At 63.5% G+C, this 46,177-nt stretch carries 40 protein-coding genes, 1 tRNA gene and 4 pseudogenes (1 of these 45 cut by a window edge); 29 read left to right on the forward strand and 16 right to left on the reverse strand.

Annotated features, from left to right (window positions below):
* On the forward strand, positions 1-817 hold the 3' portion of the coding sequence (locus NMG70_RS12370; RefSeq protein ID WP_254024772.1) for an RNA polymerase sigma factor. The gene continues 434 nt to the left of window position 1, outside the view; the window shows 817 of its 1,251 coding nt (coding positions 435-1,251); its start codon lies off the left edge, out of view; the stop codon is at positions 815-817.
* A gap of 307 nt (positions 818-1,124) precedes the next feature.
* On the opposite strand, the gene cysK is transcribed toward NMG70_RS12370, so the two are convergent.
* The 3 genes from cysK to hrcA all read right to left on the reverse strand — a co-directional run bounded on the left by cysK (position 1,125) and on the right by hrcA (position 3,823).
* Positions 1,125-2,105 (reverse strand): cysteine synthase A, encoded by a 981-nt coding sequence (cysK, locus tag NMG70_RS12375; RefSeq protein ID WP_254024773.1) that lies wholly within the window; start codon positions 2,103-2,105, stop codon positions 1,125-1,127.
* Between the two features lie 322 nt (positions 2,106-2,427).
* Positions 2,428-2,625: a hypothetical protein gene (locus tag NMG70_RS12385; protein ID WP_029347942.1), complete on the reverse strand. Its 198-nt coding sequence runs from the start codon at positions 2,623-2,625 to the stop codon at positions 2,428-2,430.
* A gap of 82 nt (positions 2,626-2,707) precedes the next feature.
* On the reverse strand, positions 2,708-3,823 hold the full coding sequence (gene hrcA, locus NMG70_RS12390; protein WP_254024774.1) for a heat-inducible transcriptional repressor HrcA: 1,116 nt from the start codon (positions 3,821-3,823) through the stop codon (positions 2,708-2,710).
* Between the two features lie 134 nt (positions 3,824-3,957).
* Between hrcA and rph the strand changes: the two genes are divergently transcribed.
* The 6 genes and pseudogenes from rph to NMG70_RS12420 all read left to right on the forward strand — a co-directional run.
* Complete coding sequence (gene rph / locus NMG70_RS12395) at positions 3,958-4,674, forward strand: ribonuclease PH (RefSeq protein ID WP_254024775.1); 717 nt, start codon at positions 3,958-3,960, stop codon at positions 4,672-4,674.
* An 8-nt stretch (positions 4,675-4,682) separates the two neighbouring features.
* On the forward strand, positions 4,683-5,093 hold the full coding sequence (locus NMG70_RS12400; protein ID WP_254024776.1) for a VOC family protein: 411 nt from the start codon (positions 4,683-4,685) through the stop codon (positions 5,091-5,093).
* The gene (rdgB, locus tag NMG70_RS12405) at positions 5,093-5,755 is read left to right on the forward strand and encodes an RdgB/HAM1 family non-canonical purine NTP pyrophosphatase (protein WP_254024777.1); all 663 of its coding nucleotides are present in this window, start codon (positions 5,093-5,095) and stop codon (positions 5,753-5,755) included. The genes NMG70_RS12400 and rdgB overlap by 1 nt, the downstream gene beginning before the upstream one ends.
* Positions 5,752-6,915, forward strand: coding sequence for a radical SAM family heme chaperone HemW (hemW, locus tag NMG70_RS12410; RefSeq protein ID WP_254024778.1), 1,164 nt, complete (start codon positions 5,752-5,754; stop codon positions 6,913-6,915). The genes rdgB and hemW overlap by 4 nt, the downstream gene beginning before the upstream one ends.
* 68 nt (positions 6,916-6,983) lie before the next feature.
* Positions 6,984-7,306: pseudogene (locus NMG70_RS12415) on the forward strand (low molecular weight protein tyrosine phosphatase family protein).
* 75 nt (positions 7,307-7,381) lie between these two features.
* Positions 7,382-7,492, forward strand: a pseudogene (locus NMG70_RS12420) (EamA family transporter); the annotation flags it as partial.
* Between the two features lie 79 nt (positions 7,493-7,571).
* Here the strand turns inward: NMG70_RS12420 and NMG70_RS12425 are convergent.
* Positions 7,572-7,769 (reverse strand): hypothetical protein, encoded by a 198-nt coding sequence (locus NMG70_RS12425; protein WP_254024824.1) that lies wholly within the window; start codon positions 7,767-7,769, stop codon positions 7,572-7,574.
* A gap of 170 nt (positions 7,770-7,939) precedes the next feature.
* Between NMG70_RS12425 and rsmI the strand changes: the two genes are divergently transcribed.
* The 4 genes and pseudogenes from rsmI to NMG70_RS12445 all read left to right on the forward strand — a co-directional run bounded on the left by rsmI (position 7,940) and on the right by NMG70_RS12445 (position 11,465).
* Entirely contained in the window at positions 7,940-8,905 is a 966-nt protein-coding gene (gene rsmI, locus NMG70_RS12430; protein ID WP_254024779.1) for a 16S rRNA (cytidine(1402)-2'-O)-methyltransferase, read from the forward strand.
* On the forward strand, positions 8,898-9,275 hold the full coding sequence (locus NMG70_RS12435; protein ID WP_254024780.1) for a YraN family protein: 378 nt from the start codon (positions 8,898-8,900) through the stop codon (positions 9,273-9,275). Before rsmI ends, NMG70_RS12435 begins: the two co-directional genes overlap by 8 nt.
* Before the next feature lie 243 nt (positions 9,276-9,518).
* Positions 9,519-9,644, forward strand: a pseudogene (locus NMG70_RS32925) (winged helix-turn-helix domain-containing protein); the annotation flags it as partial.
* 486 nt (positions 9,645-10,130) lie between these two features.
* Positions 10,131-11,465: a tetratricopeptide repeat protein gene (locus tag NMG70_RS12445; protein WP_254024782.1), complete on the forward strand. Its 1,335-nt coding sequence runs from the start codon at positions 10,131-10,133 to the stop codon at positions 11,463-11,465.
* On the opposite strand, the gene NMG70_RS12450 is transcribed toward NMG70_RS12445, so the two are convergent.
* Both NMG70_RS12450 and NMG70_RS12455 read right to left on the reverse strand, forming a co-directional pair.
* The gene (locus NMG70_RS12450) at positions 11,451-11,777 is read right to left on the reverse strand and encodes a hypothetical protein (protein ID WP_254024783.1); all 327 of its coding nucleotides are present in this window, start codon (positions 11,775-11,777) and stop codon (positions 11,451-11,453) included. The two genes, NMG70_RS12445 and NMG70_RS12450, sit on opposite strands and share 15 nt — an antisense overlap.
* Positions 11,778-12,044: 267 nt before the next feature.
* Entirely contained in the window at positions 12,045-12,851 is an 807-nt protein-coding gene (locus NMG70_RS12455) for an undecaprenyl-diphosphate phosphatase (RefSeq protein ID WP_254024784.1), read from the reverse strand.
* A 163-nt stretch (positions 12,852-13,014) separates the two neighbouring features.
* On the opposite strand from NMG70_RS12455, the gene NMG70_RS12460 reads away from it, so the two are divergent.
* From NMG70_RS12460 to NMG70_RS32930, 11 genes are all read left to right on the forward strand, one after another.
* Positions 13,015-13,707: a glutathione S-transferase family protein gene (locus tag NMG70_RS12460; RefSeq protein ID WP_254024785.1), complete on the forward strand. Its 693-nt coding sequence runs from the start codon at positions 13,015-13,017 to the stop codon at positions 13,705-13,707.
* Positions 13,688-14,848: a tRNA epoxyqueuosine(34) reductase QueG gene (gene queG, locus NMG70_RS12465; protein WP_254024786.1), complete on the forward strand. Its 1,161-nt coding sequence runs from the start codon at positions 13,688-13,690 to the stop codon at positions 14,846-14,848. The genes NMG70_RS12460 and queG overlap by 20 nt, the downstream gene beginning before the upstream one ends.
* Positions 14,845-15,747: an SDR family oxidoreductase gene (locus NMG70_RS12470; RefSeq protein ID WP_254024787.1), complete on the forward strand. Its 903-nt coding sequence runs from the start codon at positions 14,845-14,847 to the stop codon at positions 15,745-15,747. Before queG ends, NMG70_RS12470 begins: the two co-directional genes overlap by 4 nt.
* 129 nt (positions 15,748-15,876) lie before the next feature.
* Positions 15,877-16,974 (forward strand): penicillin-insensitive murein endopeptidase, encoded by a 1,098-nt coding sequence (gene mepA, locus NMG70_RS12475; protein WP_254024788.1) that lies wholly within the window; start codon positions 15,877-15,879, stop codon positions 16,972-16,974.
* A 373-nt stretch (positions 16,975-17,347) separates the two neighbouring features.
* Positions 17,348-18,367, forward strand: a complete 1,020-nt coding sequence (locus NMG70_RS12480) for a glucokinase (RefSeq protein ID WP_254024789.1) — start codon at positions 17,348-17,350, stop codon at positions 18,365-18,367.
* A gap of 205 nt (positions 18,368-18,572) precedes the next feature.
* The gene (locus NMG70_RS12485) at positions 18,573-20,378 is read left to right on the forward strand and encodes an ABC transporter ATP-binding protein (protein ID WP_254024790.1); all 1,806 of its coding nucleotides are present in this window, start codon (positions 18,573-18,575) and stop codon (positions 20,376-20,378) included.
* Complete coding sequence (dapB, locus tag NMG70_RS12490) at positions 20,375-21,217, forward strand: 4-hydroxy-tetrahydrodipicolinate reductase (protein ID WP_254024791.1); 843 nt, start codon at positions 20,375-20,377, stop codon at positions 21,215-21,217. The genes NMG70_RS12485 and dapB overlap by 4 nt, the downstream gene beginning before the upstream one ends.
* Before the next feature lie 32 nt (positions 21,218-21,249).
* Positions 21,250-21,873 carry a 2,3-bisphosphoglycerate-dependent phosphoglycerate mutase gene (locus NMG70_RS12495; protein WP_254024792.1) on the forward strand — a complete coding sequence of 208 codons (624 nt, stop codon included), beginning with the start codon at positions 21,250-21,252 and terminating at the stop codon, positions 21,871-21,873.
* Positions 21,874-22,005: 132 nt separating this feature from the next.
* Positions 22,006-22,090, forward strand: a tRNA-Leu gene (locus tag NMG70_RS12500).
* A 96-nt stretch (positions 22,091-22,186) separates the two neighbouring features.
* Complete coding sequence (locus NMG70_RS12505; protein WP_254024793.1) at positions 22,187-23,881, forward strand: site-specific integrase; 1,695 nt, start codon at positions 22,187-22,189, stop codon at positions 23,879-23,881.
* Between the two features lie 908 nt (positions 23,882-24,789).
* Positions 24,790-24,993 carry a hypothetical protein gene (locus NMG70_RS32930; protein ID WP_367185525.1) on the forward strand — a complete coding sequence of 68 codons (204 nt, stop codon included), beginning with the start codon at positions 24,790-24,792 and terminating at the stop codon, positions 24,991-24,993.
* Between the two features lie 65 nt (positions 24,994-25,058).
* Here the strand turns inward: NMG70_RS32930 and NMG70_RS12515 are convergent, their stop codons facing one another.
* Positions 25,059-25,616: a hypothetical protein gene (locus NMG70_RS12515; RefSeq protein WP_254024794.1), complete on the reverse strand. Its 558-nt coding sequence runs from the start codon at positions 25,614-25,616 to the stop codon at positions 25,059-25,061.
* A 287-nt stretch (positions 25,617-25,903) separates the two neighbouring features.
* Here NMG70_RS12515 and NMG70_RS12520 point away from each other — a divergent pair, with 287 nt between their 5' ends.
* Positions 25,904-28,324 carry a bifunctional diguanylate cyclase/phosphodiesterase gene (locus NMG70_RS12520; protein WP_254024795.1) on the forward strand — a complete coding sequence of 807 codons (2,421 nt, stop codon included), beginning with the start codon at positions 25,904-25,906 and terminating at the stop codon, positions 28,322-28,324.
* A gap of 328 nt (positions 28,325-28,652) precedes the next feature.
* Here the strand turns inward: NMG70_RS12520 and NMG70_RS12525 are convergent, their stop codons facing one another.
* The gene (locus NMG70_RS12525) at positions 28,653-29,078 is read right to left on the reverse strand and encodes an EamA family transporter (protein WP_301555150.1); all 426 of its coding nucleotides are present in this window, start codon (positions 29,076-29,078) and stop codon (positions 28,653-28,655) included.
* Positions 29,079-29,671: 593 nt separating this feature from the next.
* On the opposite strand from NMG70_RS12525, the gene NMG70_RS12530 reads away from it, so the two are divergent.
* From NMG70_RS12530 to NMG70_RS12545, 4 genes are all read left to right on the forward strand, one after another.
* The gene (locus NMG70_RS12530) at positions 29,672-30,637 is read left to right on the forward strand and encodes an ABC transporter substrate-binding protein (RefSeq protein ID WP_254024797.1); all 966 of its coding nucleotides are present in this window, start codon (positions 29,672-29,674) and stop codon (positions 30,635-30,637) included.
* A complete protein-coding gene (locus tag NMG70_RS12535; RefSeq protein ID WP_254024798.1) occupies positions 30,634-31,326 on the forward strand; it encodes a L,D-transpeptidase in 693 nt (230 codons plus the stop codon). Before NMG70_RS12530 ends, NMG70_RS12535 begins: the two co-directional genes overlap by 4 nt.
* Positions 31,327-31,509: 183 nt before the next feature.
* Positions 31,510-31,728 carry a hypothetical protein gene (locus NMG70_RS12540; RefSeq protein WP_436798375.1) on the forward strand — a complete coding sequence of 73 codons (219 nt, stop codon included), beginning with the start codon at positions 31,510-31,512 and terminating at the stop codon, positions 31,726-31,728.
* Between the two features lie 240 nt (positions 31,729-31,968).
* Positions 31,969-32,208, forward strand: coding sequence for a PA2433 domain-containing protein (locus tag NMG70_RS12545; RefSeq protein ID WP_254024825.1), 240 nt, complete (start codon positions 31,969-31,971; stop codon positions 32,206-32,208).
* Between the two features lie 146 nt (positions 32,209-32,354).
* Here NMG70_RS12545 and NMG70_RS12550 read toward each other — a convergent pair whose 3' ends face one another.
* Complete coding sequence (locus NMG70_RS12550) at positions 32,355-34,412, reverse strand: BTAD domain-containing putative transcriptional regulator (RefSeq protein WP_254024800.1); 2,058 nt, start codon at positions 34,410-34,412, stop codon at positions 32,355-32,357.
* Positions 34,413-34,653: 241 nt separating this feature from the next.
* Between NMG70_RS12550 and NMG70_RS12555 the strand changes: the two genes are divergently transcribed.
* Positions 34,654-35,742 (forward strand): PLP-dependent cysteine synthase family protein, encoded by a 1,089-nt coding sequence (locus tag NMG70_RS12555; RefSeq protein WP_254024801.1) that lies wholly within the window; start codon positions 34,654-34,656, stop codon positions 35,740-35,742.
* Between the two features lie 22 nt (positions 35,743-35,764).
* A complete protein-coding gene (locus NMG70_RS12560; RefSeq protein ID WP_254024802.1) occupies positions 35,765-37,303 on the forward strand; it encodes a pyridoxal phosphate-dependent decarboxylase family protein in 1,539 nt (512 codons plus the stop codon).
* A gap of 108 nt (positions 37,304-37,411) precedes the next feature.
* On the opposite strand, the gene NMG70_RS12565 is transcribed toward NMG70_RS12560, so the two are convergent.
* From NMG70_RS12565 to NMG70_RS12595, 7 genes and pseudogenes are all read right to left on the reverse strand, one after another.
* The gene (locus tag NMG70_RS12565) at positions 37,412-39,052 is read right to left on the reverse strand and encodes an ABC transporter substrate-binding protein (protein WP_254024803.1); all 1,641 of its coding nucleotides are present in this window, start codon (positions 39,050-39,052) and stop codon (positions 37,412-37,414) included.
* Positions 39,053-39,558: 506 nt separating this feature from the next.
* On the reverse strand, positions 39,559-40,239 hold the full coding sequence (locus tag NMG70_RS12570) for an isochorismatase family protein (protein WP_254024804.1): 681 nt from the start codon (positions 40,237-40,239) through the stop codon (positions 39,559-39,561).
* A gap of 325 nt (positions 40,240-40,564) precedes the next feature.
* Positions 40,565-41,869 (reverse strand): M24 family metallopeptidase, encoded by a 1,305-nt coding sequence (locus NMG70_RS12575; protein ID WP_254024805.1) that lies wholly within the window; start codon positions 41,867-41,869, stop codon positions 40,565-40,567.
* 290 nt (positions 41,870-42,159) lie between these two features.
* A complete protein-coding gene (locus tag NMG70_RS12580) occupies positions 42,160-43,137 on the reverse strand; it encodes a GlxA family transcriptional regulator (protein WP_254024806.1) in 978 nt (325 codons plus the stop codon).
* A 131-nt stretch (positions 43,138-43,268) separates the two neighbouring features.
* On the reverse strand, positions 43,269-44,450 hold the full coding sequence (locus NMG70_RS12585) for a cystathionine gamma-synthase (RefSeq protein WP_254024807.1): 1,182 nt from the start codon (positions 44,448-44,450) through the stop codon (positions 43,269-43,271).
* Complete coding sequence (locus tag NMG70_RS12590; RefSeq protein ID WP_254024808.1) at positions 44,447-45,874, reverse strand: pyridoxal-phosphate dependent enzyme; 1,428 nt, start codon at positions 45,872-45,874, stop codon at positions 44,447-44,449. The genes NMG70_RS12585 and NMG70_RS12590 overlap by 4 nt, the downstream gene beginning before the upstream one ends.
* Positions 45,875-45,914: 40 nt before the next feature.
* Positions 45,915-46,177: pseudogene (locus tag NMG70_RS12595) on the reverse strand (hypothetical protein); the annotation flags it as partial.

The raw sequence follows: 46,177 nt of genomic DNA on the forward strand, positions 1-46,177 counted from the left end.
GGCCTTCCTGGTGTCGCCGGCAACGATGGGTCAGCGCCTGGTGCGCGCCAAAAGCCGCATCCGCGAGACCGGCATTCCGTTCCGGGTGCCGGAGCGGGCAGAGGTTGGTGAGCGGCTGGATGCGGTGCTGGAAGCGATCTACGCCGCGTTCGCCGAAGGCTGGGCCGACCCGGACGGCACCGAAACCCGGCGCCGCAATCTGGCGACCGAAGGCATCTGGCTCGGCCGGCTGGTGGCGTCGCTTATGCCGGATGAGCCGGAAGCGCTCGGCCTGCTGGCGCTGATGCTGTTTGCCGAGGCGCGGCGTGCGGCGCGGCGCAACGCCGCCGGAGACTATGTGCCATTGGCCGAACAGGAGCTTGCGCTGTGGGACGGCGCCTTGATCGACGAAGCGGAGACCCTGCTCAGGCGCGCCGCGACCAAGGGCGTCGTCGGCCGCTATCAGCTCGAGGCAGCCGTGCAATCCGCCCACACGACGCGGCGGCTGACCGGGCGGACCGACTGGGCAGCGATCAGGCATCTTTACGACGCGCTGTCGGTGATTGCCGCCTCGCCTGTCGTGTCGATCAACCGCGCGGTGGCCATTGCCGAGGCCGACGGCGCGGCGGCGGGATTGAGCGCACTTGACCGACTTGGCGACGACAAGCGGCTGCATGATTATCAGCCTTATTGGGCCGCCCGCGCTGGCCTCCTGGCCAGGCTCGGCAAAACTCGGGAAGCGGCCGCAGCCTATGACCGGGCGATCGGCCTCGAACGTGATCCTGCCGTGCGCCGGTTCCTGCAGGAACGGCGGGCGGGGCTCGCAGCCGAAGAATGAGGTCCGGGAAAGGCCGGGCGTCAGACATGATCCGATGTTTGGGATTTACGGCCGAGCGCTGGCGCCGCCCCTCATTGCCCTGCCGGGCATTTCTCTCGTAAACGGGGAGAAAGAGACTGGTCGCGGTGTCGGTCTTTTTTCTGCAACGTTGGCGATTGGCGAAGCCGTCAATGAGAGCTCCCCTCGCCCCGTTACGGGGAGAGTATGCCGGCAGGCAGGTGAGGGGCAGCGCCGGCTTCGACAATCAGCGGGCGATACGGAAGCGCAGGAAACCGCAACCGCAGGCCGGCACAAATATCAATATGCCCTAAGCCCCCAGCCCTTCGAACAGGATCGTCGACAGATAGCGCTCCGCGAAGGATGGAATAACGACGACGAGGTTCTTGTCCTTGTTCTCCGGCCGCGAGCCGACGACGATCGCCGCCTGCAGGGCGGCGCCCGACGAGATGCCGACCGGCACGCCTTCGAGGCGGGCGACGAGCCGTGCATTGGCGACCGAATCCTCGTTGGAGACCTTGACGATCTCGTCATAGATGGTCGTGTCGAGGATTTTCGGCGCGAAGCCGGCGCCGATGCCCTGGATCTTGTGCGGGCCGGGCTGGCCGCCCGACAGCACCGGCGAGGCTTCCGGCTCGACGGCGACGACATGCACGGAGGGCTTGCGCTGCTTCAGCACCTGGCCGACGCCGGTGATGGTGCCGCCGGTGCCGATGCCGGCGACGAAGATGTCGACTTCGCCATGAGTGTCGTTCCAGATTTCCTCGGCAGTGGTGCGGCGGTGAATTTCCGGATTGGCAGGATTTTCGAACTGCTGCGGAATGATGGCGTCGGGCAGCGTCGCGGCCAACTCGTCGGCCTTGGCGATGGCGCCTTTCATGCCTTTCGGCCCTTCGGTCAGCACCAGCTCGGCGCCGAGCAGCGCCAGCATCTTGCGGCGTTCGACCGACATAGTCTCCGGCATGGTCAGGATCAGCTTGTAGCCCTTGGCGGCGGCGGCGAAGGCGAGCGCGATGCCGGTGTTGCCCGAGGTCGGCTCGATCAGCGTGGTCCTGCCGGGCGCAATCCTGCCCGATGCCTCCAGCGCCTCGATCATCGAGACGCCGATGCGATCCTTGACCGAGCCGATCGGGTTGAAGAATTCGAGCTTGGCCAGCAGATTGGAAACGATGCCCTTTTCATTGGCGAACTTGTCGAGCCGCACCAGCGGCGTATCGCCGATCGTCTCGGTGATCGAATTGTAGATGCGGCCGCGGCCGGGCATGTGCGCGGTGGTGGCGGGCTTGTTCATTGGTTTCGCTCCCCAGAGGTCAGATGGGCAAGAGTCAGGCAGTTAGTGAGTCAGGCAGTTAGTGACTCAGGCAGGATAAAGCCTTCGGCCGCGCAAGCTAGTCTGCCGTTTGAAAATATCCGATGGGTCGCATGCTGAATTCATCCTCGCCCGTAGGTGACGCGCCAGATGCAACCGCTGCCGTCCTCGGCGATGGCCAGCGCCGTCCTTTGGCCACCGCAACACTGGCCGGTCGGCCCAGACCGCGTCGGCGGAGACGACGAAGCCGGTCATGAAATCCTCATGTTCGCCGGTCGGCTTGCCGCCCTTGAACCTTTCGGGCTCAGTTTCCGGCGGCGTAGAAATCGTCGTCGAGGCGCTTTTCCAGCGCGACGAGATCGGCCGGCAGCGGCAGGCCCATGGCGCGCATCTCCCTCAGCTTTTCGCGCAACTGCTCCTGCACTTCATGCTGATCCTCGGGCTGGTTGATCATCTGCTCGAGCAACAGGCTGATCTGAGCCTTGAATGATTCCAGCGCCATTTTTTTCTCCTTGAGGTTCCCTAAAGCGTGTCGCGTTTGAAGGTATTGGTGCGACGCGCTTCGTTTTTTTGGCCGAGATGCATTATCGCAGCATGCGGGAAATAAGCTGCGCGGTATAGTCGACCATCGGCACGATGCGTGCATAGTTCAGCCGCGTCGGGCCGATGACGCCGAGCGCGCCGATGACGCGGGCGTCCTTGTCGCGATAGGGCGCAACGACCAGCGACGAGCCCGACAGCGAAAACAGCTTGTTTTCCGAGCCGATGAAGATGCGCACACCGGAGCCTTGCTCGGCGAGGTCGAGAAGCTGGATCAGCCCGTCCTGCGTCTCCAGATCCTCGAACAAATGCCGCAGCAGTTCGATGTCGGCCTGGGCGGTGACATTTTCCAGCAGATTGGCGCGACCGCGCACGATGAGACGCGCCGGCAAGCCGCTCTCGGCGCCTGCCCAGACCGCAAGGCCCTTCTCGACCAGATCCTGCGACAGCGTATCGAGGGCTGCCTTGGTTTCTTCCTTGATGCGGGCGATCTCGACCCGCGCCTCGGCCAGCGTGCGACCGCGGATATGGGCGTTGAGGAAATTCGAGGCTTCGTGCAATTGCGAGACGGTGATGCCGGCGGGCAGGTCGACGACGCGGTTTTCGACGTCGCCGTTCTGCGACACCAGCACGGCCAGCGCCTTGTTCGGCTCGAGCTGGATGAACTCGATATGCTTGAGCGCCACCTCGTTCTTGGCGGCAAGCACGAGGCCGGCGCCGCGCGACATGCCGGACAACATCTGGCTGGCCTCGGTGAGCATATGTTCCAGCGTCGCGCCAGAGCCGGAGGCGCGCACCTGCGCCTCGATGGTGCGGCGCTCCTCGTCGGAGAGATCGCCAAGCTCCATGAAAGCATCGACGAAGAAGCGCAGGCCGGCCTGGGTCGGCAGCCGGCCGGCCGAGATATGCGGCGCATAGATCAGGCCGAGATGCTCGAGATCGCTCATCACGTTGCGGATGGTGGCCGGCGACAGCGAAGACGGCAGGATACGCGACAGGCTGCGTGAGCCGACCGGCTCGCCGTCCTTCAGATAGGAATCGACAATGCGCCGAAAGATGTCGCGCGAGCGCATGTCGAGCGATTGAAGCGCGGGCGACTGGATTGCGGGCGACTGGAGCACTGCCGCCGACTGGGAACCGGGATCGACTGCCTTGGTCATTCGAGCCAAATACCTCCGGCCCAAAGATATAGACTTCGGCCACACCCGCGCAACCGGCCATTTTCCTTTGCGCGCTGCGCCCCATGCGGCTACAAGCCGGCCACGAATCCTAAAACGACAAGAAAGAAGCCTGAATGCGCCCTTCCAAACGCCAATTCGACGAAATGCGCGCCATCTCCTTCGAGCGCGGCGTCTCCAAGCACGCGGAAGGCTCGTGCCTGGTGAAGTTCGGCGACACCCACGTGCTTTGCACCGCCAGCCTCGAGGAAAAGGTGCCGGGCTGGATGCGCAATTCCGGCAAGGGCTGGGTGACGGCGGAATACGGCATGCTGCCGCGCTCGACCGGCGAGCGCATGCGCCGTGAAGCTTCGGCCGGCAAGCAAGGCGGCCGCACGCTGGAAATCCAGCGGCTGATCGGCCGTTCGCTGCGCGCCGTGGTCGATCTGCAGGCGCTGGGCGAGCAGCAGATCACCGTCGACTGCGACGTGATCCAAGCCGATGGCGGCACGCGCACAGCCTCGATCACCGGCGGTTGGGTGGCGCTCCATGACTGCCTGCGCTGGATGGAAGCTCGGCAGATGGCCAGCGTCGGCAAGGTGCTGAAGGACCATGTCGCGGCGATTTCCTGCGGCATCCATGACGGCCAGCCGATCATCGACCTCGATTATCTCGAAGACTCCTCGGCCGGCACCGACGCCAATTTCGTCATGACCGGCAAGGGCGGCATCGTCGAGATCCAAGGCACGGCCGAGGGCGAGCCTTTCTCGGAAGAGCAGTTCACGGCGCTGATGGAATTGGCCAAGAAAGGTATTACGCGACTGGTCAGCCTGCAGCAGATGGCTGTAGCTTAACCCCCGTCATGACTCCTTCCGCCATCCTCGAATCAGCCCTCTACGTGACCGACCTCGATGCCGCGGAAAAGTTCTATTCCGGCGTGCTTGGGCTCGATCTGCTGGGCAAGGTCGACGGCAGGCATCTGTTCTTCCGTTGCGGGGACAGCGTGCTGCTCATCTTCAACGCCGAGGCAACCAAGGTGCCGCCGGCGCGCGATGCCAGGCTGAAAGTGCCGCCGCACGGCACTGTCGGCGACGGGCATCTCTGCTTTGCGGCAAGTGCGGACGAGATCGTGCGCTGGAAAGCGCATCTGGAAACGAAGAAGATTGCCATCGAAAGCGAGTTCGAATGGCCGCAAGGCGGCCGCTCGATCTATATTCGTGACCCATCCGGCAATTCGATCGAATTCGCCGAGCCAAGAATCTGGGGCATCTGATGCATTCGCTTGATGGGCATAAGATCGTAGTCGCCAGCCACAACGCCGGCAAACTGCGCGAATTTGCCGATCTGATGGCGCCGTTCGGCATAGAAGCGAAGTCGGCTAAGGAATACGGCCTGCCGGAGCCGAACGAGACCGGCACCACCTTCGAGGAGAACGCCTATATCAAGGCTTTTGCTGCCGCCAAGGCGACAGGCCTGCCGGCATTGTCGGACGATTCCGGCCTGTGTGTCGATGCGCTGGGCGGAGCGCCCGGCGTCTATACCGCCAATTGGGCCGAGGCGCCGGACGGGTCCCGCGACTTCGGCATGGCGATGCAGAGAGCGGAAGTGGCGTTGCAGGAAATCGGCGCGGTTGATCCAGCGCAGCGCAAGGGCCGCTTCGTCGCCGTCATCTGCCTGGCCTTTCCCGACGGCGCAGCCGAATACTTCCGCGGCGAGGTCGAGGGCACGCTGGTGTGGCCGCCGCGCGGCGAACTCGGCTTCGGCTACGACCCGGTGTTCGTGCCGGACGGTTTCGAAAAGACCTTCGGCGAGATGACCGCAGAGGAGAAACATGGCTGGAAGCCCGGCCAGCCAACGGCATTGTCGCATCGCGCCCGCGCCTTCCAGAAATTTGCGCAAGCCAGACTGGATTTGGCACGATCGGGCGTGAAATGACGATGCTGCTCGACCGCAGCCCCGGCTTCGGCGTCTACATCCACTGGCCGTTCTGCGCGGCCAAGTGCCCCTATTGCGACTTCAACAGCCATGTCCGCCACCAGCCGGTCGACCAGGAGCGTTTTGCGCGCGCCTTCGAGACCGAGCTTGCGACAATGCGCAACCGCACCGGACCGCGCGAGGTGACCAGCATTTTTCTCGGCGGCGGCACGCCATCGCTGATGAAGCCGGAAACCGTGGAGACGGTGCTGGACGCGGTGGCGAAGAACTGGACGGTGCCCGCAGGCATCGAGGTGACGCTGGAAGCCAACCCCTCTTCGGTCGAGGCCGAGCGCTTTCGCGGCTACCGGGCGGCAGGCGTCAACCGCGTTTCGCTCGGCGTGCAGGCGCTGAACGACAAGGATCTGCGCTTTCTCGGCCGGCTGCACAATGTCGATGAAGCGCTGCATGCGATTGGCCTGGCGCGTGAGATTTTCCCCCGGCTGTCGTTCGACCTGATCTACGCACGGCCCGGCCAGACATTGGAGGCGTGGCAGGCGGAGCTCGAGCAGGCGATCGGCCACGCCGCCGACCACCTGTCGCTCTACCAGCTGACCATCGAGGAAGGCACGCCGTTCCACGCGCTGCATGCGGCCAGGAAATTCGCTATTCCCGACAATGACCATGCCGCCGATCTCTATGCGCTGACGCAGGAGATCACCGCCGCGCATGGGCTGCCGGCCTACGAGATTTCAAACCACGCCAGACCAGGCGCCGAAAGCCGGCACAATCTCACCTATTGGCGCTATGGCGAATATGTCGGCGTCGGTCCCGGCGCGCATGGCCGCTTCGTCGAAAACGGCCGTCGCGTGGTGACGATCGCCGAAAGAATGCCGGAAACCTGGGCCAATCTGGTCGAGGCCAAGGGCCATGGCGTCACCGGCGGCGAGATCCTGACGCGCTCGGAAGAGGCCGACGAGTTCCTCTTGATGGGGCTAAGGCTGGCCGAGGGCATCGATCTCTCGCGCTACGAGGCGTTTTCCGGGCGCGGCCTCTCGACGGCGCGGCTGTCGGTGCTGCAGGGCGAGGGGCTGGTGGCGCCGATCGGCAATGCCCGCCTGCGCGCCACGCCGGCCGGCATGATCGTGCTCGACGCGGTGGTGGCGGATCTGGCGCGGTAGAGCATGATCCCGAAAAGTGGGAACCGGTTTTCGGACCAGATCATGCTCAAGCTAGAAGATGGGACCCGTTGAAGAGCGTCCTCTTCGTCTGCAGCCAGAACCGCTTGCGAAGCCCGACCGCGAAACAGTGTTTTCTAGTCGAAGGGATATCGAAGTCGCATCGGCCGGCACCAACCACGATGCCGACACCCCGTTGACCCACGACCTGGTCTCTTGGGCCGACATCATCTTCGTGATGGAAAAGGCGCACCGCGCCAAACTGCAGAAGAAGTTCAAGGCCAGCCTGAAGAAGGCTCGCGTGATCTGCCTCGACATTCCGGACGACTATGAGTTCATGGACCCGGGTCTGGTGCGCCTGCTGGAAGCGCGCGTCTCGAAGTACCTGGGTTGAATGATGTGGCAGAGCGTTTCCCCCACGCTTTAGAGAGAAACGTCTCGGCCAATCGCGAGGTTGCGGTAGTCAGGCGTCATGCTTGTGGCGGCGCTTGGCGTGGTCTTTCTCGGCGTCCGCCTCACCGGAGCGAGCCGGCTTGGCATCGCCCTTGTCGCGGCGGGCGCGGTGTTGATCGCTTATCGGATGTGGGGGGGCTCCATTGCGGGAGCTTTTCGTTTCAAGGCGGGTGATGAAAATGTCGAAGCGATTGGGCATCGTCTGATCAGTGCTCCATCGTGCTGCCGGTGCCGGTCGAAGGCTCGATTTCCAGGTTGGTTGCCTTTGAATGACGACGTTTTCGCGGCTTTTTGGCCGGGCCCGCGCCGGCTTTGGCGGGCTGGCTCTTGTCCTTTCGCGCGGCAAAGCGCTTGCGCCCTGCATAGTAGGGTTCGAAAACGTCTTGTATCTTAAGGCTGTCCATCCTGCTCCTCCCGAGATCAGGGGTAAATCCGCCGGGCACGGTTTCGTTCCGTACTGGGGCGAAGGCATGGCGACCGCTTCCTTTGGCACCGGTTTTGCAACCAGGCGTGAGCCGTGCCAAACAGGGCCGAATGCATTCAGTGTCAGAGGACGCTCTGATGGGGGACACCGGTGACCGGCGAGTTGGTAAAACGCAGCTACGTGATCGGCCAAACCGAGATATCGGCCCGGCCACTCGAGCCGGCGCTCTACCTGGTGGCGACGCCGATCGGCAATCTCGCCGATATCACATTACGCGCGCTTGAAACGCTCGCCGCCGCCGATATCGTCGCCTGCGAGGACACGCGGGTCAGCCGCGTGCTGCTAGACCGCTACGGCATCCGCCGCCGCACCACTGCCTATCACGAGCACAATGCCGTCGACGCCGGCCCAAAACTGATCGCAGCCTTGCTGGACGGGCAGAGCGTGGCGCTGATCTCGGACGCCGGCACGCCGCTGATCTCCGATCCCGGCTACCGATTGGTCGGCGAGGCGCTTGACCAGGGCATTCGTGTCGTGCCGATCCCCGGCCCATCGGCCCCACTCGCGGCACTGACGGCCTCCGGCCTGCCCTCCGACGCCTTCCTGTTCGCCGGCTTCCTGCCAGTGAAGACCGGCCAGCGGCTGACGCGGCTGGAAGCGCTGAAGACGGCGCCGGCGACGCTGATCTTCTTCGAATCGCCGCGCCGGCTGGCCGAGACGCTCGGTGCCATGGTCGGGGCGCTGGGTGGCGCCCGTAAGGCCGCGATCGGCCGCGAGTTGACCAAGACCTTCGAGGAGATACGGACCGGCACCTTGCAGTCGCTCGCCGATCATTACGCGGCGGCCGACACGCCGAAGGGCGAGATCGTCATCTGCGTCGGCCCGTCGGACGCAACGGCCGACGAGCCGGCGGACATCGACCGGCTTCTGCTTTCGCTTGCAGCCGAAATGCCGGCCTCCAAGGCGGCGGCGGAAGCCGCCAAGATGACCGGCGGCCAGAAGCAGACGCTTTACCGGCGGCTGCTCGAACTCAAGGATACTGGGAAGAAGGGCGATACTGGGAAAGAGGGCGACACTGGCAAAGAGGGCGACACGGGGAAAGACGGCGATGCCTGAACGCCCGGTCGCCAGCCGCCAGCGGGCCTATCGGCGCGGCCACCGCAGCGAGTGGCTGGCGGCTGTGGCATTGATGGTGAAGGGCTATCGGATCCTGGCCCGCCGCCACCGCACGCGGTTCGGCGAGATCGACCTGATCGCGCGGCGCGGCGACTTGGTGCTGATGGTCGAGGTGAAGGCGCGGCGCACACTGATGGAAGCGATGGAGGCTATCGCCTGCGAATCGGAGCGCCGCATCGAAAGCGCCGCCGATCTCTGGCTGTCGCGCCAGCCCGACTATGGCAGATTGTCGGTGCGCTTCGACATGGTCGCGGTGCTGCCGTGGCGCTGGCCGGTGCATGTCGAGAATGTTTTTTACGGGCGGAACTAGGCTCAGGATCCACTAATCAGCGCCAAACGCTAGTTGACTTTCGGCGGCAGGCGCCGATTCTCAGTCCAAGGCGGCCTGCCGAGCAACATGCCGCCCGAACGATCAGCACGATGATCGAGAGCAGCTTTGAACCTGGTCAACCCGCCGAGCCTTGTTCTAAACGGTGTCGAGTTCGATTTCGACGCCGGTCTCCTGCACGGCGAGCGTGGTGAAGATGTCCCGCTGAGGCCTCAATCGCTCGCGGTGCTGAAACATCTCGTCGCCAACGCCAACCGTGTCGTGACGAAGGAGGAGCTCCTGGACGCTGTCTTGCCCGGCATCGCGGTGACGGAAAACAGTCTTTCCCAGTGCATCAGCGAAATCAGGAAAGCCATCGGCGACGAGAAGCAGAGCCTGCTCAAGACAGTCGCGCGACGGGGATATCGCTTTGTCCCCGAAAGCCAAGCGCCCGGCATACCTCATGATCGCTACCCGCAGGTTCACGGCGCTGCCTCTCCTGACCAGCACGAGACTAAAAGCCGGCGAACCCTGATATTTGTAAGCGCTGTACTGGCAATCGTTGCCGCAGTCGCGGCGTTCATCTGGAGGCCTACATTTGATACGGAAGTGCCGCCCTCGCTCTCGATCGCGGTTCTGCCGTTCGCAAATCTCAGCGAAGCCGAGGAGCAGGCCTATCTTGCCAACGGTTTCGCGGAGGATCTGACGACAGAGCTGGCGCGCGTTCCCGGCCTGTTCGTCGTCTCGCGCAATGCCGCGCGCGCATATCGCAACAGCGGTCTGCCGCCGGCGAAGATCGCGAAAGAGCTCGGCGTCCGCTACCTGCTGGAGGGCTCCGTTCGACGTCTCGGCGATGAAGTGCGCATCAATGCGCACTTGGTCGATGCCTCGACGGTTGGCCAGATCTGGGCCGAGCGGTTCGAAGGTCCGTTCACCGATGTGTTCAAGCTCCAGGACCAGGTGACCGGTCAGATTGTCGCCGCGCTGCAGCTAAAGCTCGTCCCGGGAAAAGCAACCCTGGCCGTGTCCGGCGATACTGACGATCCGGAAGCTTACCAGGCTTTTCGGCGCGCTATCGAGGCGCGACGAACGGATACACCATCAGGCACCGTGGAAGCATCTGGCCACCTGCGCCAGGCCTTGGCGCTGGATGCCGATTTCGGCGCGGCGGCCGCGGAATTGGCATGGCTCCACTGGGATGCCGACGATGCGAGGAGACAGGCTCTAGGGCTTAGTTGGACCGAAATCGACGACGAGCTCTACGGCAATCTGGCCATCGCTGCCGGAAACCCGTCTCCCGGTTACTATCAGCTGATTTCCGAGCTTCTGGTCCGGGAGCATAGGTCCGACGAGGCGGTGGCTGCCCTGCAAAAGGCGATAGCGCTCGACCCGAGCGATTCCTGGACCTACGAAGGGCTGAGCCAGGCCCTCATCTTCAACGGCAGGCCGGCAGAGGGGCGAACCTTTCTCGAGGCGGCCCTACGCGTCGATCCCGGGTGGACGGAGTGGCGACACTACCAGGCTGGCTTGGCGGCGTTCGGCCAAGGCCGCTACGAGGAGGCGGTCGCGCAGCTTGAGCAGGTCGATGTTCGGTCGCCCAATCCCTGGACGAAGTTCTACGGCCTGCATGTTCTTGTCGCGGCGCTTGCGCATCTCGATCGCCTGCCGGAAGCGGCCTCAGCCCTGGAGCAGCTCCGAAGCGTGCTGTCGGAAAGGCAGGAGGGTCAGCCAAACCTGCTGATCGCGCAGCAGTTCTTCGTCTACAAGCGACCGGAGGACATCGTTCGCCTGCTCGATGGCTTGAGGAAGGCAGGGGTTTCTGAGCTTCCCGCCGGAGTGGAGCCGGGATCCGCTGAACGGATGAATGGCGTCGACATCAGCAATCTCATAATCGGACACGAGCTGACGGGACGCCAGATTCTGCCCGATGTCTCAGCCTACCATGCTGTGATTGCGGCAGACGGCAGCGTGACCCGAACAGTTGGTGAGGAGGTCGTGACCGGTCGGATGTGGGTGCAGGGCGACAGCCTGTGCAGCGCCTATCCGCGTAAATTGACCGGCTGTGGCGCTGTGTTCCGCAATCTGGACGGCACATCTGGAGCCACGAACGAATACATACTGCTGTCTCGCATCAAGCGTTACGAATTTCGGTCGCGAAGTAGCAGCACTTCGCTGCGTTTACAGCGGCCATGAGAGATTGAGGTTCACTTCGCTCATGCCTTCGGTGACATACGGACCACAGCGCTTCAATGCATCTGCGAAATCCTTGGCCAAGCCCTTGAACGTCTCGGTCTGTGGTGCAACGTCGACGATTTCGATGGCACTGACGTGCCCCTCGCGCGTGAAGCTGACGTGGACATCTGCGCTGAAGCTGATTCCGCGCATCGCCGTCTGCGTAGGCCAGCAGCTCGCTGCCCGTTCGAGAATGTGGCGGCTCAGACTGTCACCAGCGGACGCGGCGGTCGCCGTGCCGATCACGAGAATTCCCAAAACGCGGTTGATCATCGTTTAGCTCCTCAGTTCGGCGTCCGAAGCGTGTGGGGACGGCGTGCGAGAGAGAACGCGAGGGCTCGTTCGAAGTCATGAAATCGGCGTGAAAAAGTTCTGAAGAGTGATGAACGCAGTCGATTTTGGCTACGGGATGCACTCAAAGCGGCAAGGACGACCCTGCGAGGACGGCTTGGGCTGGGAGGGCAGGCCTACGCTGTTAATCTCCCCAGCATTGCTAGGGAAACGAACAAATAGAGCCCTGGCGAAATTAAGTGCGCCGCCTCACCCCCATACAAACAGCGCCGCCAGGCCGACGGTGCCGATGACCAGCCGCCACCAGCCGAACAGCGAATAGCCGTGGCGCGACACGTAGTTGAGCAGGAAGCGCACGACGATAAGCGCCGCGACGAAGGCGGCGATGAAACCGGCGGCGATGATCGGCAGGTCGGCGCTGGTCAGCACGTTGCGGTTCTTGAACAGGTCGAAGGCGAAGGCGCCGACCATCGTCGGCATGGCAAGGAAGAAGGAGAATTCCGCAGCCGCCCGTTTGTCGACGCCCAGGAGCAGCGCGCCGACGATCGTCGAGCCGGAGCGCGACGTGCCGGGGATCAGCGAAAGGCACTGGAACAGTCCGATCTGCAGATAGAGCCGGAGCGGAAACCGCTCGACGTCGTGATAGAGCGGCTTCGGCTTGAAGCGATCCACCCACAGCAGGACCAAGCCGCCGATGATCAGCATGATGCAGATCAGCCTCGGCGATTCAAACAGCACCGTCTTGATGAAGCCATGCGCCAGCGCGCCGATGACGGCCGCCGGCAGGAAGGCGACGAGGATGCCGAGAACGAAATGCCGCGTCACCCGATCATGCGGCAGATCGACCAGCATCTGCCACAGGCGATGGAAATAGACGCTGAGGATCGCCAGTATGGCGCCGAGCTGGATCAGGATCTCGAAGGCCTTGCCGGTCGAATGGAAGCCGAGAAAATGGCCGGCAAGCAGGATATGGCCGGTTGACGAGACCGGAATGAACTCGGTCATGCCCTCGATCATGCCGAGCAGCAGCGCTTCGACAATGGTCTGGCTTTCCATGGAAACCTCGGCGTTCGAGTGAGGGCTTTGAAGAACGGCTTGCTTGTCATGGCGCGGAACTCCTCCTATAGGTCGCAGCACCCTGACGGCCACCTGAATCGGGGCGGCCAAGACTTACCGGCGCGGCCGGCGATTTGCCAGTGCGCTCTATTATCGCGGGACCATGCTGACGCTTTTCCACCACCCGATGTTCGCCACCTGCCGCTTCGTTCGCCTCGCTTTCGGCGAGTATGGCGAGGAGCTGGCGCTGATCGAGGAAAAGCCGTGGATGCGGCGCAAGGAGTTCCTGGCGCTGAACCCGGCCGGCACGCTGCCGATCCTGCTTGCCGAGGGCGACGTGCCGATCGTCGGCGCCATGGTCATCGGCGAATATCTCGACGAGACGCGCGGCGTGCTCAAGCGCGACAAGCGGCTGTTCGCCGAGGACCCGATGGGGCGCGCCGAAATCCGCCGGCTGACCGACTGGTACCTCAACAAGGCCGATAGCGAGGTGACGCGGCACCTGGTGCGCGAGCGCGTGCTGAAGCCGATCATGCCGGAAACGGCGGGCGGCGGTTCGCCCGATTCGGCGGCGATCCGTGCTGCGCGCGCCAACATCCGCCAGCACATGAAATACACCAACTGGCTGGCCGGCACCCGCCATTGGCTGGCCGGCAGCAAGGTCACCTATGCCGACCTAGCGGCTGCGGCTGCGCTGTCCGTGCTCGACTATCTCGGCGAGATCGACTGGCGCGAACACGCTGCCGCGCGCGAATGGTATGCAAGGGTGAAATCACGGCCATCGTTCCGGCCGCTTTTGTCCGACCGGGTGCGCGGCCTGTCGCCGGTGTCACATTATGCGGACCTCGATTTCTAGAGCGCAAAACCTGCGCCCGCTGATCGACCGCGAGGCGCGGCGCGCCGGTTTCGATGCCGTTGCCGTCACCACGCCAAATGCCATCCCGCAGGCGCCGGCCCGGCTTGCCGCATTCGTCGCCGACGGCTTCCACGGCTCGATGGGCTGGATCGCCGAGACGCTCGAACGCCGCGGCGAGCCGATAGCGCTTTGGCCCGAAGTTCGCTCGATCATCGTGCTGGCCATGAACTACGGCCCCGACCGCGACCCGCGCGCGGTGCTGGGCAAGCGCGAGCGCGGAGCGATCTCCGTCTATGCGCAGAACCGCGACTATCACGACGTGATGAAAGGCCGGCTGAAAGAGATCGCCGGCAAGATCGTTGCGCGCTCGGGGAGCGACGTAAAAGTGTTCGTCGACACCGCCCCGGTGATGGAGAAGCCGCTGGCAGAAGCCGCCGGCCTCGGCTGGCAAGGCAAGCACACCAATCTAGTCAGCCGCGAGCACGGCTCCTGGCTGTTCCTTGGCACCATCTTCACGACGGCCGAGCTTGCACCCGATACGCCCGAAGACGACCACTGCGGCTCCTGCCGCGCCTGTCTCGACGTTTGCCCGACCGACGCCTTTCCGGCTCCCTACCGGCTCGATGCGCGACGCTGCATCTCCTATCTCACCATCGAGAACAAGGGGCCGATCCCGCACGAGTTCCGCGAAAAAATCGGCAACCGCATTTTTGGCTGCGACGATTGCCTGGCCGTCTGCCCGTGGAACAAGTTTGCCCGGGCGGCGTCGGAGGCAAAGCTCGTCGCCCGCGCGGACTTGCGCGAGCCGCCGCTCGCCGATCTCCTGGCGCTCGACGACGCTGCTTTCCGGTCGTTCTTTAGCGGTTCGCCGGTCAAGCGCATCGGTCGCGACCGCTTTGTCCGCAATGTGCTGATCGCCGCCGGCAATTCCGGCCAACCCTCGCTCGGCAACGCCGTGCGTGCGCTGCTCGGCGACGCCTCGCCGCTGGTGCGCGGCGCGGCGGTATGGGCGCTGTCACGGCTTGTGCCGGCGTCGGAATTTGCCAAATGGGCCAACGCTGCGGTGAAAGCAGAAGGCGACGAGGCCGTGCGACGCGAATGGCGCCTGGCGCTGGCAGACCAGATCGAGGCGGATGCATGAGCGAAAAGCAGATCCTCATTTTCGGCGCCGGCTATTCGGGCAAGGCATTTGCCCGCGCCAGCACGGATGCCAGCACGATCCTTGGGACGACACGCGCAGCGGAGAAATTCGAAGCGCTGCGGCAAGCCGGAATCCAGCCGCTGCTTTTCGACGGCGCGCTGACGCTTGAAATCAGCGACGTGCTCGAGAAAACAACCCATCTCGTCGTCTCGGTGGCGCCGGATGAGGCCGGCGACCCGGTGCTGAACGCGGCGCGCGAGACAATCGCGGAGATGCCGGCGCTCGAATGGATCGCCTATCTCTCCACCGTCGGCGTCTACGGCGACCATGGCGGCGACTGGGTCGACGAGACCGCCGAATGCCGGCCGGCGTCGAAGCGCTCGATGATGCGTGTCGCCGCCGAGCAGGACTGGCTGAAGCTGGGTCGGGACATCGGGCGGCCGGTGGCGATCCTGCGGCTTTCCGGCATTTATGGGCCGGGCCGCAATGCCCTGGTCAATCTGGAAAACGGCACCGCGCGGCGGCTGATCAAGCCCGGCCAGGTGTTCAACCGCATCCATTGCGACGACATTGCGGGGGCGCTCTGGCATCTGCTCAAGAACATCAGCGGCGGCATCTTCAACGTCACCGACGACCTGCCGGCGCCGCCGCAGGACGTCGTCACCTATGCCGCAGGGCTGATGGGCGTCACACCGCCGCCGGAAATTCCGTTCGAGACCGCCCAACTTTCGCCCATGGCGCGGTCCTTCTATCGCGAGAACAAGCGTGTCGCCAACATGGCGATCAAGGCGGCCGGCTATCGCTTCCGCTTTCCCGACTACCGCAGCGCATTCGACCATATGTGGGCTGAGGGCAACTGGCGCGACGGCGAGGCGCGCAGCCCGATGAAGCGGTCGTGATCGAAATCGCGCGCCAGGCGTGATATAATTCGACTTAATGTGCAGAGGGGTTCTGCTTTCATGACGATGTTGAAGCGATCATTGCGTGGTAGATTGCTGCGCGGCGCAACGGGCTTTAGACCTCTGTTTATGCATGTCGTTATCCCAAAACCGCTGCGCAGTTTTGGGCGACATGCACTGACAGCAGCGCTCGCCGTCCTGGTCCTGGCGGGGCTTGCAGCGCGACCTGCGGCGGCCGAAGAACTGGCAAAAAACCTGTTCGGCGCCAAACAGCTGCCGGCCGTGGCTGCGCCGCAGTCGATCGGTTTTTATTCCAAGGGCTGCTTTGCCGGCGGCGTCGCCATACCCCTGAACGGCCCGAAATGGGAGGTGATGCGGCCTTCGCGCAACCGCCGCTGGGGCCATCCGACGATGATCGCGCTGATCGAGAAACTGTCGCGCGACGCAGCGGCCGACGGCTGGCCCGGCCTGCTGGTCGGCGACATTTCGCAGCCGCGCGGCGGCCCGATGCTGACCGGCCATGCCTCCCACCAGATCGGCCTCGACGCCGACATCTGGCTGACGCCAATGCCAGACCGCAAGCTTTCGCTCGAGCAGCGCGAAAACATGAGCGCCACCCTGCTTGTCGACGAAAAGACCCATTTGGTGAAAGATGCGCTCTGGGCAGCGGCGCATACGCGGCTGCTGAAGCGCGCGGCAAGCTATGCGGAAGTCGAGCGCATCCTGGTCAATCCCGGCATCAAGAAGAAGCTCTGCGACACGGTGAAAGGCGACCGCGCATGGCTGCGCAAGGTCAGGCCGTTCTGGGGCCACGACTATCACTTCCACATCCGCATCGGCTGCCAGCCCGGCTCGCCCAAATGCAAAGCGCAGGAAAACACAGCGCCAGGCGAGGGCTGCGACCAGTCGCTGGCATGGTGGTTCACCGAGGAGCCATGGCGCCCAAACAAGAACCCGGACAGGCCGAAAGCGCGCGACCTGATGACGATGGCGAGCTTGCCCGCAGCATGCCAGGCCGTGCTCGACGGGCCAGATCCGGCTTCGGCGGAGGCGGTCACCTATTATGGCGACGGCGTGCCGGTCGCGGCTGCACCCGTTCTCATGACGGCGCCCGCGCCGGCGCGGGCATCCGCAAGCGGCGGGGCAGCGCTTCCGGCCTCGGTCAACGCTTTCGCGGCGACGCCCGAGATCGGCATTCCGCTGCCGCGGCCGCGGCCGGGGAACTGAGGCCAGGATAATCGCCTCGGCTTCCACTGATGTTGGCGACGACCAACTGTTGGGGTCGGCGCCGCCCCTCATTGCCCTGCCGGGCATTTCTCCCCGTATAGTGACGGGGAGAAAGGGGCTGGTCGCTGCCTTGGCGCCGTTCTTGCGGCGTTGGAGATTAGCGAACCGTCGATGAAAGCGCCCCCTCTCCCCGTCACTATACGGGGAGAGGATGCCGGCAGGAAGGTGAGGGGCAGCGCAAACGCTGAATGGGGCAAGGACGAAATTCGGACCTGAAGTGATTGCACCGGAACTGACTCTGAAGCGACTTTCCCTTTCCCGGGTCATGCGCTAGTCAACGAAAACGCCACTGGGAACCGGGACGGACGAGAGCATGCCAGGCGACGACGACACAGCGCTGCAGTTTCCGGTCCTGATCGGCGACATTGGCGGCACCAATGCGCGCTTTTCGATGGTGCTCGACGCGAATTCGGAACCAACCGAACCGCAGATCGTCCAGACCGCCAATTTCAGCACGATCGACGCAGCGATCCAGGCCGCGGTGCTCGACCGCTCGTCGGTCCGGCCCAATTCCGCCGTGCTGGCGGTGGCTGGCCCGGTCGACAGCGACGAGATCCCGCTCACCAACTGCCCGTGGATCGTCAAGCCGAAAAAAATGTTTGCCAGCCTCGGCCTCAGCGACGTCGTGGTGCTCAATGATTTCGAGGCGCAGGCGCTGGCCGTCGTGGCGCTCGGCGAAGAGCATATGGAAAAGATCGGCGGCGATGCGCCGGAGCCCAATGCCGGACGGGTGGTGCTCGGTCCAGGAACCGGACTTGGCGTCGCCGGCCTGGTCCACGCGCTGAACCACTGGATACCGGTGCCCGGCGAGGGCGGGCACATGGATATCGGGCCGCGCTCGCCGCGCGATTTCCAGGTCTTTGCGCATATCGAGAAGCTCGAGGGCAGAATCTCCGGCGAACAGATCCTGTCCGGCCGCGGCTTGGTCAATGCCTACCGGGCGGTGGCCAAGGCGGACAGCAAGCCGGCGCCGTTCACCACGCCGGCCGAGGTCACCGCCGCGGCGCTGGCGAAGTCAGATCCGGTGGCCGAGGAAGCGCTGTCGCTGTTCGTCACCTGCCTGGGGCGCACCGCCGGCGACCTTGCGCTGGTGTTCATGAGCCGCGGCGGCGTCTTCCTGACCGGCGGCATCGCGCAAAAAATCCTGCCGGCGCTGAAAACCGGCAATTTCCGCGCCGCCTTCGAGGACAAGGCGCCGCATAGCGAACTGATGCGCACCATGCCGGTCTATGTGATCACCCATCCGCTGGCAGCGCTTTCCGGCCTTGCCGCCTATGCCAGGAACCCGTCGCTGTTCGGCGTCCAGACCGCGGGGCGGCGCTGGCGGGCCTAGACGACGGCCGCAGCCGCGGCGAAGTTTTGCCGGCCTCTGCCATAGGCAAGCCGCCGCCATGGCGCTAAGAGGATTGCCGAATTGACCCGGCCGTGGAGCCGGACCGACATCACGGAACGATCCCGACTTGAACCAGTCGCCAAACCACCAAGCCCCAAACCACCAGGGCCCAAACCACCAGGCCAAAGCCCGGCCCGGCGAGGTCGTGGCGGTGATCCGCCGCATCCTCGCCGAGAACGGCCGCGACTATCGCTGGTATTATGTTCTGGCCGTTCTGTGCCTGGTGATGATTGCGGCCACGACCGCCTTCACCGCCTGGATCATGAAGGATGTCGTCGACCAGATATTCTACGAGCAGCGCGGCGATCTCATCGCGCTGATCTGCTTGTTGATCCTGGGCGCCTTCGTGCTGCGCGGGCTGGCCACCTACGGCCAGGCGGTGACGCTGGCCAGGATCGGCAACAATCTGGTGGCGCGCTACCAGCGCCGCGTCTTCGCTCATCTGATGAAGCTCGGCATCGGTTTCTTCAACGACACGCGCTCGGGACGACTGGCCGCACAGATCAACGAGAACGTCAACGGCATCCGCGACCTGCTGTCGATGACGCTGACATCCTTGGCACGCGACGCCGTATCGCTGGTCGCGCTGATCGGCGTCATGATCTGGCAGGATCCGATGCTGTCCCTGATGTCGCTGCTGATCGGGCCGCCGCTGATCTACACCGTCCTCTATCTGACCCGCAGAATAAGGCGCGCCACGCGCGAAGCCGTGCAGATAAACGCGCGGCTGATCGGCGCCATGCAGGAAGCAACCCAAGGCATCGCCATCGTCAAGGCGTTCACGCTGGAGGACGAGCTGTCGCGTCGCATCAGCGATCTTGTCGCCGGCGCCGAGCAGCGGGCAAACCGCATCGCCCGCGTCTCGGAACGGTTATCGCCGATCTCGGACATGCTGGCCGGCTTCGCCGTCGCCGGCGTCATCGCCTATTCCGGCTACCGGGCAGCCGTCGGCGGCCAACCGCCCGGTGCTGTCTTTTCCTTCATCACCGCACTGCTGCTTGCCTACGACCCGGCCCGGCGGCTGGCGCGCATGCAGGTCGGCATGGAACGGGCGCTTGTCAATGCGCGCATGATCTACGAGTTGCTCGACCTCGAGCCGCAGCAGGGCGACGCGCCCGGAGCGGCCGAAGCGAAGATCGGCAAGGGCGAGGTGCGCTTCAACAATGTGTCGTTCGGCTATGCCGCCGACGCTCCGGTGCTGCAGGATCTCAGCTTCGTTGCCGCCGCCGGCAAGATGACGGCCATCGTCGGCGCCTCGGGCGCCGGCAAGTCGACGCTGGTGGCGCTCCTGCAGCGTTTCCACGATGTCGAGGCGGGCAGCATCGAGGTCGACGGCCAGGACATTTTAGAGGTGACCAAGCAGTCGCTGCGCCGCTCCATCGCCTATGTCTCGCAGCAGCCCTATCTGTTCGAAGGCACCATTCGCGACAATATCCGCTACGGGCGGCTGAGTGCCAGCGACGCCGAGATCGAGCTGGCCGCACAACAGGCCGAGGCCGATGGCTTCATCCGCCAGCAGCCGCTAGGCTATGACACCCCTGTCGGCGAGGGCGGCCTGACGCTGTCGGGCGGCCAGCGCCAGCGCCTGTCGATCGCCCGCGCCATCGTGCGGCAGGCGCCGATCCTGCTGCTCGACGAGGCGACCTCGGCGCTCGACAACGAGGCCGAAGCGCGCGTCCAGCAGGCGCTGACCCAGGTTATGAAAGGGCGCACGACCATCGTCATCGCGCACCGGCTGTCGACGGTGGTCAATGCCGACCACATCATCGTGCTGGAACAGGGCCGGCTGGTCGAGCAAGGCACGCATGCCTCGCTGATGACCGACCCGCACAGCGTATATGCCCGGTTCCACCGGGTGCAGGGCAACAAGGGGCTGGGGCTTGTCGACGACGGCAAGCCAATCCAAACTCCGGTGCGGCGCGCGAAAAAAGCGATTGGGAGAAATTTATGAGCGGTACGGCCACAAACGACCTCCCCGTCAATGAAATGGGCCTGGTAGTGGTCGGCGCGGCCGGACGCATGGGCCAGGCGCTGATCCGCGCCATCCACACCATACCGGGCGCCCGCGTCGCCGGCGCGATCGAGCGGCCCGGCTCGCCACATCTCGGCAAGGATGCCGGCGAGCTTGCCGGCATCGGCACTATCGGCGTGGCGATCGGCGACGATCCGCTGCCGGCCTTCGCCAAGGCCGACGGCGTGCTCGATTTCACGAGCCCGACAGCAACAGTCGAATTCGCTGGCTACGCGGCGCAGGCGCGCATCGCCCATGTCATCGGCACCACCGGTTGCTCGGCCGACGACAATGCAAAGATAGCGGCGGCGGCGCGCCACGCGACGATCGTCAAGTCAGGCAATATGAGCCTCGGCGTCAATCTGCTGGCGGTGCTGGTGGAGCAGGCGGCGCGTGCGCTCGATGCCGACGATTTCGACATCGAGATCCTGGAAATGCATCACCGGCACAAGGTCGACGCGCCCTCGGGAACGGCGCTGCTGCTCGGTGAAGCCGCCGCCATTGGGCGCGGCATCGATCTTGACGGGAACAGCGTGCGGTCGCGTGACGGCCACACCGGCATGCGAAAGGCGGGCTCGATCGGCTTCGCCACGCTGCGGGGCGGCTCGGTGGTCGGCGACCATTCCGTGGTGCTGGCCGGCACCGGCGAGCGCATCACGCTCGCTCATCATGCCGAGGACCGGGCGATCTTCGCCCGCGGCGCGGTCAAGGCCGCACTGTGGGCACGCGGCAGGAAGCCGGGACTGTATTCGATGCGGGACGTGCTCGGACTCGCCTGAGACGATCTGATCCACAAACTGAAGGAGCAAAAATGTCGGGAACTCTCGTGCTCGTGCGCCATGGCCAGAGCGAATGGAACCTGAAGAACCTTTTCACCGGCTGGCGCGATGTCGACCTGACCGAATTGGGCCACGCCGAGGCCAGGGAGGCGGGCGCCAAGCTGAAGGCGCGCGGCATGAAATTCGACATCGCCTTCACCTCGTCGCTGATCCGGGCGCAGAAGACCTGCCAGCACATTCTCGACGCCGTCGGTCAGGGCGATCTCGAGACCATCCGCGACCAGGCGCTGAACGAGCGCGACTATGGCGATCTCTCCGGCCTCAACAAGGACGACGCGCGCCAGAAATGGGGCGAGGAGCAGGTGCATGTCTGGCGCCGCTCCTACGACGTGCCGCCGCCCGGCGGCGAAAGCCTGAAGGACACCGGCGCGCGCGTCTGGCCCTATTATCTGCACGACCTGCAGCCGCATGTGCTGCGCGGCGGCACAGTCCTGGTGGCGGCGCACGGCAATTCGCTGCGCGCACTGATCATGGCGCTGGACGGCAAGTCTGGTGAGGAGATCGTTAGACTGGAGCTCGGCACCGGCGTGCCGGTCATCTACAAGCTCAACGCCGATTCGACCGTGGCATCGAAGGAGGTGCTGGAGGGCGCATGACCCCGAACCGCAGGTTCGGAAAGGATCATGCGCAGATTCAAAACTACACTAGCCGGCGCGCGGGCGTGTTTCTTGATTGAGCAAAAAAGCGCGTTGACACTCACCCCTTGCCCGCCTAAAGAGCCCGCACCAGCCCAGATGGCGGAATTGGTAGACGCGCACGGTTCAGGTCCGTGTTCCGCAAGGAGTGGAGGTTCGAGTCCTCTTCTGGGCACCATCATCTTGTAAGTACCTGATTTCATTCAGGTTCTGATTCGCTTTTCCAGTTTGGCCCAGTTGTAACAGTGACTGTTATAGTCGGGGCTCGAATCGAATGGCGAAACTGCCCGAACGGATGATGACGCGCAGCGGCACTTTTTACTGCCGCATTTGGGTTCCTACGGACATTGCCCCTATATACGGGCGTCAAATCGTGGTCCGGTCCTTGCGCACAAAAGATCTAAAAACGGCCAAATCGCGTCTCGCGCGCAAGAGCGTCGAACTGGAAAACCAGTTCGACGAAATTCGTGCCGATCAGGGCGCTGCTGCGTCGGACTCCCCAACGATCCGTGCCCGCTTCCTTGACATCGCCCGTGACCACGCCATCGCGGCGAGCGATCAGGAGTTCTCCCGCCGTGCGGAGCTCTTCAGCCAGGCGACCGCGGCTCCCGCTCGGTTCTGGCGCGGCGAGTTCGGACCGCTGCCGGTGCCGGCCGACTTTGGACACGGCGAGCAGGATGCCTACACGTATTTCGACCATCTCGTTGCCGAAGGTGATTTCGAAAAGGTTATCGCCTTCGTCAACCGCTTTCGTCTCGGCAAGCGCATCAAAAGCCTTCAGAGCATGCGCGCAACTGGGAACTTTGCCGAGTTCATAGCCATTGCGAAGGGCCGGCTCCCTGGAATGAGCGGTCCTGATTCCATTGCTCTTGGCCGATTACTGATCGAACACGAACTCGACGCGCTTCGGGCAATCGCCGAGGGCGAGCCTGATCCATCGCTGGGCGATCTTCGTGCAGGCAATCTTCGGCAGGCGGAAAAGCCTGAAGCGCCTGCCTTGCACAGCTCTCCGCCGACGGCACCAACCGCCATGCCGATCTCGCTCGACGAACTTTTTGAGCGCTGGGAGGCGGAAACCGATCCGAGTGCCAGCACATTGTCCAGCTGGCGCGGCATCATGCGCGACCTGAAATCATTCGTCGGGGACAAGGCGGACGACATTACTCGCATCACCGCAGAGGATATCGTCGGCTGGAAGGACAAGCTCGTCAACGCCAAGAAGGCAGCGGCAACCATCTCGCGAGGCTACCTCGGCTGCGCCCGTGCGCTGTTCAGGTTTGCCGTGGCGAACAAGCTCGCGGCGTCCGATCCTTCCCAGGGAATCAAGGTCGCGCGCAAGACGAAGGCGGGCAAGAAGATGTTGGGCTATACCGGAGAGGAGGTGGCTCAGCTGCTGGATTTGGCGAGCGCCGCTCCGGAACCTTGGAAGAAGTGGCTTCCCTGGTTGGCTGCGGCCACGGGATCACGGATTGGCGAAGTGGCGCAGCTGCACGTCAGCCATGTGTTTGAGGAAGACGGATATCATGTCGTAAAGATCACGCCGGCAATCGATGCTGGTAGCATCAAGAATGCGGAAAGCGAAAGGACAGTGCCCATTCATCCGGCCCTGCTTGCAGCCGGGTTCCTGGAATTCGTGGCGGAGAAGGGACAGGGTCCACTCTTCTATGGCCGCTCGTCAGGCGATCCAAAGCGGAAGCATGCCTCGAAAGGCGTTGCCAACCGGCTGGCCACATGGATTCGAGCGAACGGGTTTTCCGATCCACGCAAGGCGCCGAATCATGCGCTGAGGCACTGGTTCAAGACCGAAGCGGCAAGGGTTGGCATTTCTGACAGCGTGGCCGACGCCATTCAGGGCCACACCGACAGCAGTTCCTCGGGTGTCTACAGGCATATCGGCTTGGCCCTGATGGCATCAGCGCTCGAGAAGATCGAACTGCCGCCGCGCCGCGGCGTGTCCTTAGACGCTTAGAGCTACACGTCCGCGCTGGAGCAAGCTCGCAACCTCCTGATTGCGCAAGAGCGGTCATCGCTGAACCACTACTGAGACGTCGCATTTGGGGCCGACAAACGAACCCGCTGCGCGGGATGGACGCGCGCGGTGAGGGCTCGCGCTCGCCCGCGAACTGCTCGCGGTCGCGAGCCCACCGCCTGTGGCCCGTGGGCTCCTTCCTCGGGGACTTTCGTACGCCTGCCGACGCCCGAAACTCTTCACGATAGCGGACTGGCAGCTTTCCGGTGTCCGAAAGGACAATAGTGGACGTTCAGATCGGGGGGACCGAGGTCTCAGACCGGCGCGACCTCGCCAACTCCTGGTCTCCTGCACCGATCGCCATGAGATCACGGCGAGAAACACCAAACCGCCTGAAGGTGTGCCTAGCCGTCCTAAGGGGCTATAAAGTACCGAATCATGCTGGCGCGCCGTTACCCGGTCACATGCGGGCGATCGTGCCGAAGCAGGAACGCCTGGGCGGCTTAGCCGCCATTGTCGACGTCGCCGTCTCTCGGGAGATCGGTCGCATGCCGGGCCTGGCGCATTGTCGCCGCCCCGGTCCACCCAATGGGTGGAGAGTTCAACATGGTTCTCCTTTGCCACATCCATAAGCTTGCTCAGAAACACAAGGTCGTGGGTAAAGACGATGGCTTGCCTGACTTTCGCTTCCCGGCGCGAGGCGTTCCGCGATCTTTCGCTTGCGCCTGTGATCGTGACTGGATCAGTTCATCCAAGGCGCGCGAGGACTAGGATCTGACGCGTGCCGAGCACGCGCCCTTGCTTGGTCTTTCGATGCAAGTTTACGGCCGCTATGAACGCGCATTCTCAAAATTGCATGTCACCCGCATGATCCACCTGTGCGAAATCCTCGGATTCATGCCGATGGAATGCTGTTCAGTGCTGCCCCGCATCTATGGGGCCGCACGCCGGAGGAAGCGCGCGACACCATGGAACTCGCGCAACAGGTCGTGGCTCTGCCGCACGACACCAAGCGCGATCTACTGGCCTTGGTTAAGAAAATGGTCGCCCTGGAGCGCGCCGCAGACGGAGCGGCGGCGGAAACGCAAAAAGGAGAAGAAGGACGTCTTTAGGCGCCTCGCGCTGCGATGAGTGGCGCCGGGGCCGAGAGCACCACCGCGAGGGATAAGGCCACACCTTAAGCATCGACCTTCTTCAGCTCCGAGAGCCGCACAAAGCCGTTCTGGCTGCAGAATGTCAGTGTCGCATCTGTACTTTGCGCCTGGGCGATCCCCGAGATAACGTGATCGCCGGTGTCGTAGACCGTACGCTGCCCGGCATCCTCGATGACCAGTCGCCGCGTGTCAGGATAGATCGCGTAGCGCAAATGGTTCTGCGATCCGGTCGATGAGGGTGTGCCGAGTCCGCCCGGCCAACTTTCAGGTACCTGCTGCTGCGATCTATAGCTCACTTCGGCAGGTTCATTATGGGCGACCTCAGGATTCTCCCGTAGATAAGCTGCTAGATCTGTGGCCACCGCGTTCAGCTTCGCCCTCAGCGCATCGTTGAACATGTCGCCGACCATTGTCATGCCTGATGACCACTGCGACATGCCGCCGAATTCGGCATGGCTGAACTGCGCCATGGAACCGCCGCCCGAGCGCAGGGCACGCAACACGGTTTTTACCGCGTCCCTTGACAACTCGTGCCGCGCCGCAAGCCGCGCGATCAATGCCGTCTCTTTGAGATCATCCATCTGTACTGCCTCAACTCTTCTCGCCATTTAACACTGCGATGGGCACATCGTTCCACTTGCCCTAACCTCCGAGCACGCCATGGGCAGTTACAGCCCTGGCCAACGCGTGGAGACCGAGATCTTTCCGCCTTTGGTTTTGACTGACTATCAGAAAAGCGCGCTAAAGCGGTCGCGAGGATGCCCATCCTAGGGAAGAAGTCGTCAAGTTGAATTGCCCTTATAAGCATTTCTTCAAGGTTTGACCCTAGGTTTCTCTCCGAAGCTCGTTACCGACTTTGGGGAAGAGCATGTTGAAAGTCTACACCTGCATTGCGACGCAGCATGATTTGCGTCTGGTTGCCCTGGCGGCCTTAGTCTGCGCCCTGGCCTCGTTCACAGCCGTCAACCTCCTCCATCATGTCGGGCGCAGCGAACGCGAAATGCGACGGATCTGGCTCGCAGTAGCTGCGGTCGCCACCGGTTTCGGCATCTGGTCAACGCATTTCATCGCCATGCTGGCCTTTCAGCCCGCAGTGCCGAGCGGCTACAATATCGCCTTGACGATCGTCTCGCTGGTCGCCGCGATCGCTTTGACGGGAACCGGCCTCACCGTCGGCATGTCGCCCCGCGTTCCGTATGCACGCTGGATCGGCGGGATGATCGTGGGGGGCGGTATCGCCGTAATGCATTATACCGGCATGGCTGCCTTCGAGATCGCGGGCCGCGTCGTCTGGGATATGCCGCTCGTCGCGGTGTCGATCGCCCTCGGTGGACTGTTCGGTGCCGCAGCCTTGCCAGTTGCCCTTCGGGCCAACACGATCAAGTGGAAGGCACTCGGGGCGTTGGTGCTGACGGTCGCGATTTGCAGCCATCATTTCACTGCGATGGGCGCGGCCGCGATCGTGCCCGATCCTCGCATCGTCGTTTCAGCCACGGCGCTGCCAGCGGAATGGATGGCAATCGGACTTGCGCTCGCTTCGATCGTGATCATTCTTCTGGCCGTTGTCGGTCTTGTCCTCGATCTGCGCGATCTTCGTCGCGCTGGGGAGACGGCGCGTATGCAAGAGCTGGCCGACGCCGCCGTCGAGGGGCTGGTTGTGTACAACGAGACGACGATCGTGGCAGCCAATCACAGCTTCGCCGCCCTTGCCTGTGTCGATGGCTCTCAGCCTGTCGGCCGCTTGCTCGAGTCTTTCTTCCCCACCGTCTCGCAGGGCGAACTCACGGCCACCGCCCGAAAGCCGCTGGAGGCCGAGCTATGCGCAACCGACGGCAGTATGATCCCAGTCGAGCTGATCCGACATAACATCCTTTATGCCGGTAAGCAGCATCAGGTTGTGGCGGTGCGCGATATCCGCGGGCGTAAGCGGGCGGAGGAGCAAATTCACTTCCTTGCTCACCACGACCCCCTGACTAAGCTCCCGAACCGCACGAGCTTCAACGAGAAGCTGGAGGCAGAATTCGCGGCGCATCGTGGGACCGACAGGTGCCTTGCCGTCCTTTTCCTCGATCTCGATCGCTTCAAAGAGATTAACGACCTCTTCGGCCATCTGATCGGGGATGCCGTACTCCAGTGTGTGGCCGAGAAGATTAAGAACGTCCTCAAGCCGGAGCATATGGTCGCGCGCTTGGGAGGCGACGAGTTCGCTGTGATCGTTCCAGGCCTGCCGAGCCCAGCGTATGCGACGCGCACCGCTGAAGCCATTTTGAACGCTTTCGACGAGACCGGCGTGAACCTACCCGCCGGCGTCACTATCGGAACCAGCATCGGCATCGCTGTCTTCCCGAACGATGCGCCCGATCGCGCGACCCTTCTGAGCCATGCTGACGCGGCGCTTTATGAGGCCAAGTTGGAAGGGCGCGGCATCTATCGCGTTTTCGAACCGTCTATGGGTGAGCATCTACACGATCGACGTCAGTTCGAGCACGACATCCGTCATGCGATCTCACGCAACGAGTTCAGTCTCGTCTTTCAGCCGCAAGCGGAGCTTCACTCCAATAGGGTCTTCGGCTTCGAAGCGCTCCTTCGTTGGGATCACGGCACGAGAGGTGCCATCCCCCCGACGGTGTTCATTCCGATCGCGGAGGAATGCGGCGCTATCCTGAAGATCGGCGAATGGGTGTTGCGCACGGCCTGCGCCGAGGCGGCGACGTGGGACCGACCACTGGGAGTCAGCGTCAACGTCTCGGCCGTACAACTCCATGGCGGCAATCTCCCGGAGCTGGTCGAGGAGGTTCTGAAAGAAACCGGCCTGGACCCGTCCCGCCTCGAGCTGGAAATTACAGAATCGTCGCTGATCAAGGATATTGGGCGGGCCCTCGCGGTCTTGCACAAGCTCAAAGACCTGGGCGTCCAGATCGCGATGGATGATTTCGGCACCGGCTACTCATCGCTGTCAAACCTGCGGGCCTTCCCGTTCGACAAAATCAAGGTCGACCAGTCCCTTGTCCGTGCGGTGGATACCAGCGACGAGGCGGCCGCCGTCATGCGCGCGGTCTTCGGGCTTGCTCGAGGTCTCAAGCTCCCCGTCTTGGCGGAGGGCGTCGAAACTGACGCGGAACTGAGCTTTCTGCGTGCGGAAGCCTGCGATGAAATGCAGGGCTATTTGCTCGGCCGACCCTGTCCCATAGCTGAGTTTGCGCAGCATACAAGCGGCGAAGGCAAGATAGCCGCTCCCCAAAGGCTGCGTAAGCACAAGTTGCGAGTAGTCAAGGACAGCGCGGCCTAGCGTGCCACCTCCATATTTGAACTTCTGCGATTGTCAGTCCCATGTTGCATATCTATGCGACCTTGACCCTATATTGATCAGCGATCCTTGCCCCAGGACATCCATTCCGAAACGGCACAACGCCGCACTTGCGGACGCTGGGCGGCGATGCACCGAACGACCTGATCGGGGCCGGCAGCAGACTGGCAGCTTTGCGGTGCGAATCCTCAAAAAGGAGAGTCGGGCATCGTTGTCATCTGCCCCTTCCCGGACGTTCATTTGATAGCAGACAACGGCAAGTTCACGCTCCCCTTTAATGACGTTTCTTAGTATGCACGCGCAGGGGCTGTCAGCCGGCTCCATCCCGATTTGCATAGAAGATGCCTGCGATGACAAGCGTCGCGCCAGCCGCTTGGACAAGCGTTATCGTCTCGCCGGGGAAGGCCCATCCAACCACGAGAGCGACGACGGGCGGAATGTAGTAAACTGACGCGGCCTTCAACGCCCCTAGCATCTGGATGAGCTGGTAATAGATAACGAAGGCAATTCCTGTTCCCGCCAGGCCCAGCCCGAAAACCAGTGCAAGCAGCGCGTCGCTGCTTGCAGCCAGATCTTCCCAGTGTCCCGGCGCTGCAAAGGGGGTAAGCATTACAGCTGCAAAAAGCATCTGGTAAGTCGCCAGCTTGACCGGACCCAGGCCGAGCGAAACCATGAACCTCCGCGCATAGACTAAGGCCAGCGCGTAGCTCACTGATCCTGCTAACATCGCCGCCATCCCGATCAGTGGTGAGCCGCCACTTGCCGGGGCGGCTCCGCGGACGAGTGGTGCGCCACTTGCCGGGGCGGCTCCGCGGACGAGTGGTGCGCCACTTGCCGGGGCGGCTCCGCGGACGAGTGGTGCGCCGCGTGGCCTGACAACGGGTGCAGTGCCCGACGGAGAGACGGCCGTCCCTCCTTAAGTTTCGATTTTCGGGAGCATGAAATCGGGACCCACACTGCGGCATTGGCGCGGTGGAGCAGTTTCTCCGTTTGCGAGAGCGATTCCCACGTTCGAGGTCTCCATGCTGTTCCATGCTGAAGGATCACACTCCAATCCAATCCGCTTGGCGGCGCCTTCTCGGATCGGAAAGTGACCGATGAGATCATCGGCCCAGTCGGTGCCTGGCGGCCGTGTTTGAGCATCTTCCCATACGGAATGTCATCGAGTAGCGTGCAGGGGCGGCATGTGACGGCGCTCTCCTTGGCGAATGCACTGCTGCACCTTGAGCAGTTGCCGTCAGACCATTGGGCTACTGTCACAACCCGGTGCTTGCCGTGACAGGTTGTTCCCGTCCCGGTTCATTTCAGCACCGAAGCGAGGGGGAAGAAATGCACAAGCGATTTCGGCAGTGCCTGCGGAAAATTTCGCTAGCGGCATTGACGCTGCTGGCGGTCCCGGTCCAGGCGGCTGATCTTGTCATTGCAATGCCGAACTGGCCGTCGGGCCAGGCGACGGCAAACATTCTCAAGGTCAGCCTGAAGGACCAATTCGGGCTCGATGCCGATGTTCGCGAGATGGGAACGCTTATTGCCTTTGCCGGCCTCAACTCGGGCGAGGTGGATATTCATCCCGAAATCTGGCTGCCCAACCTGGACAATCTGGTGAAGAAGTATGTCGACGGCGCCGGCACGGTAGCCATCAGTCCCATCGGTGTGCCGGCATGGCAAGGCATATGCGCTACCCGCGAAACTGCAGACAAATTTGGCATTCGCGACATTTCGGATCTCACCGACCCGCGCAAAACCGCCGCGTTGGACACTGATCGGGACGGACGCGGAGAACTCTGGATTGGCGCCGAGGGTTGGTCCTCGACGGCTATCGAGCGTGTCCGCGCCAACAGCTATGGCTACGCCAAGACAATGACATTGCTGGAGACGCCGGAGGATGTCGGAATGGCCGCTGTCGATGCCGCGGTTGCCACGGCTCATGCGATGGTGTTTGCCTGCTACGCGCCGCATCACGTGTTTAAACTGCACGAAATAGTCCGGCTTACCGAGCCGCCTTTTGACCCGGCAAAATGGAAGATCGTGCTGCCTTCCGAGGACCCGCTCTGGGTCTCGAAGTCAAGCGCGCCGGTGTCATGGGATACCGCACATTTCCACATCGCTTTCGCCACCTCATTGCGCAAAAAATATCCCAAGGTGGTCGAGTTCCTGGAACGGGTCGACCTCAAGCCCGACGACGTCACCAAGATGAGTTATGCGCTCCAGGTGGAGCGCCAGGATCCTTACGAGTACGCCAAGCAATGGGTTGCCGCGCAGGGCGCTCGGGTGCAAGGGTGGGCAAATCCATGACCGGAAAGCTGACGATCGCGGGACACGCCGCTCTCCAGCGGCGCACCCTGACGGCAATTGTCGCGGTAGCGCTCGGTCTTGTCGCGGCGGCGGCGCTGGCTGCTGGAACCCAGGTTTTCGATCCGAAAACCCGCAAATGGGTGGACTATGATCGTACCAAGGCGCGCAAATACTATGCCGCGCATAATGAAGTGCCAGAGGCGTTTCGCCCGCAGATGGTCAAGTTCCGCACCGCGGAAGTGCCGGGTACGATCATCATCGATGGCAACCAGCATTTTCTCTACCTTGTGCAGCCGGATCAGCGCGCCATGCGTTACGGCATCGGCGTCGGCCGGGAAGGGTTTGGATGGGCCGGGATCGTGCGCGTCGGCCGCATGGCGGAATGGCCGACCTGGACACCGCCAGCCGAAATGATCGCTCGTGATCCGAATGCGGTCAAACATGCGGGAGGCATGCCGGGAGGGCCTGACAACCCGCTCGGCGCGAGGGCGCTCTATCTGTATGAGCGCGACCAGGACACGATCTACCGGATACACGGCACGCCGGAGCCGTGGACGATCGGGCTCGACGTGTCATCAGGCTGTATCCGGATGCGGAACGACGACATCACCGATCTGGCATCGCGCGTCAAGGTTGGGGCCAAGGTCATCGTTCTCATGCAGGGGGCGGCCCTTTACAAGGGTGTGTAAAGCCGGGGGTGTGTAAAGCCGGGGGTGTGTAAAGCCGGGGTGTGTGAAGCGGCATTCGGAGAGGGACAAGCAATGTCGGCAAAACCTGCAGTGAGAACTTCGATCCAGGCAACAGCAATTGGATTCCTGGTTGGGGCCTTGAGCGCTTGCGTCAGCGCGCCGCCGCCGCCGCCTCAGGACCAGATGTCCAGGACCCAGGTCGAGACGGCCCCGGCGGATCTACAGCTGCTTTGCGCCGACGCGGTCGCCAAGGCGAGCGGCGCCGATAGCACCAAAATACTTCCGGTTTCATCGAGCAAGATCGATTCCAAAACCTATCAGGTCGAACTCGATGCCAGCGGCAAAAAGACAAGCTGCCTTGTCGATACGGACGGCAACGTCAAATCCGTTCAGCCCACCTGATCCGCTGTGGTCGAAGAATTTTGCGACTGACGATTGCCGCGAACCTGGCGTCGGTTTCGGGCAGGACGATGTCGGTGGCGACCAACTGTGGTGAAAGGTTCAGAAACCCCGAGAAAAGCCCGGCCGACCGCAGCTTGCCTCAAACCAGCGGCATCATCGTCATTGGCACGTTCGGGCATTCGCTGTACCATTCCTATGCCGCTCGTCGATGCGGCGTGTTCCGGCAAGGGAGAAACGTCCATGTTACGATCAATTTCGCTTGCGGTTTTCCTGGCGGTCGTTCCTGCGACAGCCTTTGCAAATTCATGCCCGACCATCATGGCCGAGATTGACGCGGCGTTGCCGACCGCGACCATCGCCGAGGCGGACAAGACCAAAGTCAAGGAACTGCGCGCCCAGGGCGAGAAATTGCACGCCGCCGGCGATCATGCAGGATCAGAGGCTGCGCTCAACCAAGCCAAATCGATGATCGGCATATAGTCGATGCTCGGCATATAATAGCGGCAAGCCGGCTGAGAGAAGCGCGGTTTTCCTGGCCGATGGGCTTTTGTTCGGTTGTCGGCCAGCTGCGCGTTCAGTCGACTATCAAGGAACTGACCGGTTGAAGCACCGTCAGGGCCGCGTGATCACCCCAACCCGATGCGCTTAGCGCCTTGCCGGAACAGTGCTGCGGCGTCCGGCTCGAAGCGGAAAGTGCCGATGAAATCGTCGGCACAGTAGTTCGGCAGCGTCTTGCGGATGGCGGCCGCGAAAGTGCGGGCCTCGTCAAGCCGCCCCGCCAGCGCAAGGCAGTGCGCCGCGATTGCCAGGATGATGGCGTGGGCGTTGGGACGCGCGGCTGCCTTCAGCGCCCATTCGGCGGCCTCTTCGAACTGGCCGAGGCGGACATGCGCCATCGCCCTGGCGCCGAGCATGCCGAACAGCAGCGGATCGAACGGACTCAGATGGCGCGAGTGATCGGATGAACCTATCGCCGCGTTCGGATCACCGGACTGCGAGTGGACAAACGAAAGCGCGTAGTGGCCGAGCGCAAAGTTGGGGCTGAGATCGACCGCCCGTTCCAGCTCGATGAGCGAGCCGTCCTGCTCGCCGCGCAACCACAGCGCCCGGCCCATGGCCCAGTGCGCGGCCGGATTGTGATCGTCGACCAGAAGACTTTGGCCGGCGGTCTCGTAGGCGAGCGCGCTTTCCTGGTCGCGGTCTCCCCAGCGCTGAAAGGCGTTCTGCCAATGGGTGAAGGACAGGCCGGCATAGGCGCGGGCGAAGGTCGGATCGAGCTTCAGGGCCATGTCGAAGAAATGCCGGGCCTGCGCGTTTTCCGTGCGGGTGAAGCGATACATGTGCCAGAGGCCGCGATGATAGGCCTCCCAGGCATTCAGCGAGCTGGGGGCTTTCAGCATGGCGCGGTTGCGCTCGACCATCTCGATCTCGGCCGAGATCGACGAAACGATGCTGTCGCCGATGTCGTCGAGGACGGCAAAGATGTCGTCGGGCCTGCGTTCGAAGGTCTCGGCCCAGACGATCCTGGCGGTGCGCACCTCGACAAGTTCGACGCTGACCGCAACACGGCCAGCCTGGCTGCGCACCGTCCCAGTGGCGACGTAGTCGACGTTGAGCCGCCGGCCGGCATCTTCCGGCGCGATGTTTTTCTCCGCCAGCGCAAAGACCGAGCCGCGGGCGATGACGAAGAAATCCCTGAGCTTGGCCAAACGGGTGATGATGTCGTGGGTGAGGCCGTCGGCCAATCCACCGCGAGAGGGGTCACCGCGAGAGCGGCCGCCGCGAGGGCCGCCGATTCCGGTTTCCTCAACAAACGGCATTACCGCGAGCGAAGCCTTCGACGTAGCAGTATCGGGATGGGGAAGCACAATTGACGCTTGCGCGGCTGCGGGCAACAGCGCCGGCTGCGCCCGAAGCGTTGCGGCAGGTCGTTCGCTGCGGATCGTCCGCCATGCCTCACGAACGGGTCCGAAATCCAGATCCTCCGAAGCAAACAGCTGCGCCGCCGAAGCAAGATGGTCCTCGCAGGCGGCGATCTGGCCGCGCCGCGCGAGGCTTGTCAGAAGAGCCACGTGCGCGCGCTCGTCGAACGGATTGAGTTCCAGCCATTTCTCCAGATGCGCGGACATTTCGTCGGCATCCGCCGGGAGCTTGCTGACGAGGTGTTCCAGAATGGCGACGTGCCATGAGCTGAAGCGACGGCGTTGCGCGATCAGCCAGCTGTTGAAATGCGGGCTGCGGTCGATCTCCAGCCCGTCGAGGAAGTCGCCGACGAACAGTCTGGACAGCGCCTGCAGCCGCTCAAGATCGAGCGTCTCGATGCCCCTGGCTGCGGCCGAGGCGACATCGAAGGCGTCGACGGAAACGCCCTTCAGATCGAGCGCGACCGTGTCGCCTGATGTTTCGATCCTGTGGCGATCCGGTTCGTCAAAAATGCCCCTGAGCTTGCTGAGGCACCAGCGAAGCTCGCCGCGCGGATCGTTCGGCACATCCCACAAAAGCTCGCACAGACGGCTGCGGCCGACGGCATGCGGCGCGAGCGCCAGATAGGCGAAGAGCGCGCGCAGCTTGCGCGATGCCGGCAGTTGCACGGTTGCGCCGTCGCGGATGACCGTCAGCGGCCCGAGCAGCCGCACGGACAGCCCGGCCGCTGCGCCGTCCAGGCTCGATCGAGCGGATTCCACGTGCGTTTCCACGCTTGCTCCCACGCTGGCCAGTTGTCCTCTGTTTTACCATCGAAAGCGATCGAGTGCATCCGGCAACGAATTTTCCGCGCCGGCTGCTGGCATCGCCCTTTCCGGGCCACATGCCGGCAAAGCAACCTTACTGCGGCAAGGTCTCGAAACCTCGCCGCCCAGGCCACCGGTTTGTAACCGGCTCGTGACGACGACACCTCGTGACGACAACAATAAGGGGAGAGCAGACATGTTGCAGCAACGGAAAATCAGGACCACGGCTGGCCGCGGCCGCCTGTTCGACAGCATTATCGACACGGTCGGCGACACGCCGGTGATCAGGATAAACAATCTCGGCCCCGATCATGTGACGATCTATGTGAAGGCCGAGTTCTTCAATCCGGCGGCGTCGGTGAAGGACCGGCTGGCGCTCAACATAATCGAGGAGGGCGAGCGCAGCGGCGCCCTGAAACCGGGCCAGACCGTCGTCGAGGCAACCAGCGGCAACACCGGCATCGGCCTAGCCATGGTCTGCGCGCAGAAGGGCTATCCGCTGGTGGTGACGATGGCCGACAGTTTCTCCATCGAGCGGCGCAAGCTGATGCGCATGCTGGGCGCCAAGGTGGTGCTGACGCCGCGCGCCCAGAAGGGTTTTGGCATGTACAACAAGGCGGTCGAGCTCGCCGAGGCCAACGGCTGGTTCCTGGCCCGCCAGTTCGAGACCAAGGCCAATGCCGCCATTCACGAGGCGACGACGGCGCGCGAGATCATCAACGACTTCGCCGGATCGCGGCTCGACTGCTTCGTCACCGGCTACGGAACCGGCGGCACCGTCGTCGGTGTCGGGCGCGTGCTGCGCCGCGAGCGTCCCGAAACCCGGATTGTGCTGGCCGAACCCGCCAATGCCCAGCTCATCGGCAGCGGCAAGGCACAGGAGCGCGGCGCCGACGGCGCACCCGCCGCCAGCCATCCGGCCTTCGAGCCGCACCCGATCCAGGGCTGGACGCCGGACTTCATTCCCAACGTCCTGCAGGAGGCGGTCGACGCCAGCCTCTATGACGAGGTCGTGCCTGTTGCCGGGCCCGAGGGCATCAAATGGGCCAAGGCGCTGGCGCAAAAGGAAGGGATTTTCACCGGCATTTCCGGCGGAGCCAGTTTTGCCGTGGCGCGCCAGATCGCCGAAAAAGCCGCACCCGGCTCGGTGATCCTGTGCATGCTTCCCGACACCGGCGAACGCTACATGACGACGCCGCTGTTCGACGGCATCGAAGCCGAGATGGACGCCGAGGAGATCGCGCTGTCGCGCTCAACACCGGGCTGCCAGTTCCCGGCCGAATAATTGCGCATCGGGGGCAACGCGGATGGACGCCATGCTGAAAGCCACCGGCACTGCCGGTATGGTTGCCGAAGAAACGCTCGATCCGGTCGACTGGGCCGATGTCCAGGCGCTGTCGCACCAGATCGTCGACGACGCCGTCGACTATCTGCGCGATGTCCGCGAACGCCCGGTGTGGCAGGAGATGCCGGCGGAGGTGAGAGAATTTTTCGCGGCACCGCTACCGCAATCGGCTCAACCGCTTGCCCAAATCTACGGCGAGGTCGTCGAGAACGTGATGGCCTACCCGATGGGCAACATCCATCCTCGCTTCTGGTCCTGGTATATGGGATCGAGCAATTTCACCGGGGCGCTCGGCGATTTCCTGGCGGCGATCCAGGGCTCCAACCTCGGCGGCGGCAACCATGCCGCCGCGCTGATGGACAGCCAGGTCGTCGACTGGTGCAAGCAGATGATGGGCTTTCCGCCATTAGCCAGCGGCACGCTGGTCAGCGGCGGCTCGATGGCCAACATCATCGGGCTGACCGTGGCACGCAATGTCAAGGCCGGCATCGACGTGCGCGAGCATGGCGTTGCCGCCATCGACAAGCCGCTGCGTTTCTATGGCTCGGACCAGCTTCACTCCTGCCACCGCAAGGCGATGGAGGCGCTCGGCCTCGGCAACCGGGCGCTGCGCCGCATCCCGACCGATGCCGGATTGCGGATCGACATCGACGCGTTGCGGTCGGCGATCGCCGACGACCGCCAGGCGGGTTTTCGGCCCGCCTGCGTGATCGGCACGGCAGGCACCGTGAACACCGGCGCGATCGACGATCTGCAGGCGCTTGCAAGGCTGGCGGCGCAAGAGGACCTCTGGTTCCATGTCGACGGCTGCATCGGCGCGCTGATCGCCATCGCGCCAAAAAATTCCCATCGCGTGGCCGGCATCGAGCACGCCGATTCGATCGCGCTCGATCCGCACAAATGGCTGCACGCCCCGTTCGAGGTGGGCTGCGTGCTGATCAGGGACGCCTCGGCGCATCGCAATACGTTTGCGGTGACGCCGGAATATCTCGAATCGACGCCACGCGGCCTCGCCTCCGGACAATGGCTGCATGATTTTGGTTTGCAGACGTCGCGCGGTTTCAGGGCGCTGAAAGTGTGGATGGCGCTGAAGCAGTACGGGATCGAAAAGTTCGGCCGCCTGATCGACCAGAACATCGCACAAGGCCACATGCTCGGCACGCTGATCGAGGCCGAGCCGCTGCTGGAACTGATCGCGCCGCCAAATATCAACATCGTCTGTTTTCGCTACCGCGGCGACGGGCTGACGGGAGAGCGGCAGAAGGCGCTCAACACCGAGATCATGCTGCGGCTGCAGGAAGACGGCATCGCCGCCCTTTCGGATACGACGGTGCACGGCCAGCATTGCCTGCGCGTAGCGATCAACAACCACCGCACCCGGCGCGACGACCTGGACCTGCTGGTGCGCGAAACAGTTCGGCTTGGGCAGGAGATTTCGAGGCCTGGCACCGCTCTCCCTTCTCCCCTTGTGGCAGAAGGTGGACGCGAAGCGGCCGGATGAGGGGTGTTCCAGCTTGGCAGTACGGCACTCCGGCCAGCACCCCTCAACCGTCTTGGCGCTTCGCGCCAATCCACCTTCTCCCACAAGGGGAGAAGGAAAGACCCGCGATCACGCCTCGAGCCAGACCTTCTCGAAATGCTGCTCCAGCGACTGGTGCTGCTCGCAGCCGTGCACGCCCTTGCGATAGGTCCGGTAGACCGAGCGCCAATACGGCTGGATGATGATGCCGGAGTCGCGCAGGTTCTGCTCGATCTTGGCCATGATCTCCTTGCGCGCACTGGCATCAGGTGTGGCCAGCGCCTTGTCGAGCAAGGCGTCGAATTCGGGATTGGCGTAGGCGGTCTCGTTCCAGGCGGCACCCGATCTGTAGGCCAGCGCCAGCACCTGGACGCCCAGTGGCCGGCCGAGCCACTCGGTGCAGGAGAAAGGATATTTGCTCCAGTCGTTCCAGAACGTCGCCGCCGGCAGCACGGTTCGTTTGACCTTCAGCCCGGCGTCGCGCATCTGCGCGGCGATGGCGTCGCCGGTGTTCTTCTGCCAGTCGACATCGACGGAGATGAGCTCGTATTCGTGGTCGGATTTGCCAGCCTCGGCAAGCAGCGCCTTGGCTTCGTCGACGTTGCGGACGGCCGGGCCGATATCGGCGTATTCGGCATGCATCGCCCCGACATGGTGGTTCTCGGCCGGCTTGCCGCGGTCGTCCATGCCGATCTTCAGGATCGCGGCATTGTCGACGGCGAGCTGGGCTGCGCGCCGCACCCTGATGTCGTCATAGGGCGGATTGCCGACGTTGAAGCGCGCGACGATGGTCGAGCCGGTGGCAAGCTCGGAATTGCTCAGACCCATGGCGTCGGTCTGCGAGACCGTATCGGCGGCGGTTTCGTGGTTGGTGTCGATCTCGCCCGATTCGAAGGCCGAGAACATCGCATTGGGATCGGAGCCGTAGTCGACCCATTGGATACCGTGGAGCCAGAAGTCGCCTTTCCACCAAGGCTTGTCCTTGCGGCGGACCTCGGCGCCGACCTCGGCGTCCCATTGCACCAGTTCGCAAGGTCCAGTGGTGATCGCCAGCGCCTTCAGCGGATCGCCGTCGCCGTCGTAGCTGCGATGCATGATCAGCGCCGGATAGTCGGTCATGCCGGCAATCAGCGAAATGTCGGGCTTCGGCAGATTGAGCCGAACGGTAAAGTCGTCGACACGCTCGATGCCGCCGTCGATCGGTTTCTTGCTGGCGGCGTCGACCAGCGCGCCCATCCGCTCGGCGACCGAGTTGCCGGCAACGCTCGCATCGCACCAGCGCGTCAGATTGTGGACGACATCGTCGGCGTTGAAGGTGTCGCCGTTCGACCAGGTGATGCCCTTGCGGACGTGCAGTGTGAGCACGCGCGCGTCGTCGCTGGTCTCCCAGCTCTCGAGCAACCACGGCTCGAAGGTGAAATCGCGGTTCCAGCGCACCAGATACTCGTTGCACTGGCGGGCGACATTGGACATTTCGACGCCGTCGAAGGTGCGCGGGTCCTTCCAGCCCTTGACGTTCATGGCGACGCGCAAGACGCCGCCGCGCTTCGGCTCCTGCGCCCTGGCCGGCGAGGGCGCAAGGCCGCCAAGCGCCAGCGCGCCGGCGGCGCTGACCCCAAGTGCGGCCATGGTGGCGAGATATTCGCGCCTGTTCATGCCGCCTTTCTTGAAGCCGTCGGCGACGGGCTCAGCCTGCGGATGCAACGCTCTGTCGGTCAGCATCAACTTCATCGTCGAATCCTCCTGTCGGCGCCCGGTCGACCGCTTCGCGGGGGCGGATGCGCTCGCCGGGCGCCCTTCGCCATGAGCAATGAGCAATGAGCAATGATAGTGTGGGCGTGGCCCGGAAAGTGTTCGGGTTTCCGCAGTTGTTGTGCGCTGTTCCGCATCGCTGGAAGCGGGGTGCTTGGCTCGGGCTCAAGAGAGGGATTGCGGTTGGAAGGCAAAGCGAAGCAGAGTGAATAGCGCGCCCTCCTACGTCTCTGCACTCTTCGGCTGATGTAACGGCATTTTGAGTACCGCAGCGGTGCAGAAGGCGATGGCGCCAGCGTTGGCGAACTCCTGAAGCTCGAAGGAGCAGCAAAACGGAACAGCCTCTAAAACCACTCGCCCTCGCCAGTGTGGCGACCGACGCCACGATGCGGGTGAACGCTTCGCCGGCCCGCGGCACGGTTTGCGGGCGCGCAGGAAGCTGTGCACGAGGCGAGGCTCCTCGTACCACCAGGCGCGGCAAAGCGTCAGAGTTCGTCGTAGAGACGGGCGGCGTTTTCGTAGGTGAAGCGCAAAGGCACTGAACCCACGACCTGCCATGCATCGACCGTCTCGCCTGCCATCAGTCGGCACGCGCCGTCGGTGGTGGTGACGGCACCGCCATAGAGCCGGTTGGCAAGGTTGAGGATGGCAGTCTGGTGCATCGCCGCGCTGCCGCTGCCGCACGCATCCTTGACCAAAAGCACGCTAAAGCCTGATGATACCGCATCCCTGACGGTGGCGTCGATGCAGGCCTCGGTCCACACGCCGGCAACGACCAGCCATTCGATGCCTTTGGCCCTGAGCCGGCCCGCGGCAGGGCCCGCACCGAAGGCGCTGGCCTCGGTCTTGACCAGCATCATCTCGCCGTCGACCGGCGCCACTTCCGGACAGATCGCCGTCAGCGGATCGTCCTTGTCGGAGAAAGCCGACCTGCCATTGGCATCGACCGGATGGAACCGCCGCGCCTCCCTGGTGAGGTCGACGATATAGGCCGAATGGTAGAGCAGCACCTCGTTGGCGCGCGCCGTTGCCTGCAGGCGCTGGACGTTGGCGAGGATGTCGGCGAAACCCTCGACCAGGTAACGCTTGTCCTGCCGATGCTCCTCCTGGAGGTCGACGAACACTGCGGCCACGGTGCCGCGTTTGATCGAGACCGGAGTTTTCATTCGACCGCGCCTGGCTTCCCGGCCAACGCTGCTCCTTTCGGAGGGCTCCAAGCCAGCTTCGTCAGCCCAGAACGAAGCAGGAGCGAAGCTCCGTCGCGGAGACCCTGGCATCCATGCAGTGACGGATGCCGAGGAATGCGGCGAAACAGAATTCTGCACCGCAGCAGCGCTCTTAAGTCACGGCATGGATCCAGGGGTCTGCGCCGCGTCGCTGCGCTCCTTGCTTCGCCCCAGGATGACGAAGCGAAGGGTGTTTGCGACAGTCGCCGAAGCATGCGACCGGTCAAACGCATCCGGCTATCAAAACGTTGCGAGGGAACGACCGTCAAACTTGTTTCTCCAGAAAATCGTCCTCATAGGGAAAGCGCGACAGAAGCTCGGTGCCGGTCTCGGTGACCAGGATCTCGTCCTCGAGCTTGACACCCTCGCGTCCGCCTTTCTCGCCGATATAGCTCTCGACGCTGACCACCATGCCGGGCACCACAAAACCGTCGCGGCCATAGGTCTCGTAGTCCATGGCGTGTGCGATGAACGGCGTCTCGCCATGCATGCCGACGCCGTGCATGACAGACGTGTAGCGCTGGTCGACGAAGCGGTCCGGGATCTTCCAGGCCTTCTCGGCAATCTCGCGAAACGCCATGCCGGGTTTCACGATCGAGATGTTGTGCTGAACCTGGTCGTGGGCCATGCGGTAGAGCGATTTCTGATAATCGGTTGGCTTGCCCGGCCCGCAGCGGAAGGTGCGTGAGAAGTCTGAATAATAGCCGTAGCAGCCGATCGTATCGGTATCCAGCGCCAGAAGTTCGCCCGGCCTGATCTTGCGGCCGCTGGCTTCGTTGAACCACGGATTGGTGCGCTGGCCCGAGGTCAAGAGCCGGGTCTCGATGAACTCGCCGCCCTGGCGGATCACCTCGTGATACATGATGGCGAACAAATCGTTCTCGGAAACGCCGGGCTTGATCGCCTCGCGCACCGCATAGACGGCGGCCTCGGCGCCGGCCATCGACACCTGCAGGCATTTTACTTCTTCGGGCGTCTTGACCGCCCGCACGGCAAGAATTTCACCCTGGCAATCCCTGACCTCGCAGCCGCGCTTTTCCAGCGCCAGCGCCTGCAGATGGCCGCAGCGGTCGAGGCCGAGCTTCATCGAGCCGCCGCCATGCGCCTTGAGCAGCTCAGCGATCTCGTCGGCGAAGGGACCTGATGTTTCGTCGTCGCGGCCCGACACCGAAGACCACACCAGCCTGGACGGCCGTGCCTCGTCGATCGTGTCGAGCACCATCGAGACATGATAGCTCTGCGGATATTCGAACAGCACGATCGGCCCTTCGGTCGGGATGAAGAAGTAGCGCGTCGAGTTGCGTAGGAAATAGCCGAACATGTTGCGCGAGCCGGTGGCGTAGCGCTGGTTGTAGGGATCGAACAACACGACGCCGCCACAGCCGGCCTCGCGCATCCAGGCACGCAGCTTGCCAAGCCGCCCCTTGCGCAGCGCATCCGCATCGATGAAGGACGGCTCGGTGTCGGACAGCCACATGCCGCCGGCCGGATCGGCCGCCGCCGGGTGGCGCATGCGGTCCTTGAAGTCGACGTCCTGCGTGCTGTCGGGGTCGAAAACGACGATGCTCATGCGGTGGCCTCCTGGAAGTGGGAAGATGAGCCATGCCTCGCGAATAGCTTGTGCGGAATCCCGCTGTTGTTATGCGAAATACCGCTTGACGTCGTTCGGTGGTGTTCTACGGCGCCCCCTCTGTCCTGCCGGACATCTCCCCACTTGGGGGGAGATTGGCAGCTGCGGCGCTCCGCTCGCCCTGCTACGCTGGAGATTGGCGAAAGCCGGGATGACAAGCCGATCTCCCAAATGGGGGAGATGCCCGGTAGGGCACTGGGGGGCGCTGTCTCGCCAACGTCCGAAAGGACCTAATGCCTGCGCGCCACCTTCGGCGCATGGCCATGCTCTTCCCGAAACGCCCGCGCAAAGCTCGACATCGAAGCAAAACCGCAGGCGAGCGCCACGTCGCGCACCATCAGCGTCGAATGCGCCAGGAGGTCGGCGGCGCGCTTCAGCCGCAGGCGGCGGTAATAACCGTTGGGCGAGATGGCGAGCTCGGAGCGGAAGTTTCGTTCGAGCTTGTCAGAGGATACGCCAAGCTTTTCCGCCAGATCCGCCATGCCGAGCCGCTCCTCCACCGCGTCCTCCATGATGGCAATGGCCGCCAGCACCAGTTCGTTCTGGACGCCGGTGCGCAGCCGCAGCGGCATCAGCTTGCGGTCGACGCTGGAGCGCAGTGGGCTGTGCACGAACCATTCGGCGACGCCGGCCGCAAGCTCGGCGCCATAGTCTGATGTGATGATCTCCAGCATCATGTCGAGGCTGCCGACGCCGCCGGCCGAGGTGAAGCGCTTGCGGTCGATGACGTAGAGATCGCGCCTCAGCTCGATGTCCGGGAACGCCTCGGTGAAAGCCGCCTGGCTGGTCCAGTGCAAGGTGCAGGCATGGTCGTCGAGCAGGCCGGCCCGCGCCAGGAAGAAAGCGGCATCCGCCACCGCGCCGATATGGGCGCCGCCGCGCAGGCTCCTGCGGATCCAGCTCACCGCGTCGTCGGCGACGAGATGATCGGCATCGCCGCCCGAGCAGACGACGATGCGGTCGACCTTCGGCGCATCACCGGCGAAAAAGCCCGGCTGGATGACGACCCCGTTCGAAGCCGCGACCGGACCTTCGGCGGCGCCGACGATGATCCAGCGGTAGCATTCTTTCTTGGCCAGCACGTTGGCCGCACGCAACGGCTCGATCACCGAACTGAACGCCATCATCGGAAAGCCGGGGAAGACGAGGATGGCGAAGGTGAGCGGGGTGTCGGGTGACGTCGGTTGGTTGCGTTGTCGGTTGTTCATAGCTTCCGGAGCCAGGATCAGGACGTTACAGTTCAGGCAGATGCGACCTGGCGAAGCTGCCGATCTCCCCCCTTGTGGGGGAGATGCCCGGTATGGCAGAGGGGGCGCTGTCCCGCCGACGTGTCGGAATCTCAACTCGCCAGCGCCTGGTCCAGATCCGCGATCAAATCGTCGCCATCCTCGATGCCGGCCGACAACCGAACCAGCGAATCGGAAATGCCGATCTCGGCCCGCTTCCCGGCCGGGATCGAGCCGTGCGTCATCAGGGCCGGGTGCTCGATCAAGCTTTCGACGCCGCCGAGGCTTTCGGCCAGCGTGAACAGTTGCGTGTGCTCGAGGAAGCGTTTGGTGCCGGCGAGGTCGCGGTCGAGCTCGACCGTGATCATGCCGCCGAAGGCGTGCATCTGCCGCCTGGCGATGGCGTGCTGCGGATGGCTGGGGAGACCGGGATAGATGACGCGGCGGATGTCGGGACGGCGCTCCAGCCAGTGCGCGATCTTCTGGCCGTTCGACGAATGGCGCTCCATCCTCAGCGCCAGCGTCTTGAGGCCGCGCAGCGCCAGGAAACTGTCGAACGGTCCGGAAATGGCGCCGATGGCGTTCTGCAGGAATTTCAGCCGGTCGGCGAGATCCTTGTTGTCGCCGACCACGGCGACGCCGCCGACCATGTCGGAATGGCCGTTGAGGTATTTGGTCGTCGAATGCACCGATATGTCGATGCCGAGCTCCAGCGGCCGCTGCAGATAGGGGCTGCAAAAAGTGTTGTCGGCAACCGAGAGCACGCCTTTGCGCCTGGCCAGGGCGGCGACCGCTTCGAGATCGACGACGCGCAGCAGCGGATTGGTCGGCGTCTCGACCCAGAGCAGTTTGGTTTCCGGTCGGATCGCCGCCTCGACCGCGTCAAGGTCGGTGAAGTCGACGAAGTCGACCTGCAGATTGGCCGAGCGCTTGCGCACCCGTTCCAGCAGCCGGAAGGTGCCGCCATAGATGTCGTCGGTGGCGACAACATGGGCTCCGGAATCGAGCAGTTCGAAAATGGTGGCGATCGCCGCCAGCCCCGAAGCGAAGGCGAAGGCGGCTGCGCCGCTTTCGAGATCGGCCACCGCGCGCTCGAAGGCAAAGCGGGTCGGGTTCTGGCTGCGGGCATATTCAAAACCCTTGTGCACGCCCGGGCTCTGCTGGCCGTAGGTCGAGGTCGCATAGATCGGCACCATCACCGCGCCCGTCGTCGGGTCGTGGCTCTGGCCGCCATGGATCGTACGCGTCGAGAAGGCCAGGCGGTTGCTGCCCGATACGGTGGCTTTGATGGTCATTTTGCGCGGCGCCTTAGATGGTTGATCAGGTCGATGCGGGTTATCAGGCCGATGAATTCGTCGCCGTCGAAGACGATGGCGACTTCGTTGCGGTCGAACACCGGCAGCAGCGCGTCGAGCGTCTGGCTGGCCTGCAGCGTGTGCAAATTGGCGGACATCGCCGTGCGCACGGGGGCCTTGAAACGATCCCAGCGGCTGTCATAGGGGCCTTCGACGTGGGCGAGGATATCGCTTTCGTCGACGATGCCGACCAGTTTGCCGTCGTCCAGCACCGGCAGTTGCGAGACATCCGAACGGCGCATGCGGCCATAGGCGTTGAGCAGGCTTTCGTCCGGGCCGACAGACACGATGTCGCCAGTGCGGTGCGTGCGCATCACCAGGTCGCGCAGATCGCCATGCTGCTCGTGCTCGGCGAGGCCCTGCTCGATCAGCCAGAAGTCGTCGAACACTTTCGACAGATATTTGTTGCCGCTGTCGCAGACGAAGGTGACGACCCGCTTCGGCACGGTCTGCTCGCGGCAATAGCGCAGCGCTGTCGAAAGCAGCGTGCCGGAGGACGAGCCGGCGAGGATGCCCTCCTTGGAAAGCAGGTCGCGCACCGCCAGCATGCTCTGCTTGTCGGTGATCGAGTAGGCCTTTTTGACCAGCGACAGATCGGCATTGGGCGGCACAAAATCCTCGCCGATGCCTTCCACGGTCCAGCTTCCGGCCTCTTGCATCTTGCCGGTCTTGATCAACGGCGCCAGCACCGAGCCGACCGGATCGGCGAGAATCATCTCGGTCTTCGGCGAGATTTTTGCGAAATAGCGGCCAAGCCCGGTCAGCGTGCCGCCGGAGCCGACGCCGACGACCACTGCATCGACGTCGCCGTCGAGCTGCGAATAGATCTCCGGACCGGTGGTGGTTTCATGGGCGTCCGGGTTGGCCGGATTGGCGAACTGGTTGGCATAGAAGGCGCCAGGCAACTCGGCGGCGATCTTTTCGGCCATGTCCTGATAGTATTCGGCGTGGCCCTTGCCGACATCGGAACGCGTCATGCGGACTTCCGCGCCAAGCGCCCGCAGATGCTGGATCTTTTCGCGCGACATCTTGTCGGGCACGACCAGAATGATGCGGTAGCCCTTGGGGATGCCGACCTGGGCGAGGCCAAGGCCGGTGTTGCCGGCGGTCGCCTCGACGATGGTGCCGCCGCGCTTCAGCCTGCCCTGCTTTTCGGCGTCGGCGATCATCGACAGCGCAATGCGGTCCTTGATCGAGCCGCCGGGATTCTGGCTTTCGAGCTTGATGAACAGCCGGCACTTGCCGATGTTGAATTTGGTCAGCTCGACAACCGGCGTCTGTCCGATCAGGTCGAGAACCGATGCATAGGGCGGGCGCAGGCGGGACATTGCCCTGTCCGGGGGGGCGATCTTGTGCACGCTCATGCTGATGCTCCATGGTCAAGCGACCGCCTTGGGCAGGCTGTCAGCCTATCTTCTTTTCCAGCCGTTTGCAGTCTGAAAGAAGATAGATCGTGCCAATCCATTGGCCAGACGGGGAATGGGATTCCAGTGGGCCCGCTCCGTCACGCCAATCACGATAGGTCGCGGACAGCACCCCCCTCTGGCCTGCCGGCCATCTCCCCCTCAAGGGGGGAGATTGGATGTCGCAATGCGTTTCGCCAATCTCAAACGTTGAAAGAATGGCGCAGTCAGCGAAACTGCCGATCTCCCCCTTGAGGGCAGGGG

Source organism: Mesorhizobium ventifaucium (genome assembly GCF_935822925.1).
Lineage (GTDB): Bacteria > Pseudomonadota > Alphaproteobacteria > Rhizobiales > Rhizobiaceae > Mesorhizobium > Mesorhizobium ventifaucium.

Bases quoted from the DNA above. Each gene is read 5' to 3' on its own strand.
- cysK (WP_254024773.1), bottom strand. From the start codon at position 2,105: ATGAACAAGCCCGCCACCACCGCGCACATGCCCGGCCGCGGCCGCATC.
- NMG70_RS12385 (WP_029347942.1), bottom strand. From the start codon at position 2,625: ATGGCGCTGGAATCATTCAAGGCTCAGATCAGCCTGTTGCTCGAGCAG.
- hrcA (WP_254024774.1), bottom strand. From the start codon at position 3,823: ATGACCAAGGCAGTCGATCCCGGTTCCCAGTCGGCGGCAGTGCTCCAG.
- rph (WP_254024775.1), top strand. From the start codon at position 3,958: ATGCGCCCTTCCAAACGCCAATTCGACGAAATGCGCGCCATCTCCTTC.
- NMG70_RS12400 (WP_254024776.1), top strand. From the start codon at position 4,683: ATGACTCCTTCCGCCATCCTCGAATCAGCCCTCTACGTGACCGACCTC.
- rdgB (WP_254024777.1), top strand. From the start codon at position 5,093: ATGCATTCGCTTGATGGGCATAAGATCGTAGTCGCCAGCCACAACGCC.
- hemW (WP_254024778.1), top strand. From the start codon at position 5,752: ATGACGATGCTGCTCGACCGCAGCCCCGGCTTCGGCGTCTACATCCAC.
- NMG70_RS12425 (WP_254024824.1), bottom strand. From the start codon at position 7,769: ATGGACAGCCTTAAGATACAAGACGTTTTCGAACCCTACTATGCAGGG.
- NMG70_RS12435 (WP_254024780.1), top strand. From the start codon at position 8,898: ATGCCTGAACGCCCGGTCGCCAGCCGCCAGCGGGCCTATCGGCGCGGC.
- NMG70_RS12450 (WP_254024783.1), bottom strand. From the start codon at position 11,777: ATGATCAACCGCGTTTTGGGAATTCTCGTGATCGGCACGGCGACCGCC.
- NMG70_RS12455 (WP_254024784.1), bottom strand. From the start codon at position 12,851: ATGGAAAGCCAGACCATTGTCGAAGCGCTGCTGCTCGGCATGATCGAG.
- NMG70_RS12460 (WP_254024785.1), top strand. From the start codon at position 13,015: ATGCTGACGCTTTTCCACCACCCGATGTTCGCCACCTGCCGCTTCGTT.
- queG (WP_254024786.1), top strand. From the start codon at position 13,688: ATGCGGACCTCGATTTCTAGAGCGCAAAACCTGCGCCCGCTGATCGAC.
- NMG70_RS12470 (WP_254024787.1), top strand. From the start codon at position 14,845: ATGAGCGAAAAGCAGATCCTCATTTTCGGCGCCGGCTATTCGGGCAAG.
- mepA (WP_254024788.1), top strand. From the start codon at position 15,877: ATGCATGTCGTTATCCCAAAACCGCTGCGCAGTTTTGGGCGACATGCA.
- NMG70_RS12480 (WP_254024789.1), top strand. From the start codon at position 17,348: ATGCCAGGCGACGACGACACAGCGCTGCAGTTTCCGGTCCTGATCGGC.
- dapB (WP_254024791.1), top strand. From the start codon at position 20,375: ATGAGCGGTACGGCCACAAACGACCTCCCCGTCAATGAAATGGGCCTG.
- NMG70_RS12495 (WP_254024792.1), top strand. From the start codon at position 21,250: ATGTCGGGAACTCTCGTGCTCGTGCGCCATGGCCAGAGCGAATGGAAC.
- NMG70_RS12505 (WP_254024793.1), top strand. From the start codon at position 22,187: ATGGCGAAACTGCCCGAACGGATGATGACGCGCAGCGGCACTTTTTAC.
- NMG70_RS32930 (WP_367185525.1), top strand. From the start codon at position 24,790: ATGCTGTTCAGTGCTGCCCCGCATCTATGGGGCCGCACGCCGGAGGAA.
- NMG70_RS12515 (WP_254024794.1), bottom strand. From the start codon at position 25,616: ATGGATGATCTCAAAGAGACGGCATTGATCGCGCGGCTTGCGGCGCGG.
- NMG70_RS12520 (WP_254024795.1), top strand. From the start codon at position 25,904: ATGTTGAAAGTCTACACCTGCATTGCGACGCAGCATGATTTGCGTCTG.
- NMG70_RS12525 (WP_301555150.1), bottom strand. From the start codon at position 29,078: ATGGCGGCGATGTTAGCAGGATCAGTGAGCTACGCGCTGGCCTTAGTC.
- NMG70_RS12530 (WP_254024797.1), top strand. From the start codon at position 29,672: ATGCACAAGCGATTTCGGCAGTGCCTGCGGAAAATTTCGCTAGCGGCA.
- NMG70_RS12535 (WP_254024798.1), top strand. From the start codon at position 30,634: ATGACCGGAAAGCTGACGATCGCGGGACACGCCGCTCTCCAGCGGCGC.
- NMG70_RS12540 (WP_436798375.1), top strand. From the start codon at position 31,510: ATGTCCAGGACCCAGGTCGAGACGGCCCCGGCGGATCTACAGCTGCTT.
- NMG70_RS12545 (WP_254024825.1), top strand. From the start codon at position 31,969: ATGTTACGATCAATTTCGCTTGCGGTTTTCCTGGCGGTCGTTCCTGCG.
- NMG70_RS12555 (WP_254024801.1), top strand. From the start codon at position 34,654: ATGTTGCAGCAACGGAAAATCAGGACCACGGCTGGCCGCGGCCGCCTG.
- NMG70_RS12560 (WP_254024802.1), top strand. From the start codon at position 35,765: ATGGACGCCATGCTGAAAGCCACCGGCACTGCCGGTATGGTTGCCGAA.
- NMG70_RS12565 (WP_254024803.1), bottom strand. From the start codon at position 39,052: ATGAAGTTGATGCTGACCGACAGAGCGTTGCATCCGCAGGCTGAGCCC.
- NMG70_RS12570 (WP_254024804.1), bottom strand. From the start codon at position 40,239: ATGAAAACTCCGGTCTCGATCAAACGCGGCACCGTGGCCGCAGTGTTC.
- NMG70_RS12575 (WP_254024805.1), bottom strand. From the start codon at position 41,869: ATGAGCATCGTCGTTTTCGACCCCGACAGCACGCAGGACGTCGACTTC.
- NMG70_RS12580 (WP_254024806.1), bottom strand. From the start codon at position 43,137: ATGAACAACCGACAACGCAACCAACCGACGTCACCCGACACCCCGCTC.
- NMG70_RS12585 (WP_254024807.1), bottom strand. From the start codon at position 44,450: ATGACCATCAAAGCCACCGTATCGGGCAGCAACCGCCTGGCCTTCTCG.
- NMG70_RS12590 (WP_254024808.1), bottom strand. From the start codon at position 45,874: ATGAGCGTGCACAAGATCGCCCCCCCGGACAGGGCAATGTCCCGCCTG.